The 57,388-nt window shown below is 63.9% G+C and carries 47 protein-coding genes, 2 tRNA genes, 3 rRNA genes and 1 pseudogene (2 of these 53 cut by a window edge); 30 read left to right on the top strand and 23 right to left on the bottom strand.

Annotation, left to right across the window (positions count from 1 at the left end):
* From AC1Z3O_RS26460 to AC1Z3O_RS26430, 7 genes and pseudogenes are all read left to right on the top strand, one after another.
* A protein-coding gene (locus tag AC1Z3O_RS26460) for an acetoacetate--CoA ligase (RefSeq protein WP_483522006.1) crosses the window boundary here: on the top strand, positions 1-1,211 show its 3' portion. Its footprint begins 844 nt before the window's first position; 1,211 of the gene's 2,055 nt are visible here — the last part of the coding sequence; the start codon falls outside the window, past its left edge; it ends in the stop codon at positions 1,209-1,211.
* A 93-nt stretch (positions 1,212-1,304) separates the two neighbouring features.
* Positions 1,305-2,286 (top strand): annotated as a pseudogene (locus AC1Z3O_RS26455) (quinone oxidoreductase family protein).
* A 27-nt stretch (positions 2,287-2,313) separates the two neighbouring features.
* Positions 2,314-3,162 (top strand): TauD/TfdA dioxygenase family protein, encoded by an 849-nt coding sequence (locus AC1Z3O_RS26450; RefSeq protein WP_483519036.1) that lies wholly within the window; start codon positions 2,314-2,316, stop codon positions 3,160-3,162.
* Between the two features lie 8 nt (positions 3,163-3,170).
* Positions 3,171-4,820 carry a fatty acid--CoA ligase gene (locus AC1Z3O_RS26445; RefSeq protein WP_483519034.1) on the top strand — a complete coding sequence of 550 codons (1,650 nt, stop codon included), beginning with the start codon at positions 3,171-3,173 and terminating at the stop codon, positions 4,818-4,820.
* Positions 4,821-4,841: 21 nt separating this feature from the next.
* Positions 4,842-5,249, top strand: a complete 408-nt coding sequence (locus tag AC1Z3O_RS26440) for a carboxymuconolactone decarboxylase family protein (RefSeq protein ID WP_483519032.1) — start codon at positions 4,842-4,844, stop codon at positions 5,247-5,249.
* 23 nt (positions 5,250-5,272) lie between these two features.
* Complete coding sequence (locus AC1Z3O_RS26435; RefSeq protein WP_483519030.1) at positions 5,273-5,596, top strand: Rieske (2Fe-2S) protein; 324 nt, start codon at positions 5,273-5,275, stop codon at positions 5,594-5,596.
* Between the two features lie 146 nt (positions 5,597-5,742).
* Complete coding sequence (locus AC1Z3O_RS26430; protein ID WP_483519028.1) at positions 5,743-6,756, top strand: AraC family transcriptional regulator; 1,014 nt, start codon at positions 5,743-5,745, stop codon at positions 6,754-6,756.
* A 1,051-nt stretch (positions 6,757-7,807) separates the two neighbouring features.
* On the opposite strand, the gene AC1Z3O_RS26425 is transcribed toward AC1Z3O_RS26430, so the two are convergent.
* The 4 genes from AC1Z3O_RS26425 to AC1Z3O_RS26410 all read right to left on the bottom strand — a co-directional run bounded on the left by AC1Z3O_RS26425 (position 7,808) and on the right by AC1Z3O_RS26410 (position 11,080).
* Positions 7,808-8,332: a hypothetical protein gene (locus AC1Z3O_RS26425; protein ID WP_483519026.1), complete on the bottom strand. Its 525-nt coding sequence runs from the start codon at positions 8,330-8,332 to the stop codon at positions 7,808-7,810.
* 15 nt (positions 8,333-8,347) lie between these two features.
* Positions 8,348-8,893, bottom strand: a complete 546-nt coding sequence (locus AC1Z3O_RS26420; RefSeq protein WP_483519024.1) for a hypothetical protein — start codon at positions 8,891-8,893, stop codon at positions 8,348-8,350.
* 252 nt (positions 8,894-9,145) lie between these two features.
* A complete protein-coding gene (locus tag AC1Z3O_RS26415) occupies positions 9,146-10,525 on the bottom strand; it encodes an ISNCY family transposase (RefSeq protein WP_483519022.1) in 1,380 nt (459 codons plus the stop codon).
* Between the two features lie 396 nt (positions 10,526-10,921).
* The gene (locus AC1Z3O_RS26410; RefSeq protein WP_483519021.1) at positions 10,922-11,080 is read right to left on the bottom strand and encodes a hypothetical protein; all 159 of its coding nucleotides are present in this window, start codon (positions 11,078-11,080) and stop codon (positions 10,922-10,924) included.
* A gap of 534 nt (positions 11,081-11,614) precedes the next feature.
* Between AC1Z3O_RS26410 and AC1Z3O_RS26405 the strand changes: the two genes are divergently transcribed.
* Positions 11,615-12,367: an alpha/beta fold hydrolase gene (locus AC1Z3O_RS26405; protein WP_483522004.1), complete on the top strand. Its 753-nt coding sequence runs from the start codon at positions 11,615-11,617 to the stop codon at positions 12,365-12,367.
* A 63-nt stretch (positions 12,368-12,430) separates the two neighbouring features.
* Here AC1Z3O_RS26405 and AC1Z3O_RS26400 read toward each other — a convergent pair whose 3' ends face one another.
* From AC1Z3O_RS26400 to AC1Z3O_RS26380, 5 genes are all read right to left on the bottom strand, one after another.
* Positions 12,431-13,597: an ABC transporter permease gene (locus AC1Z3O_RS26400; RefSeq protein WP_483519019.1), complete on the bottom strand. Its 1,167-nt coding sequence runs from the start codon at positions 13,595-13,597 to the stop codon at positions 12,431-12,433.
* A gap of 16 nt (positions 13,598-13,613) precedes the next feature.
* Entirely contained in the window at positions 13,614-14,768 is a 1,155-nt protein-coding gene (locus AC1Z3O_RS26395) for an ABC transporter permease (RefSeq protein WP_483519017.1), read from the bottom strand.
* Positions 14,769-14,909: 141 nt separating this feature from the next.
* A complete protein-coding gene (locus AC1Z3O_RS26390) occupies positions 14,910-15,602 on the bottom strand; it encodes an ABC transporter ATP-binding protein (protein WP_483519015.1) in 693 nt (230 codons plus the stop codon).
* A gap of 1 nt (position 15,603) precedes the next feature.
* Entirely contained in the window at positions 15,604-16,809 is a 1,206-nt protein-coding gene (locus AC1Z3O_RS26385; RefSeq protein ID WP_483519013.1) for an efflux RND transporter periplasmic adaptor subunit, read from the bottom strand.
* 298 nt (positions 16,810-17,107) lie between these two features.
* A complete protein-coding gene (locus AC1Z3O_RS26380) occupies positions 17,108-18,007 on the bottom strand; it encodes a LysR family transcriptional regulator (protein WP_483519012.1) in 900 nt (299 codons plus the stop codon).
* A 149-nt stretch (positions 18,008-18,156) separates the two neighbouring features.
* Between AC1Z3O_RS26380 and AC1Z3O_RS26375 the strand changes: the two genes are divergently transcribed.
* From AC1Z3O_RS26375 to AC1Z3O_RS26365, 3 genes are read left to right on the top strand one after another with little or no spacing between them, the layout of a single operon-like run.
* On the top strand, positions 18,157-19,146 hold the full coding sequence (locus AC1Z3O_RS26375) for a tripartite tricarboxylate transporter substrate binding protein (RefSeq protein ID WP_483519010.1): 990 nt from the start codon (positions 18,157-18,159) through the stop codon (positions 19,144-19,146).
* Positions 19,147-19,159: 13 nt separating this feature from the next.
* Positions 19,160-19,933, top strand: a complete 774-nt coding sequence (locus tag AC1Z3O_RS26370; protein WP_483519008.1) for a class II aldolase/adducin family protein — start codon at positions 19,160-19,162, stop codon at positions 19,931-19,933.
* Positions 19,934-19,969: 36 nt separating this feature from the next.
* On the top strand, positions 19,970-21,004 hold the full coding sequence (locus AC1Z3O_RS26365) for a TauD/TfdA family dioxygenase (RefSeq protein WP_483519006.1): 1,035 nt from the start codon (positions 19,970-19,972) through the stop codon (positions 21,002-21,004).
* A 255-nt stretch (positions 21,005-21,259) separates the two neighbouring features.
* Here AC1Z3O_RS26365 and AC1Z3O_RS26360 read toward each other — a convergent pair whose 3' ends face one another.
* Positions 21,260-21,712 (bottom strand): VOC family protein, encoded by a 453-nt coding sequence (locus AC1Z3O_RS26360; RefSeq protein ID WP_483519004.1) that lies wholly within the window; start codon positions 21,710-21,712, stop codon positions 21,260-21,262.
* Positions 21,713-22,250: 538 nt separating this feature from the next.
* Here AC1Z3O_RS26360 and AC1Z3O_RS26355 point away from each other — a divergent pair.
* Positions 22,251-22,469, top strand: coding sequence for a hypothetical protein (locus AC1Z3O_RS26355; RefSeq protein ID WP_483519002.1), 219 nt, complete (start codon positions 22,251-22,253; stop codon positions 22,467-22,469).
* A gap of 122 nt (positions 22,470-22,591) precedes the next feature.
* Here the strand turns inward: AC1Z3O_RS26355 and AC1Z3O_RS26350 are convergent, their stop codons facing one another.
* The 4 genes from AC1Z3O_RS26350 to AC1Z3O_RS26335 are packed head-to-tail and all read right to left on the bottom strand — an operon-like array spanning position 22,592 to position 26,666.
* On the bottom strand, positions 22,592-23,374 hold the full coding sequence (locus AC1Z3O_RS26350; protein ID WP_483519000.1) for an SDR family NAD(P)-dependent oxidoreductase: 783 nt from the start codon (positions 23,372-23,374) through the stop codon (positions 22,592-22,594).
* Between the two features lie 59 nt (positions 23,375-23,433).
* Complete coding sequence (locus AC1Z3O_RS26345) at positions 23,434-24,504, bottom strand: phosphotransferase family protein (protein ID WP_483518998.1); 1,071 nt, start codon at positions 24,502-24,504, stop codon at positions 23,434-23,436.
* Between the two features lie 26 nt (positions 24,505-24,530).
* On the bottom strand, positions 24,531-25,823 hold the full coding sequence (locus AC1Z3O_RS26340) for an acyl-CoA dehydrogenase family protein (protein ID WP_483518996.1): 1,293 nt from the start codon (positions 25,821-25,823) through the stop codon (positions 24,531-24,533).
* A 60-nt stretch (positions 25,824-25,883) separates the two neighbouring features.
* On the bottom strand, positions 25,884-26,666 hold the full coding sequence (locus AC1Z3O_RS26335; protein ID WP_483518994.1) for an SDR family NAD(P)-dependent oxidoreductase: 783 nt from the start codon (positions 26,664-26,666) through the stop codon (positions 25,884-25,886).
* Positions 26,667-26,808: 142 nt separating this feature from the next.
* Between AC1Z3O_RS26335 and AC1Z3O_RS26330 the strand changes: the two genes are divergently transcribed.
* The 3 genes from AC1Z3O_RS26330 to AC1Z3O_RS26320 all read left to right on the top strand — a co-directional run bounded on the left by AC1Z3O_RS26330 (position 26,809) and on the right by AC1Z3O_RS26320 (position 29,656).
* Complete coding sequence (locus tag AC1Z3O_RS26330) at positions 26,809-27,474, top strand: TetR/AcrR family transcriptional regulator (RefSeq protein WP_483518992.1); 666 nt, start codon at positions 26,809-26,811, stop codon at positions 27,472-27,474.
* A 359-nt stretch (positions 27,475-27,833) separates the two neighbouring features.
* Positions 27,834-28,934 carry an AmmeMemoRadiSam system radical SAM enzyme gene (gene amrS, locus AC1Z3O_RS26325; RefSeq protein ID WP_483518990.1) on the top strand — a complete coding sequence of 367 codons (1,101 nt, stop codon included), beginning with the start codon at positions 27,834-27,836 and terminating at the stop codon, positions 28,932-28,934.
* A 143-nt stretch (positions 28,935-29,077) separates the two neighbouring features.
* Entirely contained in the window at positions 29,078-29,656 is a 579-nt protein-coding gene (locus tag AC1Z3O_RS26320) for an elongation factor P (RefSeq protein ID WP_483518988.1), read from the top strand.
* A gap of 232 nt (positions 29,657-29,888) precedes the next feature.
* Here the strand turns inward: AC1Z3O_RS26320 and AC1Z3O_RS26315 are convergent, their stop codons facing one another.
* A complete protein-coding gene (locus AC1Z3O_RS26315) occupies positions 29,889-30,572 on the bottom strand; it encodes a GntR family transcriptional regulator (RefSeq protein WP_483518986.1) in 684 nt (227 codons plus the stop codon).
* 147 nt (positions 30,573-30,719) lie between these two features.
* Between AC1Z3O_RS26315 and AC1Z3O_RS26310 the strand changes: the two genes are divergently transcribed.
* From AC1Z3O_RS26310 to AC1Z3O_RS26275, 8 genes are all read left to right on the top strand, one after another.
* Positions 30,720-31,715: a tripartite tricarboxylate transporter substrate-binding protein gene (locus AC1Z3O_RS26310; RefSeq protein ID WP_483518984.1), complete on the top strand. Its 996-nt coding sequence runs from the start codon at positions 30,720-30,722 to the stop codon at positions 31,713-31,715.
* Positions 31,716-31,739: 24 nt separating this feature from the next.
* Entirely contained in the window at positions 31,740-32,468 is a 729-nt protein-coding gene (locus AC1Z3O_RS26305) for an arylmalonate decarboxylase (protein WP_483518982.1), read from the top strand.
* A 535-nt stretch (positions 32,469-33,003) separates the two neighbouring features.
* The gene (locus AC1Z3O_RS26300; RefSeq protein WP_483518980.1) at positions 33,004-33,774 is read left to right on the top strand and encodes a DUF2092 domain-containing protein; all 771 of its coding nucleotides are present in this window, start codon (positions 33,004-33,006) and stop codon (positions 33,772-33,774) included.
* Between the two features lie 10 nt (positions 33,775-33,784).
* Positions 33,785-34,285, top strand: a complete 501-nt coding sequence (locus AC1Z3O_RS26295; protein WP_483518978.1) for a hypothetical protein — start codon at positions 33,785-33,787, stop codon at positions 34,283-34,285.
* A 369-nt stretch (positions 34,286-34,654) separates the two neighbouring features.
* Entirely contained in the window at positions 34,655-36,622 is a 1,968-nt protein-coding gene (gene rpoD, locus AC1Z3O_RS26290) for an RNA polymerase sigma factor RpoD (protein ID WP_483518976.1), read from the top strand.
* Between the two features lie 296 nt (positions 36,623-36,918).
* Positions 36,919-37,518 (top strand): DUF2760 domain-containing protein, encoded by a 600-nt coding sequence (locus AC1Z3O_RS26285; RefSeq protein ID WP_483518974.1) that lies wholly within the window; start codon positions 36,919-36,921, stop codon positions 37,516-37,518.
* Positions 37,515-39,368 (top strand): Hsp70 family protein, encoded by a 1,854-nt coding sequence (locus AC1Z3O_RS26280; protein WP_483518972.1) that lies wholly within the window; start codon positions 37,515-37,517, stop codon positions 39,366-39,368. The genes AC1Z3O_RS26285 and AC1Z3O_RS26280 overlap by 4 nt, the downstream gene beginning before the upstream one ends.
* Before the next feature lie 16 nt (positions 39,369-39,384).
* A complete protein-coding gene (locus AC1Z3O_RS26275) occupies positions 39,385-42,228 on the top strand; it encodes an Hsp70 family protein (protein WP_483518970.1) in 2,844 nt (947 codons plus the stop codon).
* A gap of 304 nt (positions 42,229-42,532) precedes the next feature.
* Here the strand turns inward: AC1Z3O_RS26275 and rrf are convergent.
* From rrf to AC1Z3O_RS26250, 5 genes are all read right to left on the bottom strand, one after another.
* Positions 42,533-42,646: ribosomal RNA gene (gene rrf, locus AC1Z3O_RS26270) — 5S ribosomal RNA — on the bottom strand.
* Positions 42,647-42,758: 112 nt separating this feature from the next.
* Positions 42,759-45,636, bottom strand: a 23S ribosomal RNA gene (locus tag AC1Z3O_RS26265).
* A gap of 289 nt (positions 45,637-45,925) precedes the next feature.
* Positions 45,926-46,001: transfer RNA gene (locus AC1Z3O_RS26260), tRNA-Ala, on the bottom strand.
* Between the two features lie 10 nt (positions 46,002-46,011).
* Positions 46,012-46,088, bottom strand: a tRNA-Ile gene (locus tag AC1Z3O_RS26255).
* 61 nt (positions 46,089-46,149) lie between these two features.
* Positions 46,150-47,681 (bottom strand): 16S ribosomal RNA (locus AC1Z3O_RS26250).
* Together the 16S, 23S and 5S rRNA genes with 2 tRNA genes alongside form the textbook arrangement of a ribosomal RNA operon.
* Before the next feature lie 664 nt (positions 47,682-48,345).
* Here AC1Z3O_RS26250 and AC1Z3O_RS26245 point away from each other — a divergent pair.
* The 4 genes from AC1Z3O_RS26245 to AC1Z3O_RS26230 all read left to right on the top strand — a co-directional run bounded on the left by AC1Z3O_RS26245 (position 48,346) and on the right by AC1Z3O_RS26230 (position 51,496).
* Positions 48,346-48,765 (top strand): DUF302 domain-containing protein, encoded by a 420-nt coding sequence (locus AC1Z3O_RS26245; protein ID WP_483518968.1) that lies wholly within the window; start codon positions 48,346-48,348, stop codon positions 48,763-48,765.
* 299 nt (positions 48,766-49,064) lie between these two features.
* Entirely contained in the window at positions 49,065-49,610 is a 546-nt protein-coding gene (locus AC1Z3O_RS26240) for a hypothetical protein (RefSeq protein ID WP_483522157.1), read from the top strand.
* Positions 49,558-50,064, top strand: a complete 507-nt coding sequence (locus tag AC1Z3O_RS26235; protein ID WP_483518966.1) for a helix-turn-helix domain-containing protein — start codon at positions 49,558-49,560, stop codon at positions 50,062-50,064. The genes AC1Z3O_RS26240 and AC1Z3O_RS26235 overlap by 53 nt, the downstream gene beginning before the upstream one ends.
* Before the next feature lie 205 nt (positions 50,065-50,269).
* Entirely contained in the window at positions 50,270-51,496 is a 1,227-nt protein-coding gene (locus AC1Z3O_RS26230) for a helix-turn-helix transcriptional regulator (RefSeq protein WP_483518964.1), read from the top strand.
* Between the two features lie 124 nt (positions 51,497-51,620).
* On the opposite strand, the gene AC1Z3O_RS26225 is transcribed toward AC1Z3O_RS26230, so the two are convergent.
* From AC1Z3O_RS26225 to AC1Z3O_RS26215, 3 genes are all read right to left on the bottom strand, one after another.
* The gene (locus AC1Z3O_RS26225) at positions 51,621-51,872 is read right to left on the bottom strand and encodes a hypothetical protein (RefSeq protein ID WP_483518962.1); all 252 of its coding nucleotides are present in this window, start codon (positions 51,870-51,872) and stop codon (positions 51,621-51,623) included.
* A 224-nt stretch (positions 51,873-52,096) separates the two neighbouring features.
* The gene (locus AC1Z3O_RS26220; protein ID WP_483518960.1) at positions 52,097-53,329 is read right to left on the bottom strand and encodes a CaiB/BaiF CoA transferase family protein; all 1,233 of its coding nucleotides are present in this window, start codon (positions 53,327-53,329) and stop codon (positions 52,097-52,099) included.
* Between the two features lie 70 nt (positions 53,330-53,399).
* On the bottom strand, positions 53,400-54,386 hold the full coding sequence (locus AC1Z3O_RS26215) for a tripartite tricarboxylate transporter substrate binding protein (protein ID WP_483518958.1): 987 nt from the start codon (positions 54,384-54,386) through the stop codon (positions 53,400-53,402).
* Between the two features lie 553 nt (positions 54,387-54,939).
* On the opposite strand from AC1Z3O_RS26215, the gene dapA reads away from it, so the two are divergent.
* The 3 genes in view from dapA to AC1Z3O_RS26200 are tightly spaced (at most 52 nt apart) and all read left to right on the top strand, a layout consistent with a single transcriptional unit that may run on beyond the window.
* Positions 54,940-55,827, top strand: a complete 888-nt coding sequence (gene dapA / locus AC1Z3O_RS26210) for a 4-hydroxy-tetrahydrodipicolinate synthase (protein WP_483518956.1) — start codon at positions 54,940-54,942, stop codon at positions 55,825-55,827.
* A gap of 52 nt (positions 55,828-55,879) precedes the next feature.
* Positions 55,880-57,046: an iron-containing alcohol dehydrogenase gene (locus AC1Z3O_RS26205; protein WP_483518954.1), complete on the top strand. Its 1,167-nt coding sequence runs from the start codon at positions 55,880-55,882 to the stop codon at positions 57,044-57,046.
* Positions 57,043-57,388, top strand: the 5' portion of a protein-coding gene (locus AC1Z3O_RS26200; RefSeq protein ID WP_483518952.1) for a four-carbon acid sugar kinase family protein. The gene runs 962 nt beyond the window's last position; 346 of the gene's 1,308 nt are visible here — the first part of the coding sequence; the start codon lies at positions 57,043-57,045; its stop codon lies off the right edge, out of view. Before AC1Z3O_RS26205 ends, AC1Z3O_RS26200 begins: the two co-directional genes overlap by 4 nt.

Here is a 57,388-nt window from a genome sequence, read left to right as displayed (position 1 = left end):
TCGAAGTCGAGCACGTTCCGTTCGATCATCCGCTCTGGATCGTCTATTCCTCGGGCACGACAGGCCTGCCGAAGCCTATCGTCCATTCGCATGGTGGTATCGTTCTCGAGCATGTCAAGCTCACCACGCTCCACCTCGATCTGAACCCAGGCGACCGCTTCTGCTGGCAGGCCAGCACCGGCTGGATCATGTGGAACCTGCAGGTGGGCGGACTGCTGGCCGGCGCGACCGCGTGCCTGTTCGATGGCAATCCAGGGTACCCGGACATGAACACGCTCTGGCAGTTCATCGGCGAGGCGAAGGTCAACTTCTTCGGCGCGGGCGCCGCGTATTTTCAGTCTTGCCTGAAATCGGGCGTCGAGCCGCGCCAGGTGGCTGACCTGTCGCACCTGCGCGCGATCGGGTCGACGGGTTCCCCTTTGTCGCCCGAAGGCTACCGCTGGATTCTCGACCATGTCGGCTCGGTCTGGATCAACGCGCTGTCCGGCGGCACCGATTTTGCCGGCTGCTTCGTGGCCGGCGTCCCCACGCTGCCGGTCTACCTTGGCGAAATGCAGTGCCGGTGCCTGGGCGCGCGGGTTGAGGCGTTTGACGAGGCTGGTGCGGCGCTGGTCGATGAGGTCGGCGAGCTGGTCTGTACCGCGCCAATGCCATCGATGCCGCTCTACTTCTGGAACGACAAGGACAACCTGAGGTATCGCGACAGCTACTTCGACACTTATCCGGGCATCTGGCGGCACGGTGATTGGGTACGGATCACGCCGCGCGGCGGGGCCATCATCTACGGGCGCTCGGACGCCACCATCAACCGGCACGGCATCCGCATGGGCACCAGCGAGTTGTACCGGGCCGTGGAGGACCTGCCCGAAGTGTTGGACAGCATGGTCGTGGATCTCGAATACCTCGGGCGCGATTCCTATATGCCGCTGTTCGTGGTGCTGCGCTCCGGCGCCGATCTGACGCCGGCACTCACTGCGACCATCCGCGACCGCATCAAGGTGGCGCTGTCGGCGCGGCATGTGCCGAACGAAGTGTTCCAGGTGGCCGCGATTCCGCGCACGTTGTCCGGCAAAAAGATGGAACTGCCGATCAAGAAACTGCTGCTCGGACAGCCCCTTGAGAAGGTGGCGAATCCCGACACCATGGCCAATCCCGAAAGCCTGGCCTGGTTTGCCGAATTCGCCCGCCACCGGGCTGCCACTGCACCGTAATCAATGCACTGCCCGCACTTGTCCCACTGCGGCGATTTGGCGCCGGACAAGGGCTTTGGGCAACCAGACTGAATGAATGACAGGAGAACAGACATGGCGAAAGCCGTACGATTTTATGAGACCGGCGGACCTGAGGTCCTGCGCTACGAGGATGTTGAGGTGGGAGAGCCCGGCCCGGGCCAGGTCAGGCTCCGCCACGAGGCGGTGGGCCTGAACTTCGCCGATATCTATTTCCGTACCGGCCTGTACCCAGTCTCCGCTGCCGTCTGGCATCGGTACCGAAGCGGCTGGTGTAGTGGAGGCAGTCGGACCGGACGTCACAAACGTCTCGGTTGGCGATCGGGTGACATATACCGGCGCCTACAACACGCTGGGCGCCTATTGCACAGAGCGCCTGATCCCGGCCGCGCCGTTGATCAGGCTGCCGGATGGCATTACCTGTGAGACGGCGGCAGCCATGACGATGCGCGGCCTCACCTCCGCCTATCTGACGCGCCGCATCTACGCCTTTAAAGCAGGCGACACCGTTCTGCTGCACGCGGCGGCTGGCGGTGTCGGACTGATCGTGTCGCAATGGGCCAAGCTCCTCGGTCTGACCGTCATCGGCACGGTATCCAGCGAGGCCAAGGCCGAAGTCGCTCGCGCGCACGGCTGCGACTACACCATCAACTACAGCCATGAGGATATCGCCAAGCGGGTACGCGAGCTCACCGATGGCGTCGGCGTCAATGTGGTGTTCGACAGCGTCGGCAAGGACACCTTCGAGGCGTCCCTGGACTCGGTGAAGCGCCGGGGTCTGGTGGTCTGTGTCGGCACCTCGTCGGGTCCGATCCCCCCGTTCAATCCACACGTGCTCGGCCTCAAGGGCTCGCCGTACCTGACCCGTCCGGCATTGGCCGACTACATCGCGGACCCGGCCGAGAAGGCTGCATTGGCCGATGAACTGTTTGGCCATGTGGCAGCGGGCCGCATCAAGATCGAGATCAACCAGCGCTACGCCCTGCAGGATGCGGCGCAGGCCCATCGCGACCTGGAGTCACGCAAGACGACAGGCTCCTCAATTTTCGTGATCTGAAGCCCATTTGGGGGAAAGGACAATATCATGCGTATCGAGCAACTGACTTATGCCCTCGGTGCCGAGCTTAGCGGCATCAAGCTGGCGGATGCCATTCACGACGAGGGACTGTTCGCCGAGATCCGTGCCGCACTCTTGAAGTATCGCGTGCTGTTCCTGCGCGACCAGGACTTCAGCCGGGCCGAGCACGTGGCCTTTGCCCGCCGTTTCGGCGAGCTGGAAGGCCACCCGGTAGTCGGCAGCGACCCGGAGAATCCGGGCCTTGCGCGAATCTACCGCACGCCGGAGCAGCCGAACGATCGCTACGAAAACGCCTGGCATTCGGACGCGACATGGCGCGAAGCGCCGCCGTTCGGTGCGGTGCTGCGCTGCATCGAATGCCCGCCGGTCGGTGGCGACACCATGTGGGCCAACATGGTGTTGGCGTACGAGAAGCTGCCCGAGCACGTCAAGACCGAGATTGCCGACCTGCGCGCCCGCCACAGCATCGAGGCCACCTTTGGCGCTGTCATGCCGATCGAGAAGCGGCTGGCGCTCAAGGCGCAGTACCCCGACGCCGAACACCCTGTGGTTCGCACACACCCGGAGACGGGTGAAAAGGTGCTGTACGTGAACGTCTTCACGACTCACATCACCAACTTCCATACCCCGGAGCGCGTGCGCTATGGGGCTGACGCGAATCCAGGCGCCTCGGACCTGCTGCGTTACCTGATCAGCCAGGCCTACATCCCCGAGTACCAGGTGCGCTGGCGCTGGAAGCCCAACAGCGTGGCGATCTGGGACAACAGCGCCACGCAGCATTACGCCGTCATGGATTACCCGCCAAGCCATCGCAAGATGGAGCGGGCCGGAATCGTCGGCAGCAAACCGTTCTGACTACGGCCATGAAAGAAAACCTGATCGTACCGACGCCCTCGGCCTATACCTACCCGCTGCTGGTCAAGCAACTGCTGGTCAACTCGCTCAGCCTTTACGGCGACCAGGAGATCACCTATCGGGGAGAGCTGCGCTACAACTTCAGGCAGTTCCGCGAACGTGTCGGCCGACTCGCCTCGATGCTGAGTTCGCTGGACGTCGAGCATGGCTCGACCGTAGCCGTCATGGACTGGGACAGCCACCGCTACCTGGAGAGCTATTTCGCCATTCCGATGATGGGTGCGACCTTGTTCACGGTCAACGTCCGGCTGTCGGCGCAACAGATCCTCTATACCCTGAACGACGCCGAAGCCGAAGTCGTGCTGGTGCATCCGGATTTCATCCCGGTGCTTGAAGAAATCAAGGCCGAACTGAAGTTCGTGCGCCAGGTGGTGGTGCTTGCCGACGGTGAATCCGTGCCGGCGATGACACTGCCGGTCGCCGGGGAGTATGAGGAACTGCTATCCCACGCCGCCGCTGACTTCGAATTCCGCGACTTCGACGAGAGGACCAAGGCCGCTACGTTCTACACGACGGGAACGACCGGTGACCCCAAGGGCGTCAGCTACAGCCACCGCGACATTGTCCTGCACGCGATGGCGACGGCCATGAGCCTGTGCGCGCCGCACGAGGGACAGCGCCTGCATCGTGAGGACGTCTACATGCCGATCACGCCGATGTTCCACGTGCTGGCATGGGGCATGCCGTACATTGCTGTCATGCTCGGGCTCAAGACGGTGTTGCCGGGCCGCTATGTGCCGGAGCGCCTCGTAAAGCTGCGTCAGTCCGAGCGGGTCACGTTCTCCCATTGCGTGCCGACGATTCTTCAGATGGTGCTTCAGGCGGCACAGGAGCACGGTCAGGACCTGTCGGGGTGGAAGCTCATCACCGGCGGCTCGGCCTTGCCGCCCGCGCTGTGCGAGGCGGCGTTGGAGCGTGGCATGGATGTCTTCACCGCCTATGGCATGTCGGAGACCGGCCCCATCGTTTCCCTCGCGCAACTCCCGCCGGGTTACACGCCGAAGGATCGCCAGGAAGAGGTGCGCATGCGCTGCTCGACCGGCCGGCCCCTGCCGTTTGTCGACTTCCGGGTCGTCAGTCAAGACATGCAGGACGTGCCGCGCGACGGCAAGAGTCAGGGGGAAATTGTCCTGCGCTCCCCATTCCTTACCCAAGGCTATTTCAAGAAGCCCGAGGCTTCCGAGGAGCTCTGGTCGGATGGGTATCTGCACACACAGGACATCGCCGTCATGACACCTGATGGATTTGTGCGGATCGTCGACCGCATCAAGGACGTGATCAAGACCGGCGGCGAGTGGGTATCGTCAATCGAGGTCGAGAGCCTGATCACGGGTGTGCCAGGTGTCCAGGAATGTGCGGTGGTTGGAGTGCGTGACGAAAAGTGGGGGGAGCGGCCCATGGCGTATGTTGTCTGCAAGGCGAACGCAAGCGTGGGCGTGGATGCGATCCGTGAACAGTTGATGCGGCATGTCGAATCGAAGCGGATCAGCAAGTATGCCGTTCCGGAACCGGATCGCATTGCCTTTGTCGCGGAAATCCCGAAGACCAGCGTCGGCAAGATCAACAAGAAGCTGCTGCGCGAGCGTGTTGCCCAATAGACGATTCTCTGGAGGCCGTGCATGAAAGGCGAGACCAACTCAAGCGTCACCCCCGTCTGCGATCTGCTGCGAGCCAGTGGCTACTGGAATCCCGCTTGGGATGCGATCGCCGAGCTCGACCCGATCTGGACCGAAAAATTCGTGGCGATGGGCATGCATCCGGCAACGGCCGGTGTACTCGAGCCGAAGGTGCTCGAGTTCATCGCCATTGCCGTCGACGCTTCCTGTACGCATCTGTACGCTCCAGGCACGCGACGTCATATCCGGAAGGCCCTTGAACTCGGGGCCACCAAGGAAGAGATCGCTGCCGTTCTGCAGTTCGTCAGCACACTCGGCCTTCATACCATGAGCGTCGGTGCTCCTCTGCTGCTCGAAGAACTGGCCGCCATCGAGCAGGAGGGCAGCGGGGAAAACCGTGCCGCGGCATAACCGGTCAATTTCTTACTGACAGCATGACACATCAAATATCGGTCGCCTTGGCAAGCGAGCTCTTGCCCGGCCAGCGCAAGTTGGTCTTCATCGGCGGCAGGAGCATCGTCTTGTTCAACATCGACGGGGCCATCCATGCCATCGACAATTCATGTCCCCATAACGGCGCGTCGCTGGCGAGCGGGCGCCTTGAGGGGACGGTACTGCAATGCCCCGCGCACGGCTTGCGGTTCGACCTCGCCAAGCAGTGCCAACCTGGCTCCGGCAGTCTGTGCCTGCGCAGATTCCAGGTGGATGAGATTGATGGAAAGCTGATATTGCGCGCGGAATCCGCGGACCCACATTGAAAGCAGGCGGCCTTGGAACTTGTTCAGCAATGTATTGCGCCTCCCACTACGGTGATTGATCCAGCTGTATCGTCACTTGCAGACATGAAGAGCGCGACTCGGAAAATCTCCAAGGGCGACTTCCCGAATCTCCAGGGGAAACCACCATGCCGTACCTGTTGCGTAGCGCCAGCCTAACCAACTACGTCGAGGTTGCGCGATCCGTCGGGCTGAATCCCTACCAGCAGCTCAACGATGCGGGCCTTCGCCGCCATGTCTTGCTGGACACCGAAATGATGATCCCGGTTGACGCGGTGAGCAACCTGCTCGAGGCGTCCGCACGTTCGTCGGGATTAGCCGACTTTGGGCTGCGGATGGCGCAGTCACGCCAGCTATCCGACCTGGGCCCGCTGGCCTTTGCGTTGTGGGAGGAGCCCACCTTGCGCAAAGCGGTCGATTCGATGGCCCGGTACCTTCGATTGCACAACGAAGCGCTCGCCATCCACGTTCAGGAATCGGATGGCCTGGTCGTCGTCCGGGCCGAACTGATGGGAGGGATCCCCGGCACGTTTCGTCAGTCCATCGAACTTGTCGTCGGCGTCATCTATCGAACGCTTCATTGCTTCCTCGGCAGACTGGTCGGATCCTCGCTGACGCCGCGCAAGATCTGCTTCACGCATGTCGCTCCGGAAAGCACTACCTCCCATACGCGAGTGTTTGGCATGCCCGTGTCATTCAGCCAGGAGTTCGACGGACTTGTGTATAGGGCTTCCGAACTGGAAATTCCTTTGAAATCGCATGACCCGGTCATGGCGCAGCAGGTTCGACAATACCTCGATACCATGCTGGCCCAGACCACCCACAGCATTCCGGCGAACGTGAGGCGACTCATCTCCAGCATGCTGCCACAGGGAGGCTGCTCCATCGAACGCGTCGCGCAGCAATTGGGCATGGACCGGCGTACGGTACATCGAAAGCTCAGGCGGTCCGGGGAGAGCTATTCGATGATCCTCAATGCCGTGCGAGTGGAGCTTGCCACGCGGTACATCGAGAACTGTGAAAGGCCGCTTTCCGAAGTCGCTGCCCTGGTCGGATTTTCATCGTTGAGCGCGTTCTCGCGATGGTTCAGCAAGCAGTTCGGTTGCAGTGCTTCCGAGAGGCGTGTCGGGCAATCGCAATGAGAAACCAAGTGCCGGTTCACTTCGGGTATCGATCGTTCCTGCGCGATAACGGAACCATGCCAGGCGGCAATCATGCAAGATCCAAGTAAATCCTACAGGGAGCTCCTTCTCAGCTTGACAAAGCTCGAAAAGGAGGTTCGGGCAATGACCCGGCGGGTGCACGGTCAGGCCGTCAAGAAGGCTCGCAGTGGAGATGCAGATTACCTCGTACACGCCTCGGCTCTGATAGACGAGCAGATCGGCCAGGCCGATGCACGCGGAAGGGTCATATGTCTTGCGTCGGCAGCGGAATTCGGGCTGTCGCTGCGCCACCAGGGGGAACGTTGCAGACTGGCGGCAATGCACACCGGATCCGATGCTATACGAGTGCTCTATTGGGCAACAGTTCGTCGCATGCGTGGGCACGGGAGCGGAGCATGCGAGAAAGCCGAATCGGCCAATATTGCGCCAGACGACACGCTTACCCAGATGGGCATCCTTGCGTCTGATGGCTCTGTCAGCGAAGAGCGTGGGGCCGATACAGGATTGCCGAGTTCTGGTCTTTGCAGCCGATGCGAGGACCTCACTGTCGATTCACGCTGCGCCAACGGCCACGGTGCGCTACGCCCAATCTCAGGTAAGTATTTCCACAACTTTGGCGGGGGCGCACTTTCCGAAGCGCGGGCTCATCAATGCAGTGTGTGCAAGACAACCTGGACGCAGTACAAGAACAAATCGGATCCGTTCGCAGCGTGGTCCATTAAGAGACAGTGACCCTTCTAGCTTGAGGCAGGCTTAGGTGCCTCGATTAAAAGGCAATGAAACTTCATCAGGTAGCGAGCCGCTTCCGTGTGCAGCCCAATGCAATCTGCAGCCCCCAGAATACGGGTGCGTGCATTTTGGATGACCGTTGAGGGAAGCATATGGGACGTACAGGGGCGGAAGCCGAACGCCCGCTTATCGGTGCCAAACCAGTCATCCAGACAGATGGGGTCGAATGACTGAGAGGGGTCGGTAGCCGCCTTCCGGCATGGGGCCGCTTGGCGTCCGCTATCGGGCAGCAAGCGGCCAACTAGGGCAGGGGCGTGCCCTTGATCGCCCGCTCCAGGTCCAGCCGGTTGATCAGCCGCTGCCGCTTGACGGCCAGCGATGGGCGGTGCGGCCGCGGCGGCTCGCCCAGCAGCGTGCGCGAAGGGCCAGCCTGGTGCCGGTCGTCGCGCAGCGCCTGCACCTGGGCGGCGATGTCCAGCACGTCGCCGAGCCGCTTGTTCTCCACGATGGCACCCTGGTCGATCGCCGAGAGCCGGTGATAGGTGGTGTAGGGCAGGGAAGCGCCATCGGCCCACAACTCGACGTGCCCGTCCGGGTAGTCGGCCACTTCGATATAGCGATGGCTCAACTGGCGGTGTGCGGGCAGGTCCTCGAGCAGGTACATCACCTTGTCGTACTGCAGCGTGAGGCTGGCCGACACCCTGCGCCACTCGCGCCAGCTGAAGATCCGTTCCAGATCCTCGTCGCCGCGCAGGGGCCGCTGGGCGTCGAAGTCGCCTCCGACGAAAGCCCCTTCCGTCCTTCTTGCTGCGCAAACTGTCTGCATCGACACTCACTACTGTCATTTATAACACTTCTTTTTTGCGACGTTAATGAATTGAACGACCTCAACCAACATCATAAACGGCGCCCCTCCCGCCACCATCCATCCAAACAAAGCGAGCGAGATTCGCGAGCTATTTATCCTAAATATCTGAAACTCGTAACCATTATTCCAGTAATAGAAAATAATTATCGATAAAATGAATATAGCGACTATCATTGAAAGTTGGAGCCAGAACTTTTCTGCACTAACTTCGTATAATCTCGCAATTTCCGCAATCCTGTATATGGAGCTATCTCGTGCCGAGAAATAGACTAGTGGCGACACGAAGAACATAACCGAGAAATATAGCGCGGAGACTTCCGGGAAGGATGATTTTCTGCGGTAGGCATTTATAACTGGCGAGATGCTTCCGCAGAACTCTGAAAAGGCGGCAAGAAGTCGATGTTCCGATAGGATGTTGGTTGGAGTCGCCAAGGCAAGCAATGCGCTTATGGCAATGACAATGCAACTTGCGCGGTGCGACAAGAATGCAATAGCAAACGATGACAATTTTCCTTCCATGGGTCAGTGCTCGCGAAGAGATCGGTGATTAAATCATGCTAGGAGTTGATGACCCAGGGATTAAAAGACGATCGTTTGTTTACGTAGGCTTGGTCAACCGAAATTTTTCCAGTTGGAAGGGGAAGTCGAACTGCTCCAAAGACCTGCTGCGGTGCCGTCCGCGGGGAGCGCACCGGAGTACCCATATAGAGTCGGTAGCCGCCCTCCGGCATGGGGCCGCCCAGCGCCCGCTATCGGGCGGCAAGCGGCCAACTAGGGCAGGGGCGTGCCCTTGATCGCCCGCTCGAGGTCCAGCCGGTTGATCAGCCGCTGCCGCTTGACGGCCAGCGATGGGTGGTGCGGCCGCGGCGGCTCGCCCAGCAGCGTGCGCGAGGGGCCGGCCTGGTGCCGGTCGTCGCGCAAGGCCTGCACCTGGGCGGCGATGTCCAGCACGTGGCCGAGCCGCTTGTTCTCCACCACGGCGCCCTGGTCGATCTCGGAGAGCCGGTGATAGGTGGTGTAGGGCAGGGAGGCGCCATCGGCCCACAGTTCCACGTGGCCGTCCGGATAGTCGGCTACTTCGATGTAGCGGTGGATCAGTTGCCGGTGCGCCGGCAGGTCCTCCAGGAGGTACATCACCTTGTCGTACTGCAACGTGAGGCTGGCTGACACCTTGCGCCACTCGCGCCAGCTGAAGATCCGCTCCAGGTCCTCGTCGCCGCGCAGCGGCCGGTGCGCGTTGAAGTCGCTCTTCGGCGCCTTGGCAAAGCGGGAATTGAAGTCCGCGATAAAGGCGGGCGCGTAGGCATTGGCCGCGTCCATCGAGCTGATGCCGCGCAGCCGCAGCTCCTTGACCAGGCGGTCCTGTAGCGTGCCGTTCATCCGCTCGACGCGGCCCTTGGCGGGGCTGGAGTTGGCGCACAGGATGTCGATGTTCAGCTCGTACAGCGCGCGCCCGAATTGCGTGTAGCCACAGCCTTCGGCATTGGCCTTGGCGCTCACGCGGAACACGCTGAACTTGTCCGAATAGAAGGTCAGCGGCTTGCCGTGGCGCTCGATGTAGGCACGCGTGGCGGCGAAATAGGCGGGCGTCGATTCGGTCGGCACGAACAGCAGCTGCATCAGCCGGCCGGTGGCATCGTCGACATAGACCAGCAGCGTGCAGGCTGGCGCACGGTCCTCGAACCAGTGGTGGTCGCTGCCGTCGATCTGTACCAGCTCGCCGAGGCAGGCGCGCCGGTTCCTCGGCTGGTGGACCTTGGGCGGGCGCTGCCGGCGCGGCACCCAGAAGCCGGCGTCGATCATGATCCGGCGCACCGTCTCGACGGCCAGGTCGATGCCATGACGCTCGCGCAGCTTCTCGGCGGTCAGCGTCGGGCCAAAGTCCGCGTAGCTGTCGCGGATCAGGCCGCGCACGCGCGCCTCCAGGCCGGGCGGCAACTGCCGGTTGCCCGGCGCGCCGAGGCGGCGATTCTGCAATCCCGCGGCGCCATCTGCCTGATAGCGGCGCAGCAGCCGCAACGTCTGGCGCGTGGTCAGTCCTAGTCGCGCGGCCGCGATCCCGGCCTTGAGGTGACCATCGGCCAGGGCTTGCAGCACCTTGAGCCGGTCCAGCTGGCGCATCGTCATGGTGATCGTGTCCGGGCGGCGCATGGCGGCATCCTGGCGGTGGGCGGCCGTACAGGTTACGCTCACGCAACTCGGACATTTGAATCTGGCTATATCCGGACATTAGCAGCTGGCCGTAACAGAAAGATTGCGCATAATTAGTGTTATGTTAAATCATCGAAAGGCGGTCCAGGCGACCAAGCTGTCCAGTTCGATGCCTCGCCGATCGCCCGTGAGCACGCAGCACGCAGCACGGCCGATAGTCGGGACCGATGCAACCGTCGACGAATGCCCTGACCGTCCTGAGGGTCCTGAGGGCTCGCTGTCGGCCGGCTTACCCGGCTGCCTGAAATTCAGTCCGACGCGATTCTATCCATGCGCCCAAAAAGACTAAGGCGTCTCGGGGCACCACCTCGCCGCGACGCATGAGGCGTCACGCAATCAATGAAGCAGGCTACGCAGCGCACCGGTGGCAAATTGCACCAGTTGCGCCACCAGATCGAGAATGCTGAAGTCCATGTTCATTACTTTGGCTCCCGCATAAATCATCCCGCCCACAGCGGCCAGCACTGTCAAGCCGAACTTCAGATCATCATTCACAGTGCCTCCTGGTAGGTGCGCAGAATACTCGGTCCGCGATATGGGCCGCATTCAGGAATGCACCGCAGAAGAATCCCGGCCCGTCCCTCTTTCATGTAAGGCGTTTTTCGTCGGGCAGTATGTGCGGCTTCGCTCGTAGTCAGCCACGTTTGACCGCCCCTGGCGTTTTGGGGTTGACGGTGCCGCCCAGAACATGCGTTACAGCAGTTCGAAATCAACTTGGCCTAAGCTGATTTCGAAGATCGGCATATCCAAATCGGCATATCCTTTCCCTTCTGGGAAGCCATGGCGAGATACGCAAGAATTGTAGTGAGGAGTACGAGCTGAGCGGCAGCCTTCCGCCCGGCGTGCCGGGCTCGACGTGGTCTAGCTTGGCAGGCGCCCAAGGCACCGGCCAGCAGCACAGTACCGGCTTACAGCGAGCGCCGAACTTGCCAGTCCAACGCGTCACGCAGATCCGGGCGTGCAAGAGGACTCATCAGCCTGGCTGCCTTATTCGGTTTCGGTGAGTCGCGAGTTGTTGCTGATCAGGTCATTGCTACCCGACTCGCTCTTGCAGCTGTTGATAGGTGCATCAACATTGAAGATGCATCCGCCCCTATCAAGAACATCGTCCTGGTTCACGGCTTCTTTGCGGACGGTTCCGGCTGGCAACCCGTGGCGAAGATCCTGACGCGCCATCGTTACAAGGTTTCCGTAGTGCAGCAACCGGAAACCTCGTTCGAAGATGACGTGAAGGCAACCACCCGCGTGATCGAAGCACAGGATGGGCCGTCCATTCTCGTCGGCCACAGCTATGGCGGCGCCGTGATTACCGAGGCGGGCAACCACGACAAGGTCGCCGGGCTTGTCTATGTCGCGGCATTCCAGCCTGATACCGGAGAAAGCCCCCTGGATCTGGCGAAGAAGATGCCACCCGCGACCAAGGCCATCAAGTCGACCCAGGACGGCTACCTGTACTTCGATGAAGCCATGTTTCACACCGACTTTGCTGCAGACGTGCCAGCCGCACAAGCCAGTTTCATGGCGATCTCCCAGGTGACACCGGCCGCGAAGGCGTTTGGCGTCCCGATCTCGAAGGCCGCGTGGAGAACGAAGCCTAGCTGGGCAGTCGTTGCGACAGCCGACCGCGCCATCAACCCCGACCTGGAACGCTTCATGACCAAGCGGGCGGAAAGCAAGACGATCGAGATCAAGAACTCCAGCCACGTCGCCTACATCTCGCATCCAGCCGAAGTCGCGAAGCTGATCGAGCAGGCTGCGACGCAGTCCGGCAAGTCGCAATAAGTCATATGCGGCGGGCAACGTTGCCCGCCGCTTGCCCACGAAGAGGATCCCACAGCCCTCCCCTCAGCGCGCCCGCAGCGCATCGACGATGTTCATGCGGGCCGCGCGCAATGCCGGCAGGAAGCCGCCCACCAGCCCCATCGCCATCGCGAATGCAAGCGTCTTGGCTACGATGGCGGGCGTCAGGGTGAAGCGGAACGACAGGTCGGCGAAGGTCTGGAAGTTGGTGGTGGAAAAGGAGGCGAATTCCATCAGCGTGGCGCAGGCCAGCCCTGCGATGCCGCCGACGAGGCCGAGCAGCAGCGCCTCGAGCAGGAAGGCCACGAGCACGTTGTTGCGCTGGAAGCCGAGCGCGCGCAGCGTGCCGATCTCGGCCACGCGGTTGGCGACCGAGGCGTACATGGTGATCATGGCGCCGATCATCGCGGCGATGGAGAAGATCGTCGACAGGGTCAGGCCCAGGATGTTGATGAAGGTGGACAGCGCCTTGGACTGGTCGCCGTAGAAGGCCTGCTCGCGCTTGGCCTCGTCGGCCAGGCGCGGATCGACGTCAATGTCGGCCTTGAAGCGCTCGAGCCGGGCCGGCTCGGCCACGCGCACCACCATCGACGAATAGCTGGTGCGGCGGAAGGACTGCATGAGTTGGTCGACGTCGCCCCAGATCTCCGAGTCGAAGCCGCTGCCGCCCGCGTCGAAGTGCCCGACCACGGTCCAGTCGCGCTGGGCGAAGCGCAGGTGCTCGCCCACCCGCACGCCGGCAAAGCCCTTGGCAATGCCGCTGCCGACGATGATCTCGGACGAGCCGGGCCGGAACATCCGCCCCGCCACCAGCCGAAGCTGCGGGCGCAGCGCCGCGCCCATCGGCGAGACGCCGCGGATCACCACGTTAGACGGCTTGCCCGAGGCGGCCTTGACCAGGGAGATCAGCACCACCGCCTCGCGCGAGGCCAGTGGCCGCCCGCTGCCGTCCATCGCCACCGAGGGGTGCATCTCCAGGATGCCCGCCTGCTCGCGGCTGATGGCGCTCTGCACCTCCGTCTCCGCGCCCTTGCGGATCACCACCACATTGTCGTGCTCACCGGTGGTCACCAGGGTCTGCTTCAGTCCGGCATCCAGCATCAGCATGGTGGCGAAGACGAACACCACCAGCGCCATGCCGCCGGCGGTCAGCGCCGTGGTCACCCAGCGCGCCCACAGGTTGCGCGCGATGTAGGTGAGCGGAATCGCCAAGCGCGCCTCCGATCCGTCAGCCGATGGCCCGCAGGCCTTCCACGATGCGCACGCGCGCCGCCTGCACAGCCGGCACGATGGCCGCGGCCAGCGCCACCGCGAGCGCGCAGGCCGCCTGCATCCCCTGCGTCTGGTGCGACACGATGAAGACGGGAAAGACGCCGCCCACCGCCTGCTTGAAGCCGGCCGCGACCGGCGGCGTGGCGAGCATGCCGATGCCGCCGCCCAGCAGGCAGATGAAAAGCGACTCGCCGAACAGCAGCAGCGCGAGAAAGCCCGGCCCGAAGCCCAGGGCCTTGAGCGTCGCGTATTCGACCGTGCGCTCGCGCGCGCTCATCGCCATTGCGTTGGCCATCACCGCCATCACGATGACGATGACCACGTAGGAGACCAGGCGGATAGCGGCGATGATCTGGTTCGACATCGCCACGAAGCCGAGCTGGAAGGCCTGCTCGGTCTCGGTCAGCGTCTCGGCCAGCGAGTTGCGGAAGACGCCGTCGACGCCGCGCGAGACCGCCGCGGCGTCGTCCGGATCGGCGATGCCGATCACGTAGACGCCCACCTGGTCCGCCTGCCGCGGCGAGCGCTGGCGCACGGTCTCGTTCAGGTACTCCCAGTGGAACACGAGCTGGCGCGTGATGGTGCTCTCCTCGCGCCCATCCATGATGCCGCGCACGACGAACTCCCAGGTGCCCGGATAGATGGTGCCCTTGATCGGAATCACGTCGCCGACCTTGAAGCCGTACAGGTCCGCCAGTTGGCGGCCGACCAGGCAGCCCTTGCGGTCGCGCCGATAGTCCGCGCGTTGCTGCTCGGGCACGATGAACTCGGGGTAGAGATCCAGATAGTTGTCCGATACCGCGAACTGCGCGAAGAAGTTCTTCGGGTCGCGGTAGACACCGCCGAACCAGTTGGAACGGGCCACCATGGTCACGCCGTCCACGCCCTTGATCCGGCTCTCGTAGGCCAACGGCAGCGGAAATACCAGCGAGATCGCGTTGCGCGTCACCAAGCGCGCGTTGGAGGCCGCGGCGGCGCCTGCGTACCAGGCATCCACCACGGTCTGCAGCAGGCCGAAGGCAAGCACCGCCACGACCAGGCCCAGCACCGTCAGACAGGTGCGCAGCCGGTGTCGCATGGCGTTACGGGCGATCAGCTTGAGCACGTACATGGTGAGAGGGTGTAGCAATGGGGTGAGGGTTGGGGGCCGGTATTCGCCAGAACAACAGCATTCAGTTCGCGCAAGTGCCCGCCCCCAGCGCTGGCAGGCAAGCCCCCTGCCCCGGCACCCGGCCTCGACGCCCGAGAATGCTCAGCCCTGCTCGCCATGGCTCAGCTCCCCCTTCTCCAGATGCACGAGCGACCTCGCCGCGGCCGCAGCATGCGCATCGTGCGTGACCATGACGATGGTCTTGCCGAGCGAAGAGTTCAGCCGCTGCAGCATGGCGAGGATTTCCGCCGCGGAGTTGCGGTCCAGGTCGCCGGTCGGTTCGTCGGCCACGATCAGCATCGGGTCGGTGATCAGCGCGCGGGCGATGGCCACGCGCTGCTGCTGGCCGCCGGACAGCTCGGACGGATAGTGGCTCACGCGGTCGGCCAGGTTCACCATCTTCAGCACCAGCGCGACTCTTTCGCGGCGCTCGGCGCGCGACAGCCGCGTCAGCATCAGCGGCAGTTCCACGTTCTCGAAGGCGGTCAGCACCGGCATCAGGTTGTAGAACTGGAAGATGAAACCGACATTGGCCGCGCGCCAGTCGGCCAGCGCGCTCTCGGGCAGCTGCGAAATATCGACCCCGGCCACGCGCAGCTCGCCGCTGTCCGGCCGGTCGATGCCGGCGATCAGGTTCAGCAAGGTGCTCTTGCCCGAGCCGGACGGGCCCATCAGCGCGATGAAGTCGCCCTCGGCAATGTCCAGCGTGATGTCCGACAGCACCGGAACGGTCTGCGCGCCGCGCCGGTAGGACTTGGCGACATGGCTGATGCGGACGAGCGGCGCGGCTTCCATGCTATTTCTTCGCCACGCTGACCTTGTCGCCGTCGCGCAGCTTGGCACCCGGGGCCAGCACCAGCGTGACGCCCGCCGCCACCCCGCTCACCGCCACCAGCTCACCGACCCGTTCGCCGGTACTGACCGGCATCTCGCGCGCCTTGCCGTCCTTCACAGCGAAGACCACCGCCCTGCCCTCGCGCGTGGCCACGGCGGCCGGCTGCACCGCGACCACGGGCTTGCGGTCTGCCTGTGACACCGGCCTGGACAGGAAGGCGATCTTGGCGCTCATGTCCGGCAGCACGCGGGCGTCGCGGTCGACGAAGCGCACCTTGACCAGCACTGTCGCCTTGGCACGGTCCACAGTCGGCACGATGCGCGATACCTGGCCGGCCAGCCTCAGCTCGGGCAGCGCGTCGAGCTGCAGCAGGCAGGGCTGGTCGACGCGGATCCTGGCGATATTCGATTCCGCCACGTCCGCCTCCACCTCCAGCGTCTCCATGTCGGCGATGGTCACGATGGCGCCCTTGGTGTCGGCCGCCGCCGAGAACGGCGTGATGTTGTCGCCGACATTGGCATGCTTGATCAACACCACGCCATCGAAGGGCGCGCGGACCACGGTCTGGTCGACGGCCACCTGGGCGGCGCGCGCATTGGCCTGCGCCGCGACGATGGCTGCCTGCGAGTTGCTGACCGATGCCTCGGCCTTCTTGTAGCGCGCCAGGGCGGCATCGTACTCCGACACCGAGATGGCCTTAGGCCCGATCAGCACCTCGGAGCGGCGCAGGTTCACCTCGGCATCCCGCAATTCCGCCTGCTGCAGTGCAAGATTGGCCTGCGCCACATGGACCTGGGCACTTGCCTGGGCCAGCGTCGCCTCGACGTCCCGGCTCTCGATACGGGCAATCACCTCGCCCTCTTTGACTCGCGAGCCTTCCAGCACGCCCAGCCATTCCAACCGCCCCTGCGCCTTGGAGGCGACCGCCGCCTTGCGCTGGGGCACGACATAGCCGGTGGCGTTGAGCAGCGTGTAGTTCTGCGAGGGGTAGGCGGTGGTCACGGTGGCCGTCTCGACCACGGGCGCGCGCGTTACCCAGGCGGCGACGCCCAGGGCCACGACAACGGCGGCGGCGACTATCGCGTAGCGCAGCCAGCCACGCCGCCGCGACACCACCGCGGCCGGGCCACGGTCGATTTTCAGCCTTGCAAGATCGTGATCAGCCAATTTCGGACCTTCCTGCGACGGGCGCCTTCCCGCGCGGCGCGGGAAACGGCGCCGCGGCGGACGGTCCCAGTATAGCGCCGTGCCTGGGCGCCTCGACCGTGGTGACGTGGCAGGCAGCGGGCACCGCCGGCGGCGTCACGTCCTTCACGCTGATCGCCGTCCGGCCCACAAACCCCTTACTCTTTTCCAAGCGGGTATGCCCAGCAGGCCCATCAATCCTTTGCCGGCGCGGCCGCGCCGCCGGCCGGCGCCATGCCGCTCGACCCGGCTTGATCCCGCAGCGCCGACGCCACGGATTTCAGACTCCCGTCTCCGCGCACCACTCCACCATGGCATCCCGAAAATCCTGCGCCAGCGGGGACAGGTAGCCCGCGCTGCGCCAGCACACGGCCAACTCATGCTGCCACGTCATGCCAGGCCCGTCGAGCGCGGCGAGACCGTGGCCGTCGGCCTGCTTGAGAAAGCGCGATGGCAGCAGCCCCAGCAGGTCGGAGTGCCGCAGCAGCTCGCCGAAGGCGGTGGGCGACGTCGTGCTTTCCACGGCCACGAGGGGCGGCGGCAGTCCGAGGGACTGGAATCGCTCATCGAATGCCTGCCGGAGATAGAGCGAGCTTGCCGGCAACGCCCAGCGCTCGTGGGCTAGGTCCGCCAGTCGTCGCAGCTTGTTGCGGCGCGGATGATCGACCCGGGTGACGATGTGTAGCGTGACCAGGCCGAGTGAGATCCACGAAATGCCGGGCGGCACGTCGACGGGCGTGGCACCGCACACCAGGTCGACTTCTCCGCTTTGCAACGCCCCCATGAGATGAGGGCTCAGGTGGGTTTCTATCGAAAAAGCAGCCAGCGGACGGCTGACGAAGAACCGGGCCAGCAACGGCGACAGCAGACTGGGGATGAGGTAGGGAAGCGTTGCCAGCCGTACCTTGCCGGCGCGCGCCAGGCGTTGGTCATTCAGTTCGCGCTCCATGTCGTCCAGGGCCAGCGTGACCTTGCGCGCGTGCGCGGCGAGTGTGGCGCCGGACGGCGTCAGGGCAACCCCGCGCGCGGTGCGCTCGAACAGGATCATTCCCGATTCCTCCTCAAGCCGCGCCAGTACCTTGGACAGCGCCGATTGCGAGACACCGCATGCCGCGGCGGCCTGGTGGAGGCTGCGATGGTCGGTCACGGTGAGGAAAAGCCTGAGGTCTTCGGTGCGCATGCCGTGTCCAGTGTCCTAATGGCATCGATTGTACGGTGAGTCCAATGAGGAATCACTATTTGAATAACCGGAATCGGTCAACCGCCGGACCGCCCATAGACTTGCTTCCACCCGGCAACAGACCGGGTCCGAACATCCAGGAGACACCCATGCCCCGTCAACCACGCCAGCGCCGTCGCGCGCTGCTAGCTTTCCTGCCCGCCGCTCTCGCCGCCGCAGCGCTCAACCTGTCGCCGGCGGCCCACGCCGACACGTATCCGGGCAAGCCGATCACGATGATCCTGCCGTTCACCGCCGGAGGCCCAACCGATACGCAGATCCGCGCCCTGTCTCACGCCGCCGCGCGGGTGCTGGGACAACCCATCGTGGTGGAAAACCGCCCCGGGGTGAGCGGCACGCTCGGCCCGAGCACCATGGCGCGCACCGCCGCCCGTGACGGCTACACGCTGGCGATGATCACGCCCGCGCTTTTCCGCCTGCCTCACCTGCAGCCGGTGTCGTACGACGCCATGAACGACTTCACCTACATCGTTGGCCTCACCAGCTATGTGCAGGGCGTTTCCGTGGCGGCGGATTCGCGCTGGAAGACGTTGGGTCAACTCATCGACTACGCCAGGGCCAATCCGGGCAAGGTCAGCGTGGCCTCGGTCGGCACCGGCTCGCTGGGCCAGATCACCGTGGCACGGCTGTCGCGTGCGGCCGGCATCAAGTTGAATTTCGTGCCGTTCAAGGGCGGCTCGGAAGCTACCGTGGCGCTCTTGGGCGGCCATGTCGACGCCATGATCGAGGCCGGCTGGGGCGCCATGGCCGAGTCCGGCAAGCTGCGCCTGCTCGCGGTGGCCGAGCCGCAACGGCTCCAGCGCTGGCGCAACGTACCGACCCTGCGCGAGCTGGGCTACGACATCACTGTGGAATCGGAAATCGGCATCGCCGGCCCGCGCGGGCTGGATCCCAAGGTCGTGGCCGTACTGCAGGAGGCCTTCCGTACCGCCAGCGCCGACCCGGCCTACCAGCGCGCGCTGGACCTGGAGTCCATGCCGAACCGCTTCATGGGCACCGCCGCGTATCAGAAGTACGCGGCGGAGCAATTTGCGAGCGACAAGCGCAACATCGCCGAGTTGAACCTGAACCTGAACTGACGGGAGCTAGCTCATGACAGCAATCCAAGGCGCTGGCACCAGCTCGCGTCATCCATCGATCTCCGACGCCGAATGGGAAACCCGTGTGGAACTGGCGGCGCTGTACCGCGCCGTCCATCTCTACGGCATGACCGACCTGATCTACAACCACATTACCGCACGCGTGCCGGGCGAGCCGGAACATATCCTGATCAACCCCTACGGGCTGCTGTACAAGGAAGTCACGGCATCCAGCCTCTACAAGATCCACCTGAACGGCGAGATTCTGTATCGCCCGGAAGACGACTTCGGCCTGAATCCCGCCGCTTACGTGATCCATACCGCCGTCCATGCCGCACGGCACGACGCCACCTGCGTGCTGCACACCCACACCCGTGCCTCGTCCGCGGTGTCCGCCATGCGTTGTGGCCTGCTGCCGATCTCGCAGCATTCCCACATGTTCTACGGCCAGGTGGCCTATCACGACTTTTCCGGACCCGTGGTGGATCTTGCCCAGCAGGAGGGGCTTGTCAGGGATCTCGGCAACCTCAACGCCATGATCCTGCGCAATCACGGGCTGCTGGTGTGCGGCGCGACCATCGCCGAAGCGTTCTTCAACATCTACTGGCTGGAATGTGCCTGCCGCATCCAGGTCGATGCCTTGGCCGCCGGCGACGTGATCCTCCCAAGTGAAGCCTCGCTGGAAGCCAGCCGGCAGGCCTTCGGGCGGATCGCCGTCCGGGGCCGGCGCGAATGGGCTGCGGTGCGCCGCGAATTGGACCGGATAGACCCGTCGTATCGAAACTGAAGTTCCCCTTCCCCCAACAAATACGAGGAGACAACGATGACTCAAGCCGCCCAGTCGGACGTATCGCCCATCACCATCGACGTGCCCGCGCTAGGCGTCGACGTGCAATGCCACGAACTTGCACCTGCCCGCCCCCCGCTGTTCATCGAACCGCGCGGAGCGGCCCTGCAAGATCGCGCACGCTTTCGCGCCTGGCTCAGAGAGGTGCGCTCCGTTCTCGATGATCTTGTCGTCGCACATGGCGGCATTGTCTTGCGCGGCTTCCCGATCGCTGACACGGCCGATTTCGCCGATTTCATCGAAGGCTTTCCACCGTTCCTGGGCGGCTATGCGGGCGGCCGCGCGCCTCGCGCGACGGTCAGCGGCAGGGTCATGGAAGCCACGCGCCTGTCCTCTTCCGTGCGACTCGCGCTGCATTCAGAAATGGCCTATCGTCGGGACTACCCCGGGCGCGTGGCCTTCTTCTCGCGCAAGACTGCCGCTGTGGGCGGCGAAACGCTGATCGGCGATGTCCGGCATCTGGTCGACGAGATGGATCCCACGCTGGTGCGAAAGATCGAGACGCTCGGTACCCGCACTGCGATCAATTTCGGCCCGTTGGCGACCGACCAGAGCGCATCCTATGGTCATATGGACCAGCGTGGCTGGAACCACTCCTTCGAGACCGATGATCCTGCGAAGGTCGAGACGCTTTGCGCCGAGCGCGGCCTGCAACCCCTCTGGAACGCTGACGGCAGCCTGACCGTGCTGAACGTTCTCGATCCCTTTGTCCGCCATCCGCGGACGGGCAAGAAGCTCTATCGGTCGATTCTCCATATGAAGCCGCAGGCCGAGCAAGGTCTCGATATCGAGATCAGCAAGACAAAGAAATACCCCACGGGAGCAACGCTGGGAGACGGCAATCGCCTGACTGCCGAGGAAATGGCGCATATCGACGCGCTATGCGACAAGGTGACCTATGCATGGCCGTGGCGCGACGGCGACGTGATGGTGCTTGACAACCTGCAGGTCTGGCATGGGCGCAATCCGTACCAAGGAGAGCGCGACGTGCAGGTGGCGCTGCTTGCCTGAAAGGGCCCTGGTGTGCTTGCCTGGAACATGCCCGAATGGACCTCATAGGTCGGAAATGCTCTGGGAGCGAAGACTGACCTGAATATCGTCAGAGGCCGTTTCCAGGGCTGGCCGGCCACCGAAAGGTTGAGACCAGCTGACTCAACCGGCCGGGCTCGGACACCGCACGGACGGCAGCGGGCAGTGCCGTCATGCCATAGCGCGGCGCGGCACGCCCCTTCGTGTTTTGGATTCTCCAGTTCATTGCCAAGGACCCTAGCTCGCCGCCATCCCTTTTTCCGCCAACTCCTTCTTCGCGCTTTCGTTCTTGGTCAAATGCGTCAGGCCCATACCGCGCAGAACGTTCGGAGCCTTGGTGAACTGGATATTGTCGTAGCCCACGATCTCGATGCGATTGCCCCAGGGGTCGCGGAAATCCAGAAACGGACCGTCGAGCGACTTGACCCCCGCCGCCTTGAGGGCGGCGCGCGCCGCCTCCTTGTCATCGACAACGAGGCCGACATGCCGGCCGTCATCGGGAGGCTGTTTGCGTCCCGCCTGTAACGCGATGAATTGGTCGCCAAGATCGATGAAGGCCATCGTCTTGCTCTTGCCGCGCAATTGAAAATCGAAGATGCGACCATAGAATGCCAACGCTTCCTCGATATCGCCGACTTCCAGCGCCACGTGGTTGAAGCCGATGGCGCGCGGCTTTTTGGAGTCAACCATTTAACCCTCCTCGTGCTCATGAAGCTGTCGCGGTGGCCACCTTGGCCGGCGGCCCGCCCGGAGACGGCCCCCTTCTGTGCGACACCTTAAGTATGGGAGATTGAAGTCGTCTTGCACTAGGCGGTCAAATAGGATTAGTTCAATCCATTTTTGGATAAATATCGCGCTAGATCTGAACGATCTGGCGATGTTCGTCCAAGTCGTCCGCACCGGGTGCTTTCGCGACCACGCCGCGTGTGTGCGTCCTTCCTGCGAACTCGTACATGGCACGCACCACGAGCAACATCGAACTCAGTCAACCGGTGTGAGCCTCTCGAGGCCTATACTGAACTCAACCGACGTACACCCGCAAGCAGCCGACGGCGCGCCGGCGCATCCGATGATCGTGATGGCATGGGTGCCGGGGCCTAATGGGGCTGCTGGCTGGCAGCAAGATCTGAAGGAATCCAATGCTGGTATATCGCTGACCAGGCAAATGCGATCTGCGGCACATCCGACAGCGTTTCAGTAGGTATCTCCGAATGGCTGCTCAGAGCCCATGCCGCGTAGACAGGGGAATCCCATCATGAGCAATCGCCGCTATGTCGTCACCATCGACCAACCCAGGGACGTTTCCGATGACCAGATGGCCGAGTACATCAAGCTTGCCATCGCCAGTTGGGGCGCCGGACTGGCGCCACCCCCGCCAGACAGCCCGTTCTTCGACCTGGATGTGGAGTCGGTAACGTCCATCAACAAGCACAAGCACGACTCATGAAATGCGGGCCAGTCATAGGCCGCTGCCAACCCAGAAGCGGTCCTTTGAGACGCGCCCCGCTACTGGGCACCCCACGTCGGGGCGGCCCATCGCGTGCCGCCCGTTTCAGGAAACAGGCAACCTCAGGCGTTGCGGGCCATCAGCCCACCGTCCACGGGAATGACGGCACCAGTCAGGTAAGACGCCGCCGGCAGGCACAGGCTCAGCGTCATGTGTGCCACCTCTTCCGGGCTGCCGTAGCGGCGCAGCGCGGTACGCAGGCGCGCGTACTTCTGCTTGTCTTCATCGGGAATGGCGGCAGTCATGCCGGTCAGGATGGGCCCCGGGCAGATGCAGTTGACCGTGATGCCTTCGCGGCCGAGTTCGACGGCGAGCGACCGTGTGAGCCCCGTCACCCCAGCCTTGGCGGCCGAGTAGGCGCTGTGGCCGGGCGTGGCGCCGAGCGCCTCGGTCGAGGCGATGGTGACGATGCGCGCCGCGTCGGACTTGCGCAGCCAGGGTAAGGCCGCCCGCACCAGGCGCTGCTGCGCCGTGAGCATGATGTCCAGCCCCCGGCCCCAGTTCTGGTCGTAGCCGGGGTCATCGATGCGCACGGCAATCGAGATGCCGGCGTTCGACACCAGGCAGTCCAGCCCGCCGAAATGCCCGGCAGCTTCATTGACCACGCGCGTGATGGCCGCGCCGTCCGCCACGTCGAGGGCAAACGCGCGGGCGCGGCCGCCTGCGGCGCGGATCGAGGCCGCCACTGCCTCCAGCGCGTCGGCGCGGATATCGGCGAGCGCCACGCAGGCGCCTTCGTCGGCAAAGACGCGCGCGGTGGCTTCACCCATGCCGCCGGCAGCGCCGGTGACGAGGACCACGCGGTCGCGCAGGGAGCGGCTCAGCCGCCGATAAGGCTGGGTCATGGCAATCTCCGGATCAGGAATGGGGGCGAATGGGGGCATCAGTGCGGGGGCCGTGCGCATCAACGCGGCACGCCACGCGCCTCGATCCACTGCGTGGCGCGAGCGATGAGGTTCTGCGCGGTGGCGTGCAGGCGGTCGCCGGTCTCGCGCGGCGCCTTGCCCGCACAGGCACGCGCATGCGTACCTTCGAGGATGATGCCGAGCTTGTAGCAGGCCAGCACCGCGTACCAGTGCAGGTGCGAGAGGTCGCGCCGCGTGCCTTTGGCGTAGCGGCCCACCAGTTCCTCGGCAGCGGGAAAGCCCTGCCAGGGCTGCGGCGTGGCCGTGCCGACCGACTGCCCATCAGCATCCGGCCAGGTCGCCAGCAGCCAGCCGAGGTCGATGAGCGGATCGCCGGCGGTCGATAGCTCCCAGTCAACGATTGCGGCCAAACCCGGGCCGTCCGGCCGGAACATGACATTGGCGATGTGGTAGTCGCCATGTATCAGCCCGGGCTGGAAGGACTTCGGCCGTGCTTCGTCCAGCCAGCGCGCCACGGCCTTCACGTCACCCAGCGCTTCGGGGCCGCTCCAGCCGGGGTAGTCGCGGTAGCCTTCGAGCTGCGTCCACCAGCGCGGCACCTGGCGTTCCAGGTAGCCCTCGAGCTTGCCGAAGTCGGCCAGGCCGACGGCGTCCAGGTCGACCCGGCCGACCGCGGCGGCACCGTCGGCCAGGGCCATGCCCATGGCGTGGCGCACGGCCGGGTCGGCGGCGTGCAGCGCAGGCAGGCCGGTGGAGACGTTGAAGCCTTCGATGGGCTCCATCAGGTAGAAGGCGCAGCCCAGCACCTCGGGGTCTTCGCAGCCGGCGATCAGGCCCGGATGCGGCACGTCGGTGCCGGCCAGCGCGCCCAGCACGCGGATCTCGCGCCGCATGATGTCGTTGCCGTTCATGCGCGGATGCAGGGGCGGACGGCGCAGCACGTAGTCGCGGCCGGCGCGCGTAAAGCGCATCAGCAGGTTCTGCGTGCCGCCGGCAAGCTGGCGCACATTCTCCAGCGGCCCTTCGCCCAGGCCGCGCTGGTCCATCCAGCGCGCCAGGCGCACCGGATCGGCCAGGGCCTGCCAGTCAGTCTGCACGGATTGGCTCATAGAGGCTGTCCTGTGGCGTTGGCGGGTCAGAGGGACGCCTGCAGGTCTTCGAGTGCGTCGCCATACATCGCCATGGCGCGCTCGCGCTCGCGCGGCAGGTGGTAGGAGGGGAAGACGTCGGTGGTCGGCTGGTAGCCGGCCAGCACCTCGCGGGCGACGGTGACCTTGTGGACCTCGGTGGGGCCATCGGCCAGCCCGAGGAAGAAGGAATTGATCACACTGCTGGCGAAGGGCATTTCGTCCGACACACCGATCGAGCCATGCAGGTGCAGCGCGCGCGCGGCGATGTCATGCAGCAGCTTCGGCATGGCGGCCTTGACCGCGGCGATGTCCTTGCGCACGCGCTTGTAGTCCTTGTATTTGTCGATCAGCCAGGCGGTGCGCAGCACCAGCAGGCGGAACTGCTCCAGCTCGATCCACGAATCCGCAATCTTCTCCTGCACCATCTGCTTGTTGGCCAGGCGCTCGCCCTTGGTCACGCGCGACAGCACGCGCTCGCAGGTCATGTCGAGGATGGCCCGCGCCTCGCCGATCGTGCGCATGGCGTGATGGATGCGTCCGCCGCCCAGGCGCGTCTGCGCCACCACGAAGGCCTGCCCTTCGCCGCCGAGCAGGTGATCGGCCGGCACGCGCACATTGTTGTAGCGGATGTAGGAATGCGAGGCGACCTTCTCAGAACCGAAGCCCACGTTGCGAAGGATCTCCACGCCCGGCGTATCGGCCGGCACGATCAGCATGGAATGCCGCTGGTAGGCCGACGCCTCCGGATTGCTGACCGCCATCACGATGAAGAAGTCGGCGAAGTTGCCGTTCGATGAGAACCACTTCTCGCCGTTGATTACCCACGCATCGCCGTCGCGCACGGCGCTGGTGGTGAAGACCAGCGGATCGGCGCCGCCCTGCGGCTCGGTCATCGAGAAGCACGACACGATCTCGCCAGCCAGCAGCGGCGCCAGCCAGCGGCGCTTCTGCTCGGGCGTGCCGTAGTGGGCGAGGATCTCGGCGTTGCCGCTGTCGGGCGCCTGGCAGCCGAACACGATGGGCGCGAAGCGGGCCCGGCCCAGGATCTCGTTCATCAGCCCCAGCTTGACCTGGCCAAAACCTTGCCCGCCCAGCTCGGGGCCAAGATGGCAGGCCCACAGGCCGCGCTCGCGTACCTCGCGCTGCAGCGGGCGCACCAGGCGGATGTTCGCCGGGTTCTTTACGTCGTAGGGGCTGCCGAGCACGTACTCCAGCGGCTCCACGCGCGTGCGGACAAAGTTGTCGATCCAGTCCAGCTGGGCCTGGAATTCGGGATCGGTTTCAAATGACCAGCTCATGGCGAAACTCCGGAAACAAGGGGATCAACGAAGGGATCAACGAAGCGATCAGAACGGGAATCACGACAAGGACATGCCGCCGTCGACCAGCAGCGTCTGCCCCGCGATGTAAGACGAAAGCGGCGAAGCCAGGAATACAGCCGCACCCGCCATCTCGGCCGGCTGGCCCAGGCGGCCAAGCGGAATGCCCTGCAGCGCGCCCGCCAGCCGTGCCGGCGTAGCGGTAGTCACCTTGGTCAGCTTGGTATCCACCAGGCCCGGCGCGATGCCGTTGACGCGGATGCCGTCGCGCCCCCAGGCCTCGCCGAGCGCGGTGGTCAGCCCCACCACACCATGCTTGGAGGCGCAGTAGGCGGGGTTGCCCATGGTGGAGCGGAAGCCCGCCACCGAACTCAGCGTGATGAGCGTGCCTTGGGTGTCGGCCAGCATCGGTTTGAAGCGCAGGGCGCAGGACATCATGCTGTCCAGGTTCAGGCGCACGACCTTGCTGAAGCCCGCCATGTCGAACTCGCCGCGCTTGTAGAGCACGGTGCCCTGGGCGAGGACGAGAACGTCCAGCCGGTCGAATGTCGAGGGCGCGGCCTCGACGGCCGCCGGGTCGGACACATCCACCTGGGTGTAGCGCAGGCCGGTGAGATCCGAGCCCTCGTCGGCGCGGTAGTCGGCCGCGCTGGCGCGGGTGCCCCAGACGTGCACCGCCGCGCCAAGTTCACGGAAGGCCTGCGCAATGCCATTGCCGATGCCGCTGGAACCGCCGACCACCAGCGCGGTCTTGCCGTGGAAGTCGAGTGCGCTGGCGAACCGGCCGAGGCCGGCAACGAGAGGGGAAGACGTGGATGTCATGGGGGCGCTCCGCCTGGAAACGTCGAATTAGTACAGTGACCTAATTGGGTCACTGTACCATAGCGGTTTCCGGATTCGCATCTCCGTGTTAACCCCAAACCCGGGCGGGAAGCCAGACCCAAACCCGCCCCAAGGCAAGCCCATGCGCGGCAACGAGACCCGAGAACACCTGAAAGCCATCGCCCTGCAACTCTTCGCCGAACGCGGCGTGGAAGGCGTTTCCGTGCGCGACATCCTGGCCGCCGCCGGCCAGCGCAGCGGCGGCTCGCTGCACTACCACTTCGGCGGCAAGGACGGCCTGCTGCGCGAGCTGATCGCCGACGGCGCCCTGCTCTACGACGCCGCGCGCCAGCGCAAGCTCACCGCCCTCGAAGCCGCCACCAGCACGCCGACCCTGCGCGACATCCTCAGGATCCTGGCCGAGCCCTTCGCCGGCGACGCACCCGAGGCCATCGCCCCGCCCGGCTACCTCACGCTGCTCAACTCGCTGATGGTCGAGCACTACGACGCCTTCATCGAAGGCGTGGAAGGCCGCGACTTGGGCTACCGGCGCTGCATCGAGCACTTGCGCTCGCTGCTGCCCGAGGTGCCGCGCGAACTGCTGAACCAGCGCATCCGCCTGATGATGCTCTTCCTCTTCAGTGTGGCCTCCACGCGCGACCGCCCGGCCGAAGGCACGGTCTGGCAGCGCTTCTGGCAGGAGCCGGCCAGCAGGCTGACCCTCATCGACTGCATCGAGGGCATGCTCAGGCAGCCGGTTTCTGCCGAGACGCTGGCGGCAAGCGCCCCGCGCCCGCCAGCGGCCTGACGAGTGGTACGCAGGCCAGATGACTCGTGCCAGAACGATCGTTATGCCTTAGCCTTCAGCCGTCATATTCGCGGGGATCGAAGAATCGCTCGCTGGCCTTGTACCGACACTCTTCCGGAATGGGCACCGGGAGGTCAGCTTCGGCGGCTTGATCGAAGGTCAGCTCAACCTTGATCCGTTGAGGTCGTGGATATCGTCGCGCGCCTTCGCTGGGCCTGCTGCCGATATCCCGGACCTTGGCGACTAAAATGAAACTGTCCGCCCGACAAGATGCTGCGCAAACCCGAACATGCAGCGACGGTGTGCTACCCAGCCGGGAATGAGGATGCAAGGCGCTGCCCCTGAACGGAGGCGGAACCATGAAGGATGCGCCCTCTCCACCGCCCTCTCCGGGAACCTATCCCGGCCGCTACTGGCATTTCCTGGATGACGGCCGCATGCAGTGCGACCTTTGTCCGCGCCACTGCCGCCTGCATGATGAGCAGCGCGGCGCCTGCTTCGTGCGTCAGCGGCTAGGTGGGCAGATGCTGCTGACCGCCTATGGACGCTCGTCGGGCTTCTGCATCGACCCGATCGAAAAGAAGCCGCTCAACCACTTCTACCCGGGCAGCGCCGTCCTGTCGTTCGGCACGGCAGGCTGCAACCTGGCCTGCAAGTTTTGCCAGAACTGGGACATCAGCAAATCACGCGAGATCGAGACCCTGGCCGACGAGGCCGCGCCCGTGGCCATTGCCGAAGCGGCGGCGGCCAACGGCTGCAAGAGCGTGGCATTTACCTACAACGACCCGGTCATTTTCGCCGAGTACGCGATGGACGTAGCCGATGCCTGCCACGAAATGGGCGTCATGGCGGTGGCGGTGACTGCCGGCTATATGGGTGCACAGGCACGAGGCGATTTCTACAGCAAGATGGACGCGGCGAACGTCGACCTGAAAGGCTTTACCGACGTTTTCTATGTTGCCTACACCGGCGCGCACTTGCAGCCGGTGCTGGATACGCTCCAGTACCTGAGGCACGAAACCAAGGTCTGGCTCGAGATCACGACGCTGCTGATTCCGGGCAAGAACGACAGTGATGAGGAGATCCGCGCCGAGGCCAAGTGGATCGCGCAGGAACTGGGCACCGACGTCCCGCTGCACTTCACCGGCTTCCATCCCGACTACAAGATGCGCGACGTGCCGCCGACGCCGCTCTCCACACTTGCGCGTGCCCGCAAGCTCGCCATTGAGGCGGGCTTGCATTATGTGTACACAGGCAATGTCCACGACACTGCAGGCGCAACCACCTATTGCCCCGCCTGCCACGCACCGCTCATCGTGCGTGACTGGCATGCCATCGAGAGCTACCGCCTCACGGCCACCGGAACCTGCCCCGACTGTCTTGCGCCGGTCGCAGGTTGCTTCGGGCATTTCGAGCATCACTTCGGCCGGCGGCGGATTCCTCTGCACCTTGGCACATAGGCCGAAGGTGCGCCGCACAGCGCTACGTTGGCCAAACCCAAGCGCCAGAATGACCGACGGCGGTCGTGCCCGGCTCATTGTTGGCGGTCCGCTGCGGTGCTAGGCTGGAGTTGTCATCTTGGCGCCCAGGCGGAGACGAGGAAATGGTCGAAGCTTCCGGATTGAAGTCGGGCATGGTCATCCTGCTCGACGGCGAACTTCACAGCGTCACGAGCACCGGGTATCACGCCGGCGGTGGCCAACAGGGGAGCGCAGTCTTCACCAAGGTGAGGAACCTGAAGACCGGCCACGTCAAGGAATTGCGCTTGCACCCAGGCGACAAGCTCGAAGAGGTCGTGCTCGATCACAAGGAGATGGAATATCTGTACACGGATGGCGTCGCCTTCTACTTCATGAATCCCGACACCTTCGAACAGATCAGTCTGCCCTCGGAAACCATGGGCGCATACGAAAAATTCCTGCAGCCCAATATGCGGATCCGGGTGCAGCTCTACGAGGGCGAGCCAGTCACCATCGCATTCCCCCCTGCGGTCGAGTTAACCATCGTATCGACACCGCCGGGCCTGCATGAGCATGAATCTTCTACCTTCAAGACCGCCCGGCTCGAGAACGGCATGGAAATTCTCGTTCCGCAGTTCATCAAGGAAGGGGACACGGTGCGAATCGAGGTCGCTTCAGGAAAATACCTGGAGCGGGTAAGGCGAGAGACGCGAAAATCGTGACTTCTGTGTCTTCTGGATCTTCTCGCCGCCCTCTTCTGCCGCTCACGCGCAGCCGGTGCTGATCACTAGTCCACTGAATCATTGAAATGGGAGGTGAAGGACATGCCAGGCGGGAATCAGCGCTAGGCGCAAAGCGCAGCAATAGCTGTGCTATTGCGAGCATTTGCAACGACGCGATGAGCCCGCATGGCATGGCAGGCACCGACCGATTTCAGTGATTCAGTGGACTAGGCTACCGCTCCGCGGCAAGCAGGCCATCAGGGATGCGCGTGACAAACTCGGCGAACTCCCGGCCGCCGATGGCGATATGGTCGATCATCGCGAGCGCGGCTTCAGCGTCGCGGCCGGCCAGCACGGCCTCCAGGACCCGCTCATGGTCGGCCCACGACTTTTGCATGCGCCCCGGAACCTGGAAGTGATCCTGTCGGTAAGCCTTGGTGCGGCGCCGGATGGCCACGATCTGCTCGACCAGGTAGCGGTTGAGGCAGGCCTTGTACAACAGGCCGTGAAACTCGGCATTCGCGATCTCATAGCCCGCGGGGTCCTCCGCATCCACGAATTGTCGGCTCGCTTCGTGACTGTCCTTTAGGGCTTGCTTGTCCTGCGCGCTCATCCGGCGCGCGGCGAGCTTGGCGCAAGCGCCTTCGAGCTCCGCCAGCAATTCGAACATGGCAAGCAGTTCCTTGATGGACATGCGGGCAACGTAAGTACCGGAACGCGGCACGATCTGCACCAGCCCTTGCGCCGCCAACTGCAGCATCGCCTCCCGGATGGGTGTCCGCGAGACGTTGAACTGCTTGGCCAGGGCGCCATCGTCCAGGGGATCGCCAGGCAGGTACTTGCCGGAGTTGATGTCCTCTTCGATCTGCCACCGGATTTGGTCGTTGATGCTGGCCGTGGCCGCATTGAGCTTCATAAGTCACCAGTCTTGTGCCTTGCGCTGCGGCAAGTTGCCTTCCGTGAAATTTTATCACGCAGGTTAAAAATATCAGATAGCATCTGGAAAATATCTAAAGGCCGGCGCGACCCCGACGCCAGATGGCCGATAACACGGAGAGGAGACATGACTTTGCAACGGAGTATGCGCATCTGCGCGCTGCCCTGGCGGATCGTTCGCGGCGCGGCACTGCTGGCAGCCACCGGCCTCGCCTGCAGCGCCAGTCCCGCTGCGGCACAACCGCCCATCAAGCTGATCGTCGCCTACGCGCCGGGCGGCGGCGTGGATGCGGCGGCGCGCCTGGTTGCCCGGTCCATGCAGCAGGCCTTGCAACAGCCGGTCGTGGTGGACAACCGGCCGGGCGCAGGCAGCATCATCGCGGCCAAGGCCATGATGTCCGCGCCGCCAGACGGGCTTACCCTCTTCATGGCTGATAGCGCGCTGCTGCTCAGCCCGTATCTCTACGACAACGTCAAGTTCTCGATTCAGGGCAGCTTCGCGCCGATCGGCATGGTTGGCAAGGTGCCGCTGGCGATTGTCGGCTCGGCGGATTTTCCTGCCGCAACGCCAGCGCAACTGCTTGCGCAGGCCAAGAGCGCCAATGCCCTCTCCTATGGCACGCCGGGCGTCGGGACACTGCAGCACTTGAGCGGGGAACTTCTCAAGAGCAGCACACACGCCAACCTGACGCACGTGCCCTATCGCGGCGGCGCCCAGGTCATCAACGCCCTGCTCAGCAACGACATTCCCCTCGGCATCGTCAGCTTGACGTCCGCCCTGCCACAGCTTGGCGCTGGCAAGCTCAAGCTGATCGCCCTCATGTCAGAGAAGCGGCTGAAGTCCCTGCCCGCCACCCCCACCATGGCAGAGACACTGCCCGGATTCAGCGCCACGCCGACCCTGTTCATGATCGCCCCATCCGGCATCCCCCCTGCGACCGTGGCGCGCCTGAACCTGGCCCTGCGCGCTGCGCTGGCGGACAACGCGATCGCCGGCCCGCTCGACGCCCAGGGCATCGTGCCCGAGTCCAGCACCCCCGCGGAACTGAGCGCATGGATGCGTGCCGAGGAGGCCCGCTGGGCCGAGGTGGTACGCAATGGCAGGATTTCAGGCAATCAATAAGATTCACCACGAGGATTCACCACGATGTCGACCACGAAAACCATCGGCCTCATCGTCCCGCCTGCGGCCGGACTCGTACCAAGCGATGGCCCCAGCCTGTATGGATCGCGCGTCAGGTTCATCGCCCGCGGCCTCGGGCTGGGCGAGATCTCCCCCGACGGCTTCGACGCCGTCGTCAGGCTGATTCTGGACAAGGCCCTCGAGCTGCGGGATGCCGGCGCAGAGGTCATCTCGCTGATGGGCACCTCTTTAAGCTTCTATCGCGGCGCCGCTTTCACTGACGACCTGCGCGACCACCTCCAGGAAGCCACGGGACTGCCCTGCACGACCATGAGCCATGCCATTGTCGCCAGCCTGCGCAAGCTGGGCGTCAAGCGGGTTGCCTGCGCGACGGCATACACGGATACGCTCAACGCGCGCCTGTCCGACTACCTGCTCAGCTCGGGGTTTGGGGTCGCCGCGGTGCGCGGGCTCTCGATCGTCGGCGTAGACGCTGTCGGCCAGGTCCCGCCCAAGACATTGATCGCGCTGGCAAATTCAGCCCACCAGGACGACCCAAGCGCTGACGGCTTGCTGATCTCCTGCGGCGGGCTGCTGACACTTGATATCCTCGCGCCGCTCGAAGCGCAACTGGGCGTCCCGGTTACCTCGAGCTCTCCCGCCGGCTTCTGGGACGTGGTGCGGCTCGCAGGCGTCGACCCGTCCTCGCAGGGCCACGGCCGGCTGTTCTCGATGGGCGAGAACCGCGCCTGAGCACGCCCCCACCGAAGCCGCGCCCGGCGGGCGCGGCCCCGGGGCAGCTACCTTCATGCCCACGCCACGGCATCGCACGGCACCGAGGCAATCTCCAGTTGCACCGATGGCCGCGCTCTACCGCGTAGGCTCAGCGACAGACAGCCTAGGGAGATGACGATGCTTCTGCGAGGCTCGTCTACTGTACTCAGCAAGCGGCACTGGACTGGGATTACCTTGTTTCTCGCCGCAGCACACTCTATGTTTCCAGGAAAAGCGCACAGCCTCGCGAGGTGGCCCGGTGTTCTGCTTGAGAAGGGAAACGACCTCACTGAAACGGCTGGCGCGGGAGAGGCCTGAGCTTCGATCGTCTAGCATCCGACGCTAACGACCAGCTTCTCCATAAAAGAACCATGAATTTTCCGCAACGGGATGCCGGGGGATGACCTGACATCGGGCGGCCATGCTCGATTGGGAAGGCAGCGTGACCGATTTATGTCCGACGGCAGGCCGTCGAGATTGCTGTGATTGTGGCCTCACAACCCCGGAGACAACCATGAAACGGAAGATTCTGGTGCTCAGCCTGTTGGCAATATCGCTCGCGGCGCCGGCGGCCTATGCACAGACTGCACCAACCGGCACGGCCCAACCCGCCGCAAGCGCCGTTGATCCAGGATCGATCCAAGCCTTGAAGGAGATGGGCGTCTACCTGCAAACCCTGCAACGTTTTCAGGTGTCGAATCAACTGACCGGAGAGCGAGTTCTCGCCGATGGCCAAAAACTGCAACACTCGGCAAGGGCGGATCTTGACGTCGCCCGCCCGAATAGGTTGCGCGTCCGGATGATGACCGCCACTTCCGAGCGCGAACTCATCTACGACGGCAAGACTGTCACGCTCTTCCAGCCCGAGCAAAAGTATTACTCGTCAATCGAACTCGTTGACACGCTCAATGGTCTGGGCAATCGGCTGCGAGAACGGTACGGCGTGGAACTCCCCTTGGCCGACCTCTTCGTATGGGGTACACCGGCCGCGCCACTGGACAAGATCGAGTCCGCGATGAACGCCGGCCAGGATTTCGTCGGCAATGACATTTGCGATCACTATGCCTTTCGCCAGGGCAACATCGACTGGCAGATCTGGATCGCCGCCGGCGGCAAGCCACTGCCGCGCAAGATCGTGATCACCAATCGCGCTGACGAGGCTCGTCCGCAATCGGTCTCCCTGATCACCTGGAATCTGAAACCGAATTTCACGGACGCGGTGTTCACGTTCACTCCACCCAAAGGGTCTTCGAAGATCGAGATCGTTCCTGTGAAAACAAAGTAGGGGCGCCAACATGAAAAGGGCATTCAGCAAATTGCGTCTGGCCCAGTCAGCCGCGCTTATTCTGGCCAGCTTGGTCTTGGCGCCTGTTGCGCAGGCATACACTGGCGGCGGTCGCGCTGCTGGCGGCGGCGGTGGCGGCGCTCGCGCGCAGGCGGCCACTGCGGGTGGCACCAGGCAGACTGCACAGGTCAATAACAGCCGCGCCGACGTGCGTACCAACAATGTCCGCAATACCAGTGTCAACAACGTCAACAACGTCAACGTCCAGAAGAATGTCAACGTGAACGTCCAAGGGAACAGCGGCTGGGACAACGCCTATCATCCCGTCGCGACCGCGGCGGCGGTTGGCGCTACCGTTGCCGTCACTTCTGCCATCGTTGGGTCGATGGTCAGAACCGTGCCGGCAGGGTGCGTTCCCGTCAACTACGGCGGCGTTGTGTATCAGCAATGTGGTACTACCTGGTATCAGCCTCAGGCAGGCCAGTACATGGTGGTGAATCCGCCATATTGATGGCTCGGCCGTTTCGTGGCACCGGGCTCATCGTCGCGCGCTTACAACGAGCCCGTTCCCCCTCGACACTTGGCCGGAGTTCGTCTTCCATATAGGATCGAGAACCGCACACGCGGGCGCCCTGTCTAACCACTTTTCGGCTGCTCTGGCGGGCTGCCAGGCAGCATATTCCACCCTGTTTGCGCGACCAGATGTGCTGCGACGCACCAGGGGTTGTAGAATACGGTCCCCGGCTGAAAAACCCACAGCGCCCAAGTTCGGACCCTGGGCACACCGATACCCATCACGAGCCTTTGCCGCAGTCCATAGAACTGCGCCCAACGGTGCGCGCTGCAGTCGAAAAACGATTGACCAAGGAAACAGCAGTAAATGACGAGTGGCGCACAACGAACGGCATCTAAGGCAGGCGAAACGGCGGCAATCAAAAGCCTCGGCGGAACGAGCGCAGGAACCAATGCGCGGTCCGATTCCCCGCTGGAGATCGCCGAGCGCAGCCAGCAGCTGCGCGCGCTGATCCAACTGGGCAGGCAGCGTGGATACCTGACCCACGCGGATATCAGCGACCATCTTCAAGAGAACGTCACCGACACGGCTGCGATGGAGAGTGTCGTCAGCACGTTCGCCGAGATGGGCGTGAAGATCTACGAGCAGACGCCGGATGCCGAGACGCTGCTCCTGAGCGATAACGCCGTGGTGGCCGCGGACGATCAGGCCGATGAGGAGGCCGAGGTAGCGCTGTCTACCGTGGACTCCGAGTTCGGCCGGACGACCGATCCGGTGCGGATGTATATGCGCGAAATGAGCTCGGCAACCCTGCTCACGCGCAAGCAGGAAGTCGAGCTCGCCAAACGCATCGAAGGCGGCCTGAACGACATGATTCATGCCATTTCGGCCTGTCCGTCCACCGTCGCCACGATTCTCGAGCTGTCGGCCCGCGTCGCCAGCAATGAGATGAGCATCGACGATCTGGTCGACGGCTTGAGCGACGAGAGCATCTCGGAAACGAACGAGACCTCGGCGACCGCCGAAGCGATCGAAAGCAGCGACAGCGCGACCGAGGACGAAGGCACGGAGGACGCCGACGACGAAGACAGCGCCGAGCAGAGCCGCGAATCCGACCTTCGCGAGCTGCGGGACGAGTGCCTGAAGCGGTTTGCGCACGTCGCCGAGCATTTCGAGCAGATGCGCGCCGAAGATGCGGCCGATGGCGCACGCTCGGAAGCCTTCCTGTCCGCACGAGATGTGGTGCGCGACGAATTGCGCACGATCCGCTTCACCGCGCGCACCATCGAGCGCCTGTGCGCCGACATCCAGGGCATGGTCGACGATGTGCGTTCGGTCGAGCGCCAGGTACTCCAGCTGCTCGTCGAGCGGTGCGGGATGGCGCGCGAAGACGTCATCGCCCGTTTCCCCGGCAATGAGACCAACCTCGCCTGGGGGCGGGACCTTGCCGGCGAAGGCCGCCCGTACAGCGACGCGGTCACCCGGGCCCTGCCCGACCTCGAGTCGCATCAGCAAAAGCTGATCGACATCCAGGCCCGGGCGGCGCTGACGCTGCCCGAGCTGAAGGCCGTCAACCGCAAGATGCTGGCCGCCGAGCGGCAGATGCGGCAAGCCAAGCATGAGATGACGCAGGCCAACCTGCGCCTGGTGATCTCGATTGCCAAGAAGTACACCAACCGCGGGCTGCAGTTCCTGGACCTGATCCAGGAAGGCAATATCGGCTTGATGAAGGCGGTGGACAAGTTCGAATACCGCCGCGGCTGGAAATTCTCCACCTACGCGACGTGGTGGGTCCGCCAGGCGGTCACGCGAGCCATCGCCGACCAGGCCCGCTCCATCCGCGTCCCGGTCCATATGATCGAGCAGATCAACAAGCTCAATCGTTTCGCGCGCGAGATCATGCAGCGCACCGGCAAGGAAGCCGATCCGGCCGAGCTCGCCGAGCGCATGGACATGCCGGAAGAGAAGATCCGCTCGATCCTGCGAATCGCCAAGGAACCGATCTCGATGGACACGCCGGTTGGCGAGGACGGCGATACCAACCTGGGCGACATGATCGCGGACTCGGATACGGCCACGCCCGCCGACGCCGCGATGCAGGCGGGCCTGCGTGCCGCCGTGAAGGACATGCTCGACCAGCTCTCGCCCCGCGAAGCCAAGGTGCTGCGCATGCGCTTCGGCATCGATATGGCAACCGACTACACGCTGGAGGAAGTCGGCAAGCAGTTCGATGTCACGCGTGAGCGCATCCGGCAGATCGAGAGCAAGGCGATGAAGAAGCTGCGGCATCCCAGCCGCGCGGATCAGCTGATGACCTATCTGCGGGACAACTGATTCGCCTCGGCGGCGTTCGCGGCCGCCCCCCCGCCGCTACCCCTGACAAGGGGTAGCGGGCCGCTTTGCGGGCAAATGCCCCGTGAATCGGCTGCCTGGCGTGCATGTTAGGGCAAAATCCTGGGCTGGGAGGCCCTAGGGGCCAAGAACAAAGAGGCTGACGCCCGCATCGCGCCTCGGCCAGCCGGACCGCCTCGGTCCGTGGGCCTTATCCGGCATCGCGCGGCCTCGCGCGGCGTCGCGCGGTGTCACGAAGAGGCAGCTCGTCCTTTAAAACCGAGCACACAGGAGATTTCATGACTGACGCGAACCTATCTTTTCTCGGCAGGATCTCGCTTGCCGTAGGCACCTTCTTCCGCATCCTGGGCGACCGCGAATTCGCAGTCGGAGTCAGCCAGCTCCGTGACGGCAAGCAGCCCGCTCCCGCATCCGTGGCCCCGGTATCGGCACCCACACCTGCACCCGCACCGGCGCCTGCCCCGGCAGCAAAGGCTGCCGCGCCCGTGCTGAAGGAAGCGAGCCCGGCCGCGGCCCTCCAACTGCTGGGTCTGCTGCAGCGCGACGCGCGCTTCGTCGACTTCGTCGAGGAGGACATCGCCGGCTATACCGACGCGGAGATCGGTGCCGCGGCCCGCCTCGTACACGATGGCTGCCGCACGGTGCTGCGCGAACATTTCACCATCCGCCCGGTACGCACGGAAGCCGAGGGCAGCCGCGTGACGCTGCCCGACGGCTTCGATGCCACCGCCGTCCGCCTGACCGGCAATGTGGTGGGCAGTGCGCCCTTCCATGGCAGCATCAGCCACCGCGGCTGGAAGGCCGAGGAGGTGCGCTTGCCCCGCCTGGCCGAACGCCATGACGCCACCGTGATCGCCCCCGCCGAGGTAGAGCTATGAGCGAAGCGCGCTATTTCATCGGCATCGACCTGGGCACCACCCACAGCGCCGTCTCCTACGTCGACCGCGCCGCCAGCGATGGCGAGAAGACCAGCCAGGGCGTCCTGCCCATCACGCAGCTCACCGCGCCCGGCGCGATCGAAGACATCGATCTGCTGCCTTCCTTCCTGTACCTGCCGCACGCAAGCGAACTCGCCCCGGGCGACCTGGCGCTGCCATGGAACACGGAGCGCGACTTTGCCGTGGGCGAGATGGCCCGCAGCCGTGGCGCCGCCACGCCGATTCGGCTGGTGTCGAGCGCGAAAAGCTGGCTCTGCCACGCGGGGGTCGACCGCAGGGCGCCGATCCTGCCCAGCGATGCGCCGCCCGAAGTGCAGCGCGTCTCGCCGCTCGAGGCTTCCGTGCGCTATCTCACGCACCTGCGCGAGGCCTGGGACCAGGCCCACCCCGAGGCGCCATTCAGCGAGCAGGACATCACCGTAACGATTCCCGCCTCGTTCGACCCGGCGGCCCGGGAACTGACGGCCGAGGCGGCCGCAGCGGCCGGCTACACCCGCCTGACCCTGCTGGAGGAACCGCAGGCCGCGCTCTATAGCTGGATCCAGAAGAGCGGCGGCAACTGGCGCAAGCAGGTCAAGGTCGGCGACATCATCCTCGTGGTGGATGTCGGCGGCGGCACCACCGACCTGTCGCTGATCGCCGTCATCGAACGCGACGGCAACCTCGAACTGCACCGTGTTGCCGTGGGCGAGCACATCCTGCTCGGCGGCGACAACATGGACCTGGCGCTGGCCCACATCGTGGCGCGCAAGCTGGCGGCCCAAGGCACGCAAGCCGACCCGTGGCAACTACGCGCGCTGACCTATGCCTGCCGCGCAGCCAAGGAAACCCTGCTCACCGAGCCGGAGACCGAGGCCGTGCCCCTGGTCGTGCCGAGCCGCGGCTCCAAGCTGATCGGCGGCTCGATCCGCACCGAACTGACCCGCAGCGAACTGACCCACACCATCCTGGAAGGGTTCTTCCCGCAGGTGGAAGCCTCCGCCCGGCCGCTCAGCCGGACGCGCGCCGGCCTCACCCAGCTCGGTCTGCCCTATGCGCAGGATGCAGCGGTCACGCGGCATCTGGCCGCGTTCCTGGGCCGCCAGGTGGCGGCACTGGGCGAACTCGACGGCATGCAAAGCGCGCAGCCGGACGGCGCCACCTTCCTCCACCCGACCGCCGTGCTGTTCAATGGCGGCGTGTTCAAGTCGGGCCTGCTGGCGGACCGCATCCTGCAGACGCTCAACCATTGGCTCACTGCCGAAGGTGCGGCGCCGGCCCGCCTGCTCGATGGCGCGGAACTGGATCTCGCGGTGGCGCGCGGCGCCGCCTACTACGGCTACGTGCGCTGCGGCAAGGGTGTGCGCATCCGTGGCGGCACTGCACGCTCCTACTATATCGCCGTGGAATCGTCGATGCCCGCCGTGCCCGGCTTCGAGCCGCCCTTGCAAGCACTGTGCGTAGCACCGTTCGGCATGGAGGAAGGCAGCGAGGCCGCGCTACCGCCGCAGGAATTCGGCCTGGTGGTGGGCGAGCCCGTGCATTTCCGCTTCTTCGGCTCGTCGGTGCGGCGCCAGGACCAGGTCGGCACCCTGCTGGATTTCTGGGGACCGGAAGAACTGCAGGAACTCGAAGAGATCCAGGCCACCCTGCCCACCGAAGGACGAACCCCGGGCGAAGTGGTTCCGGTCAGGCTGCATGCGCGCGTAACCGAGACCGGAACGCTGGAACTCGAAGCCGTGCCGCGCGGCAACGGCGAACGCTGGAAGGTAGAGTTCGACGTGCGCGGCAACGCGCATGCAGATACCTGAGCGGATACCCAGGCCGATGACTGATCCGAAGCCTCAACCAGCCGACGGCTCAGCGACGAAGCAGTACATCGTCGGCATCGACCTCGGTACCAGCAACACGGTCGTCGCCTATGCCGAGGCGGGGTCCGACGAAATCCACGTCTTCGGCGTCGACCAGCTGGTCGGCCTCGGCGAGGTCGCGGCGCCGCCTCTGCTGCCCTCCGTGCGCTACCATGCCGCGCCGGGCGAGCTGAATGCGGACGACCTGCAGTTGCCTTGGCAATCCACGGCGCGCGCCGGCGCACGGACCGTGGTCGGCCGCCTCGCCGCCACGCTGGGCGCGCAGGTGCCCGGCAGGTTCGTGGCCAGCGCCAAGAGCTGGCTGTCGCACGCCTCGGTCGACCGCACCGCACCGATCCTGCCATGGGGCGCGGACGACGAGGTCGGCAAGATCTCGCCGGTCGCCGCCAGCGCCAGCTACCTGGCGCATGTGGCCGCGGCATGGAACCATCGCTTTCCCGAGACCCGGCTCGAAGACCAGGACGTGGTCCTCACCGTGCCCGCCTCCTTCGACGAAGGGGCACGCGCGCTGACCCTGGAGGCAGCGCGCATGGCCGGGCTGCCCGCCCTGCGCCTGCTCGAAGAGCCCCAGGCGGCGCTCTACGACTGGCTGTTCCGCCATCGCCAGACCTTGGGCCAGGACCTGGCAGAAACGCGCCTGGTGCTGATCTGCGACGTGGGCGGCGGCACGACCGACCTGACCCTGATCCGCGTGGACATGCAGGACGGCCAGCCGCAGCTGACGCGCATCGGCGTGGGCAACCACCTGATGCTCGGCGGCGACAATATGGATCTCGCCCTCGCGCATCTTGTCGAAGCGCGCCTTGGCCCCGCGCAGGCGCGCCTGTCGGCGAGCGGCCTGTCCCAGCTCGTCGCGCGCTGCCGCGACGCCAAGGAACAACTCCTCAGCGCGCAGGCACCGGACTCGGTCACGGTGACGCTGCTGGGCGCAGGCTCCCGGCTGATCGGCGGCGCACGCTCGGTAGAAGTGACGCGGCAGGAGATCGAACAGCTTATCGTCGATGGCTTCTTCCCCAAGGTGTCGTCCAGTGAACGGCCGGGGCGTGCACGCGGTGCGATCGTCGAGTTCGGCCTGCCCTATGCGGCCGATCCGGCCGTCACCCGCCATGTCGCGGCATTCCTGAGCCAGCACGCGGCGCAAGCGCGCGCGGCACTGGATGCGCCGCAGGCGCAGGCATCGGCCCAAGCAAACGACGATGCCTTGCCGATGCCTGACACCCTGCTGCTCAACGGCGGGGTGTTCCGTGCCGATGCCCTGGCCGGGCGCATCGCCGACGTGCTGGGCACATGGCGCGGTACGCCGCTGCATGTCCTGCACAACGACGGCGCGGACCTCGCCGTCGCGCGCGGCGCCGTCGCCTACGCGCGAGCGCGTACCGGATTGGCTCCGCGCATCGGTGGCGGCTCGCCGCGCAGCTATTTTCTCGTTCTCGATGCGGATGCCGACGGTGCATCGGGGCAGCAAGGGATCTGCCTGCTGCCACGAGGCACGGAGGAAGGCCACGAGATCCATCTCGATGATCGTGTTTTTGCCTTGCGGCTCGGGCACCCGGTGCACTTCCACCTGGTCTCCTCCGTCGCCGACACGGCCTATCGCCCGGGCGAGCTGACGGATCTGTCGACGGGTGACTTCATTCGCCTGCCGCCGATCGCCACCGTCGTGCAAGCGCGCGGCGCCGGCGGGGCCCGGGAAACACAGGTGCAGCTCACCACCTCGCTGACCGAGGTCGGCACGCTGGAAGTCCACTGCATCGAGATGGCGAATGCGGCGCAGCGCTGGCGCCTCGAATTCCAACTGCGCGGCAACGACGCCGAGGCGGCCGCACCGGCCACAGACGGGCTCCACCCGTCCCTGCCACGCGCCATCGAGGCAATCGATCGCACCTTCGGTGCCCGCTCGCACGACGTCGGCCCCAAGGAAGTCAAAGGGCTGCGTGCGCAGCTGGAGCAATTGCTGGGCGCCCGTGAACAATGGGACAGCGCCCTGCTGCGCGAACTGTTCGGCGCGTTCTGGGAACGGGCCCGGCGCCGGCGGCGCTCGGCTGACCATGAACGCCTGTGGCTGAACCTGGCCGGCTACAGCGTGCGCCCGGGCTTCGGCTACCCGCTCGACGCCTGGAGAGTCGAGCAGCTTTGGTCGCTGTACGAGCAGGGCATCCAGTACGTCAATGAAAGCCAGAACTGGTCGGAGTGGTGGACGCTGTGGCGACGCGCCGCTGGCGGCCTGGACGAGAGCGCGCAACTGCGCCTGCTGGACGAGATCGCCTTCTATCTGCAGCCGCCCAAGAGCACGCTCTACAAGCGGCCCGCCGGCCCGGCCAGGATGGGCTATGCCGATATGGTGCGCCTTGCCGGATCCCTGGAACACATCCCGGCGGAACGCAAGATAGAGACTGCCGAATGGTTGCTGGCCCGGCTGCACAAGCCGTCGGAAAACAGCCAAGGCTGGTGGGCGGTGGGCCGCATCGGGGCACGCCGGCCCTTCTATGGCAGCGCGCACAACGTCGTGCCGGCCGAGGTCGCCACGCAATGGGTAGAGGCGATCCTCGCGCTCGACTGGAAAAAGGTCGAGCCGGCCGCCTTCGCCGCCGCGCAAATCGCGCGCATGAGCGGCGATCGGAGCCGTGACCTGCCGCCCGAAATCCGGGCCACCGTCGTGCAACGGCTGGAAGCCGCCAACGCGCCGCAAAGCTGGATCGCCATGGTCCGCGAGGCCGTAGATCTCGATGCCGCCGACGAAGGACGGGTATTCGGAGAGGCGCTGCCCGCGGGCCTGAAACTGATTGCAGCAGGAATCTAGCACGCAGCACGCGGCGCACCACGTGTTCGACCGCGTGCCCACGTGCTCAATCCAGCAATAAATCCCTCTCCCGTCGTCCTCGCGCAGGCGGGGACGCAGCGGCTTTTGTTAACAGCGCCACTCAGCCCAGGACGCCAGCGCGCTGCTTACGCCCACCGTCCGAACCAACCTCCGGAAATCCAATCTTCCCGCCGTCGCATGGCGCGGCTGGCAGCCGTTTCCGAGAGCCTGGCTGCTCGCGAACGGCGCGCGCAAAGCAAAACCCCCCAGTCCTTTCGGATCTGGGGGGTTCTGGGAATGGAGAGCCTGGCGATGACCTACTTTCACACGGGTAGTCCGCACTATCATCGGCGCAAAGTCGTTTCACGGTCCTGTTCGGGATGGGAAGGGGTGGTTCCGACTCGCTATGGTCACCAGGCATAAGGGGTTGCTGCGCCGGGGTTGAGCCGTCGCAGCGAATAGGGATGTAGTCTTGGTTGTGAGGTATCGGCACAGAGGCGATACGTCAACCAGTGAAACACACTGGTTATAGGATCAAGCCTTACGGGCAATTAGTACTGGTTAGCTTAACGCATTACTGCGCTTCCACACCCAGCCTATCAACGTCCTGGTCTCGAACGACCCTTCAAGGAGGTCAAGCCTCCAGGGAATCCTCATCTTCAGGCGAGTTTCCCGCTTAGATGCTTTCAGCGGTTATCTCTTCCGTACATAGCTACCCTGCGATGCCTCTGGCGAGACAACAGGTACACCAGCGGTACGTCCACTCCGGTCCTCTCGTACTAGGAGCAGCCCCCGTCAAGATTCCAACGCCCACGGCAGATAGGGACCAAACTGTCTCACGACGTTTTAAACCCAGCTCACGTACCTCTTTAAATGGCGAACAGCCATACCCTTGGGACCGGCTACAGCCCCAGGATGAGATGAGCCGACATCGAGGTGCCAAACACCGCCGTCGATATGAACTCTTGGGCGGTATCAGCCTGTTATCCCCAGAGTACCTTTTATCCGTTGAGCGATGGCCCTTCCATTCAGAACCACCGGATCACTATGTCCTGCTTTCGCACCTGCTCGACTTGTCGGTCTCGCAGTTAAGCACGCTTTTGCCATTGCACTTTAGGTACGATGTCCGACCGTACCAAGCGTACCTTCGAACTCCTCCGTTACACTTTGGGAGGAGACCGCCCCAGTCAAACTGCCTACCATGCACTGTCCCCGACCCGGATTCACGGGCCAAGGTTAGAACCTCAAACAAACCAGGGTGGTATTTCAAGGACGGCTCCACCGAAACTAGCGTCCCGGTTTCAAAGCCTCCCACCTATCCTACACAGATCGGTTCAAAGTCCAATGCAAAGCTACAGTAAAGGTTCATGGGGTCTTTCCGTCTAGCCGCGGGGAGATTGCATCATCACAAACACTTCAACTTCGCTGAGTCTCGGGAGGAGACAGTGTGGCCATCGTTACGCCATTCGTGCAGGTCGGAACTTACCCGACAAGGAATTTCGCTACCTTAGGACCGTTATAGTTACGGCCGCCGTTTACCGGGACTTCAATCAAGAGCTTGCACCCCATCATTTAATCTTCCGGCACCGGGCAGGCGTCACACCCTATACGTCCACTTTCGTGTTTGCAGAGTGCTGTGTTTTTATTAAACAGTCGCAGCCACCAGTTTATTGCAACCCCTTCACCCTTCTGGCGCAGGCCAGTCAAGCTACCAGGGCGTACCTTATCCCGAAGTTACGGTACCAATTTGCCGAGTTCCTTCTCCCGAGTTCTCTCAAGCGCCTTAGAATACTCATCTCGCCCACCTGTGTCGGTTTGCGGTACGGTCTCGTATGACTGAAGCTTAGAGGCTTTTCTTGGAACCACTTCCAATTGCTTCGCGACCTGAGTCGCTCGCCCCACAGCCTTGAATTACGCGCCCGGATTTGCCTAAGCGCCTTCTCCACTGCAGGGACCGGGACTTCCAACACCCGGACAACCTTCCGCGATCCGTCCCCCCATCGCATCATACGACGGTGCAGGAATATTAACCTGCTTCCCATCAGCTACGCATCTCTGCCTCGCCTTAGGGGCCGACTCACCCTACGCCGATGAACGTTGCGTAGGAAACCTTGGGCTTACGGCGAGGGGGCCTTTCACCCCCTTTATCGCTACTCATGTCAGCATTCGCACTTCTGATACCTCCAGCATCCTTTACAAGACACCTTCACAGGCTTACAGAACGCTCTCCTACCACGCACTTGCGTGCGTCCGCAGCTTCGGTGACTGGCTTAGCCCCGTTACATCTTCCGCGCAGGACGACTCGATCAGTGAGCTATTACGCTTTCTTTAAAGGGTGGCTGCTTCTAAGCCAACCTCCTGACTGTTTTAGCCTTCCCACTTCGTTTCCCACTTAGCCAATCTTGGGGACCTTAGCTGGCGGTCTGGGTTGTTTCCCTCTTGACACCGGACGTTAGCACCCGATGTCTGTCTCCCGTGATTGCACTCTTCGGTATTCGGAGTTTGCTATGGCGGGGTAATCAGCAATAGACCCCCCAACCATGACAGTGCTCTACCCCCGAAGGTGAGACACGAGGCACTACCTAAATAGTTTTCGGAGAGAACCAGCTATTTCCAGATTTGTTTAGCCTTTCACCCCTATCCACAGCTCATCCCCTAACTTTTCAACGTTAGTGGGTTCGGTCCTCCAGTACGTGTTACCGCACCTTCAACCTGGCCATGGATAGATCATCTGGTTTCGGGTCTACACCCAGCGACTGAACGCCCTGTTCGGACTCGCTTTCGCTACGCCTGCCCTAATCGGTTAAGCTTGCCACTGAATGTAAGTCGCTGACCCATTATACAAAAGGTACGCCGTCACCCCCGAAAGGGCTCCGACTGTTTGTATGCATGCGGTTTCAGGATCTATTTCACTCCCCTCCCGGGGTTCTTTTCGCCTTTCCCTCACGGTACTGGTTCACTATCGGTCGATCACGAGTATTTAGCCTTGGAGGATGGTCCCCCCATCTTCAGACAGGATTTCACGTGTCCCGCCCTACTTGTCGTACACCTAGTTCCACAACGCTGTTTTCGCATACAGGGCTATCACCTGCTATGGCCGGGCTTTCCATCCCGTTCTGCTAACAACACTGCTAAAGAGTACAAGGCTCTTCCCATTTCGTTCGCCACTACTTTGGGAATCTCGGTTGATTTCTGTTCCTGCAGCTACTTAGATGTTTCAGTTCGCCGCGTTCGCTTCCCTTGCCTATGTATTCAGCAAGGGATGACCCATACGGGCCGGGTTTCCCCATTCGGACATCTCCGGATCAAAGCTTGTTTGCCAGCTCCCCGAAGCTTTTCGCAGGCTACCGCGTCCTTCATCGCCTGTGATCGCCAAGGCATCCACCACATGCACTTGTTCGCTTGACCCTATAACGAGTGTGTCTCAAGCTTGCGCTTGAAACGGTTCGCTACAGGTTGAGTTCTCGCATTTGTGCCGTATTCCAAGTCATCTTTCGATCACTTAAATACTTTGGTTGATACAATCACAACCCGGTATCACGTTAAACTACATGCGCGTCTCATCAACGCGCCGTGACACCTTTACTACATCCCATATTGTTAAAGAACAGCCGATGTCTTCACATCGCTTGGCCAATGCCAAATGCAAGCACTCAACGCTAAGCGCTTGCATTTGGCTTGTCCAACCCAAGGTCGATGGTGGAGGATGACGGGATCGAACCGACGACCCCCTGCTTGCAAAGCAGGTGCTCTCCCAGCTGAGCTAATCCCCCCGCGATAACTTGGTGGGTCTGGTAGGACTTGAACCTACGACCCCCGCCTTATCAAGACGGTGCTCTAACCACCTGAGCTACAGACCCTTGGCTGTAACAGCAAACAGACCGATAAGTGTGAACGCTTAACTAAGGAAGCACGCTCTAGAAAGGAGGTGATCCAGCCGCACCTTCCGGTACGGCTACCTTGTTACGACTTCACCCCAGTCATGAACCCTGCCGTGGTAATCGCCCTCCTTGCGGTTAGGCTAACTACTTCTGGCAAAACCCACTCCCATGGTGTGACGGGCGGTGTGTACAAGACCCGGGAACGTATTCACCGCGGCATGCTGATCCGCGATTACTAGCGATTCCAGCTTCACGTAGTCGAGTTGCAGACTACGATCCGGACTACGATGCGTTTTCTGGGATTAGCTCCCCCTCGCGGGTTGGCAACCCTCTGTACGCACCATTGTATGACGTGTGAAGCCCTACCCATAAGGGCCATGAGGACTTGACGTCATCCCCACCTTCCTCCGGTTTGTCACCGGCAGTCTCTCTAGAGTGCCCTTTCGTAGCAACTAGAGACAAGGGTTGCGCTCGTTGCGGGACTTAACCCAACATCTCACGACACGAGCTGACGACAGCCATGCAGCACCTGTGTCCACTTTCTCTTTCGAGCACCTAATGCATCTCTGCTTCGTTAGTGGCATGTCAAGGGTAGGTAAGGTTTTTCGCGTTGCATCGAATTAATCCACATCATCCACCGCTTGTGCGGGTCCCCGTCAATTCCTTTGAGTTTTAATCTTGCGACCGTACTCCCCAGGCGGTCAACTTCACGCGTTAGCTTCGTTACTGAAGAAATGAATCCCCAACAACTAGTTGACATCGTTTAGGGCGTGGACTACCAGGGTATCTAATCCTGTTTGCTCCCCACGCTTTCGTGCATGAGCGTCAGTGACGTCCCAGGGGGCTGCCTTCGCCATCGGTATTCCTCCACATCTCTACGCATTTCACTGCTACACGTGGAATTCTACCCCCCTCTGACATACTCTAGCCTTGCAGTCACAAGCGCAATTCCCAAGTTGAGCTCGGGGATTTCACGCCTGTCTTACAAAACCGCCTGCGCACGCTTTACGCCCAGTAATTCCGATTAACGCTCGCACCCTACGTATTACCGCGGCTGCTGGCACGTAGTTAGCCGGTGCTTATTCTTCCGGTACCGTCATCCCTCCGGGGTATTAGCCCAAAGGATTTCTTTCCGGACAAAAGTGCTTTACAACCCGAAGGCCTTCTTCACACACGCGGCATTGCTGGATCAGGGTTGCCCCCATTGTCCAAAATTCCCCACTGCTGCCTCCCGTAGGAGTCTGGGCCGTGTCTCAGTCCCAGTGTGGCTGATCGTCCTCTCAGACCAGCTACTGATCGTCGCCTTGGTGAGCCTTTACCTCACCAACTAGCTAATCAGACATCGGCCGCTCCTATTGCGCGAGGCCTTTCGGTCCCCCGCTTTCACCCTCAGGTCGTATGCGGTATTAGCTAATCTTTCGACTAGTTATCCCCCACAACAGGGCACGTTCCGATGTATTACTCACCCGTTCGCCACTCGCCGCCAGACCGAAGTCCGCGCTGCCGTTCGACTTGCATGTGTAAGGCATGCCGCCAGCGTTCAATCTGAGCCAGGATCAAACTCTTCAGTTCAATCTCTGTGTGTCCTTTCGGTTTCCCTACGGGACTCGCTCTTTCGAGCGGTCGCTCACTCTCAGAAAACTGACTGGCTCCGTCCGAAGACGAAACCAAACATGTTTACTGTGCGAGCACTGATAACTTGCAAGCTAGAAGACCGAGGTCTTCCGCTTCCTGCATCAAGCGCCCACACTTATCGGCTGTTTGTTTGTTAAAGAACTCACGCGATTCGCTTTGCTTACCGCGTCGCTGCGTTGTCTGCAGCAGAGAAACGAGATTATCAACGACTTTCTACGTTTCGTCAATAGGTCAGAAGCTTTTTTTCGCTTCGGTCAGTCGCGCTTCGCGGCACCACCAACCATCCCATCGATCCCCGCAAACCGCGTCGCGCCTGGCGTTGCCGGGTGCTTCGTGTTGCGAGGGACCGAATACTAGTACCCCGCGGCCCAACTTGCAAGTACTTTCTTGAAAAAGCCAATAAGAGCACTTCTAGACACTTGCCTCACGACTTACCGGATAAAGCAACCAGCTCTCAGCGCAGGGCCCTACAGCTTGCCGATCCATCAATATATAGAGAGAGATTGAATCGGATCGTGCCGATGCTCTCGCCCCACCAGGATTTGGCCGCATCGCCAGGTGCGGCGCGTTTGCCGCAGTTGCTCTCCGGACATTGCAAGCCATGACGACGCAAGCTCAGGAATTGCCCCATCCGGCCCGCTCGCTGACATTGAGAAGCCACCACGATTTCCAAACGACGGTGTCCCGGCTCAAGGATGCGCTGGCATCGCGCGGATTGACCCTATTTGCCGACCTCGACCAAAGCGCTGCGGCCCTGCAGGCCGGAACCACCTTGAGGCCGACCAGGCTCTTTCTCTTTGGCAATCCAAAGGGGGGCACCCCGATCATGCAAGCCAATCCGCATGCTGCATTGGAACTGCCCTTACGCGCTGTCGTCTGGCAAGACGACCAAGGCGGCGTGCACCTGGACTATCAAGACATCAGTGCAACCCTGAATGCCGAGTATGGCCTGCCATCTTCATTGCTTATGCCGCTGGCACAGTTGCCTACGCTGCTGGGGAGCGTCGCGGGGGGACAGTAGCCTTTTGAACGGGTAGTCCGCTCCGCTCTACGGCCCGCTTTGCCGCGCGGAAGCGCCCCGTAGCGTAGAATGACTCGTTTTCGTCGTCCGTCGCGCCGGAACGCCCGTCGAACTGCCGTCAACTGCGCCGATTTTCGCCATGAGTACGCGAAGCCTTCCCGTCTGGCATGACAGCCTTCCCCGCGAGCACTCCGAATGCGCGGATCGATGATCATCCGTGCCACCTGCCATCGGCAAACCCGCCTCCCTGCCGTATCGATGGCAGCGTCAAGCGCTGACTATTCATCGCGGAAAGGGAGATGCGCCCAGCAGCCGGCCGTGCCGCAGACATGGACCCGGCGGGCGACATGAGAGAGAAACCGTTCACCGAACTGCTGGCGACCGCGGACGGCGGGTCGGCACCGGCAATCCATACCGCACCACGCTACGGCAGCGCACCCTGCCAGTGGGATGGCTTTGTCCTGGAACGCCACGTGCTGCCTGCCGGGGCCCTCGAAACCACGATCATGCCGGTGCACTGCCTTGCGATCCCCATCGGCGGAGCACCGGTACCGATCGGCTGGCGCGTCAACGGGCGCCAGCTGAACGGGGCGATGGCACCGAACAGAGTCTACTTCCGCGCCGCCGGCGACTCGCTATCCAGTGCATGGTCGGCGCCGCTCGATGCCATCTTCCTGTCCTTGCACCATGATGCCGTCGACCGTGCCTGCCAGGAGGCGCGCGATCGCGCCGCGCCGGACCTGGGATCGGACTTCTCGGGGGAAGGCGGTAGCGCGCTGGCCGAGCTTCGTGGTGGCGCTCGACACGCATGTGCGAGGGGGATGCGCGGCGGGCAGCCTGTATGAGCAGACGCTGCTGCTGGCCATCAGCGCAAGCGTGGCGGAGCACTTCGGGGGAGATCGCGCCCCCTCCCTCCCGCGCCGGCGCCAGCCCGTGGGAAAACTGCCTGTGCATATCCTGTCCCGGCTGGACGCCTTCATCCGCGCCAACCTGGCCGAAGCGATGACCATCGAAATGCTGGCGACGGTCGCGCACATGAGCACATTCCATCTATGCCGCATGTTCCGGAACACGCGCCAGGTCAGCCTATGGCAGTACGTCCTGATGTTTCGCATCGAACATGCGCGTGGACTCATGCTGCGACACATCGACATGCCGCTGGAAAGCGTGGCCGTCGCCAGCGGCTTCGATTCCTACACCCAGTTCTTCGCCGCCTTCCGCAAGTTCTGCCGCACCTCGCCCAGCACCTTCCGCCGTACTGCCGGAGGTCCGATTTCCGTGCGTAAGCCGGCTTTCTAGCCGCTTCCGTCCTCCGGAAATTTCCGCAAGAAACCGAAACTCCCTCCCGTCGACCGCCCTTATTGTCTCTACATTCCCCCGGATGGGGGATGTACCGGAATCAAACGGTTGTCCATAACAAGAAGGATTGGCGGGGGGAAACGGCATGCCTGGCGCTCGACACGCGTCACGCTCATTTGCGCCCCGCCTGGATCGGGGGGTAGCGATGAACGAGGAAGGCGTACAAGGCACGCTGCTGGAATGGTATGCGGGCATCCACGATCAGGCCGCCTGGGCGCGCGGCCTGGCTCGCCTGTGCGATACCTGCGACGCGGCAGTTGCCGCGCTGGTCACCTTCGACCGCGACAGCGGGCGCAGCCGGATCCAAGCGATGCACGCTCCCGAGCAGGCACTTGCGGACATCTGCAACGATGCCTTCGAAGCCATGGCTTCGGCCTGGCCGCTCTTCGAAACCATGGCCCCCGGGGACTGGTCCATCGACACGCAGGGCGTCGGGACCAGCAGCACAGAGAGACTTCCGTCCGTCTATCGGGAGTACCTGCATCGCTTCGGTCTTGCCTCCATCATGGCCGGCATGCTCAGCCGCGACGCCCACAGCTACACCTGCCTCGTGCTGCTGCGGCCTCTGGGTGCGCCCCCGTTCCAGGCAGACGACGCGCGGCGCCTGGACTGGCTGATGCCGCATCTGCGCGGCATCGTCGACCTTCGCCGCCGCGTGCTGGAAGCCAGCCAGGCGGCCCATGTTTTGTCGGCGCTGCTGGAGCGCTTCTCCTTCGGCCTCGCCGTGGTCACGCGAGAGGGCAAGGTACTGCTGAGCAACAGCCGCGGCGAGGTCTGGACACGCCGGTTGTGGCCCACAAGACAGCTCGCCTCGCCCGAGCAGGCGGCCGGCCCTGCCTGGCGCATCAGCCGTCCGCTCAACAACATGCTCGCCGTTGCCTGCGAGCCCGGTACGGCCGCAGCCGTGCAGGCCGCGCACATGCACGACGGCCACGGGCAGGAAGCCAAGCTGGTCATGCTGCCGCTGCCGCCGACGCATCATCTGGCCCGGCTTTCGCAGGCCCCCGCCGCGATCGTCATCGTGCACGATAGCCAGTCGCCCCCCCTGCTGCTGACCGGTGTGCTGCGCCAGCTTTACCGGCTGACCGACGCCGAGACCCGGCTGGCTGCAACGCTGGCCGGCGGGCGCGGCCTGCCCGATGCCTGCCAGGAGCTTGGGATACGGCATGAAACCGCGCGCAGCCAGCTCAAGTCCATCTTCGACAAAACGGCAACCGGATCGCAGGCAAAGCTCGCGCACCTTCTCACGCAGCTAAGCACAAGCCTGAGCACGGTGCCGCCTTCGTTCCCGCCAAGACATTGCGCCGACGCCTCGAGCGGCCCGGCTGCGCATGAGTCCAACCTGCGCGCAGCGCTCGCAGCCTCATGCTGACGGGCCCGGCCCGCGGACCGCTGCCTGCCGACCGCGGGAACCGGGCCATCCGCAGCGCGATCCCGCAAAGAACGAGGGGCTGCCGGAAGGCAGCCCCTCAATGATGTGTCGTATTCCCTGCAGCCTAGGCGCCGTCAGTGAACGGATCGCGCCGACCCGTCGCCTTCATGCCTTCGGAATAGACGTCGAACTTCACGGACTTCGCGCCGTCCGTATAAACATCGAATTGCCTAGTCTTGTTGCCGTCCGAATAGGGATCACGCGCGCCCATCACGCTCGCACCATCCGTGTACACGTCCCGCGAACTTCCCGCCTGGGCGGCCCCCGCCGCCAGTGCGCAGCCAGTCGCCACCACCACTACGACTTCCTTGAGCATGATCCACCTCCCATTTTCAAGGTGGTTAGTGATCCCCGGCATCAAAAACACTTGAGTGAACTATAGGGCGGCGCAACATGGCCTCCCAGCAGCCCGCACAGATTGTTTTCGCATATCACCTATAACCGCAGGAAATGAGAGCGCGGCAACTCCATGCCGCGCTTGGCGAAGGCGAAAATCGATTGCGCGCGGCGTGTCGAAAGCGAGACCCGCAGGAGCGCAAGCTAGCGAATCGTGCCTTGCTCGCGCAGCTCGGCCACGCCGGCGGCATCGATGCCAAGCCACTCGCCCAGCACTGCGTCGGTATCCTCCCCCAACAGCGGCGGCGCCTTGCGGTACTGCACCGGTGTCTCCGACAAACGAAGCGGACTGGACACCGTTGGCGCCTGGCCGCCCTGCGGGTGGGGCAGCGTGCGCGCCAGCCCGCGGTGCACGACTTGCGGATCGGCGAACATCTGCGCGATATCGTTGATCGGGCCGCTCGGCACCCCGGCCTGCGCCAGCGCCTCGAGCCAGGTGTCGCGCGTGCGCGTGCGCATGGCCGCCTCGAGCTGCGGGATCAGTGCGTCGCGATTGACGATGCGCTGGCTATTGGTGGCAAAGCGGGGGTCGGTGCCCAGTTCCGGACGGCCCAGCATGGCGCAGTAGGCACGGTACTGCGTGTCGTTGCCCACGGCCACGATCAGGTGGCCGTCGCTCGCGGCGAACACCTGGTAGGGCACCACGTTCTGGTGCGCATTTCCCGCACGGCGCGGCGCTTCGCCCGAGGTCAGGTAGTTCAGGTTCTGGTTGGCCAGCATGGCCACCTCGCAATCCAGCAGCGCGATGTCCAGGTGCTGGCCCTGCCCGCTGCGTTGCCGCTCCAGCACGGCCGCCAGGATGGCCACGGTGGCGTACATCCCGGTCATGACGTCGACCACGGCAACGCCAGCCTTCTGCGGGCCGCCCCCGGGCAGGCCGTCGCGCTCGCCGGTGATGCTCATCAGGCCGCCCATGCCCTGGATCATGAAATCGTAGCCCGGGCGCGCGGCATACGGACCATCCTGGCCGAAACCCGTGATGGAGCAATAGATCAGGCGCGGATTGATCTCTCGCAGGCTGGCATAGTCAAGACCGTACTTGGCCAGGCCGCCGACCTTGTAGTTCTCGACCAGGATGTCGGAGGACGACGCCATCTCGCGGATCAGCGATCGCCCCGCCTCCGTGGTGAAATCCAGCGCGACCGACCGCTTGTTGCGGTTCATGCTGAGGTAATAGGCGGCCTCGGTGGTGTCATTTCCCTGCGCGTCGCGCAGGAATGGAGGGCCCCAGCCGCGCGTGTCGTCGCCGCGCGCGGGATGTTCGATCTTGATGACGTCGGCACCCAGGTCGGCCAGGTTCTGGGTGCACCAGGGCCCGGCGAGAACGCGGGTGAGGTCTAGGACGCGGATGCCGTGAAGCGCTGGAAGGCGTTGCATATTGGGCAGGAGGTGGGTTCAGGGGGAGGCGCGGCGCCTCCTCCGCTTCGGCTCAGTCGACTCAGCCGACTCAGTCGAGGGTGACGTTGGCCTGCTTGACGATAGCGGCCCACTTGCGGTTCTCGGAGTCAAGGAAGGCCGCATAGTCGGCCGGGCTGCCGGATACCAGATCCACGCCCTGCTCGGCGAAGCGCTGGCGCAGGTCGGGGGCGTGGGCAATGGCGACCAGCTCCTTGTTCAGGCGCTGCACGATGGCCGCCGGCGTCTTGCCCGCCACGTGGATGCCGAACCAGGCGGTGATGTTGTAGCCGGGCACACCGGCCTCGGCCATCGTCGGCACATTGGGCAGCAGCGGCGAGCGCTTGGGACCGGTCACCGCCAGCGCGCGCAGCTTGCCGGCGCGGATCTGCGGCAGCGCGGTGTTGAGGCTGTCGAACATGAAGGCCGTGTGGCCGGCCAGCAGGTCGGCCATGGCGGGGGCGCTGCCCTTGTAGGGGATGTGCGTGAACTCCGTGTGCGTCGATGCCGCGAAGGTGGCCGCCGACAGATGGGAGGACGAGCCATTGCCGAAGGAGCCGTAGGTCAGCTTGCCGGGCGCTTGCTTGCCGGCGGCTACCAGCTCGGCGACCGACTTGTACGGACTACCGTTACCGTTGACCACCAGCACGTTGTGCCCCTCGGCAATCAGCGCCACCGGCGCCAGGTCGGTCTTGGGATCGTAGGGCAGCTTGCGGTAGAGGTGGTTGTTGACCACCCCCTGCCCGATCGCCGCCAGCAGCAGCGTGTAGCCATCCGGCGCGGACTTGGCGACGAGATCGGTGGCGATGATGCCGCTGGCGCCGGGCTTGTTCTCCACCACGACCGGCTGGCCCAGCGCGACGGAGAGACGCTGGGCGACGCTGCGCCCGATCACGTCAGTCACGCCGCCCGGCGTGAAAGGCACCACCAGCTTGATGGGGCGGTCGGGGTACGCTGCCAGTGCGGTGGTAGCACCGGTCAGGAGCGTGGCAGCGGCCAAGGCGGCCAGGGCAAACTTGCGCAGAACGCGGGATGTCACGACGTATTTCCTCCAAGGTATCCAGCAGTAGCCGCCTTCTATATGTGCGATTACCGTACGCATGCGCTATGCATGCGAAGCCGCTGATTTTCCACGGAAATTGCCGGATTTTGTGGTTCTTATGAACGCTTCCCGTTCGATAATCGGACAATCCTAGCAGGCCTCGCTCGGCTGCTGCGCGGTGACTGTCGTCGCTCTTCCCTGCCGCTAGCCCTGCACCAGGCTTCATGAGTGCGCCGGGCTCTCCCGTGGATCCGACGCGCGCCGCAGATTCACCGCGACACGAGCGGCACAAAAGGCACGCCTCTCCCTGTCGCACTGCCATCTCATGCTCGAGTTTTGATCGATTCGATCAAACAAGGGTAAACGCTGAGCGATTCTGTCAAATAATCATCTAAACTGATCGAATCAATCGGCGAAGCAAAGGCATATCGATCGATTCAATCATAAAATATGTCTTAGCAAGCACCTACCGTCCGACAAGAACGTGGAAATCGATCAATCTCAAGCGGAAGCGAACGGATACCGGCGCCACCGCAACACGGAGCAAGGCATGACACTGTCGTTCAAAGGGATCATCCCCGCCCTGATCACCCCGATGACCCCTGACGAGGCGGTGGACGAAGCCGGCCTGCGCACGCTGGTCGACCGCCTGATCGACGCAGGCGTCCACGCGCTCTTCGTGCTTGGCACCAACGGGGAGTTCATCGCACTCTCGGAAGAGGAGAAGCTGCGCATCGCGCGGATCACGGTCGATCAGGCGCGCGGCCGCGTGCCGGTGATCGCCGGCACCGGCGCCTATGCCACCCGTGATGTTGTCGCCCTGAATCGCAAGATGCAGGACCTGGGCGTGGATGCCGTGTCGGTCATCACCCCCTATTTCAATGGCGCGACGCAAACCGAACTGTTCGAGCACTACAAGCAGATCGCCGCCGCGACCACGCTGCCCGTCATGCTCTACACGATTCCGGCCAAGGCCGGCATCACGCTGACCATCGACACCGTGCGCCGCCTGGCGGACATCCCCAATATCCGCGGCATCAAGGACAGCGGCGGCGACTTCGACCGGCTGCTGCAGCTGATCAACCTGCGCCGCGACGACTTCGCCGTGTTCACCGGCACCGATTCCATGATCCTGTGGACGCTGATTGCCGGCGGCGACGGCGCGGTGGCGGCCACCACCAATGCCGTGCCGGCGGTGGTGATGTCGATCTGGAACCGCTTCCAGGCCGGCGAAATTGCGGCCGCGCGCGCGGCGCAGGAATCGCTGCGCGCGCTGCGCGACGCCTTCGCCCTGGGCACCATGCCGGTGGTGCTGAAGACCGCGGCCGAGATGCTGGGCATGCCCGCCGGCCCGGCCCGCTCCCCGGCCAAGCCGCTGGACGCGAAGACGCGCGAACGGCTGGCAGAAGCGCTGGCCGTCTACCCCGTCTACCGATAGGCCGCCACCCGCTGACCCCGCGGCCACCCGCCCATTTCCCGAGCCCGGCTCCATGACCACTACCTATCACTTCCAGACCGTCAAGCACATCGTGCACGGCACCGGCAGCCTCGGCCTGCTGGCCGACAAGCTGGCGCTGCTCGACCGCCCCGTCTCGCGCCTTGCCCTGATCACCCAGCCGGTGATGGAGCAGAACGGCACGGCCGGCCGCGTCGTCGCTGCGCTGGCCGAGCGCGACGTGGAGGTCCGCATCGTGCGCGGCGTCGAACCCGAGCCGACCATCGAGAACATCGAAACGGTTTTCCGCGAGCAGATCGCGCCGTTCGCGCCGCAGGCCATCCTGTCGATCGGCGGCGGCAGCGTGCTCGATGCCGCCAAGCTGTTCTCGGTGCGGCTGACCAACGATGCGCCGCTGCGCGACTGGCTTGGGATCGACCGGATCGCGCACCCCGGCGTGCCCATGATCCTGGTGCCGACCACCGCCGGCACGGGCTCCGAGGTGACGCCCAACGCCATCGTGACGCTGCCGGACGAAGCGCTGAAGGTCGGCATCGTCAGCCGCCACCTGCTGCCGCAGCTGGTGATCCTGGACGCGGCCTTGACCTTCGACCTGCCCCAGCCGATCACCGCCGCCACCGGCGTCGACGCCTTCGTGCACGCGCTCGAATCCTATATCTCGACCAAGGCCAATCCGGTCAGCGACATGTTCGCGATGGAATCGATGCGGCTGATCGGCGCCAATATCGTGGAAGCCTACGAGAACGGCCATTCCGTCAAGGCGCGCGAGGCCATGATGCTGGGATCCCTCTACGGCGGCCTGGCCCTGACCGCCGCGGGCACCGCCGCCGTCCATGCGCTGGCCTATCCGCTGGGCGGCATGTTCAACGTCACGCACGGCGTGGCCAATGCCATGCTGCTGCCGCACGTGATGGCCTTTAACAAGGATGCCGTCGTCGGCCGCCTGGCTGCCGTCGCGCGCGTGCTCGGACTCGGCGGCGGGGACCATGACGAAGCCGCCGCCGAGCTGCTGATCGCCCGGCTCGCCCAGTGGACCGAGGTGCTGCGCATCCCGCAGGATCTGCGCCAGTTCGGCGTTGCGGAAGCCGACGTGGCGCCGCTCGCGGTCGCCGCCTCCAAGGTCACGCGCCTGCTGGGCAACAATCCCAAGCCGCTGAGCCTCGGCGACATCGAGGCCATCTACCGCCGCCTGCTTCCGTGAACGCCGCCACCCGCCCCGCCCCCAGCCTGCTCATCATCGGCGACGACCTGTCCGGGGCCGCCGATTGCGCGGTCGCCGGGAGACGGCTGGGCCTGCGTTGCGCGGTGCTGCTCCAGAGCGGGGCCGACGCCCCGGCGGACCTCGACATCCTGGCGGTCGACGCTGACTCGCGGCGCGACGCGCCTGCCGAGGCGGCCGCCAGGCAGTGTGCCGCCTGGCGCGCGCTGGCCGGCCCGGCCACGCGCCTGTACAAGAAGGTCGATTCGACGCTGCGCGGCAACCTCGCCGCCGAGGTCGCGGCCCTGGTGCCGCTGGCCGGCCTTGCCATCGTCGCGCCAGCGC

The sequence above is a fragment of the Cupriavidus sp. 09_S30 genome (assembly GCF_056930435.1).
Note: the sequence above shows the minus strand (reverse complement) of the source record. Positions and strands in the feature narration are given on the sequence as shown.

What these genes read in the sequence shown, in the direction of transcription:
- AC1Z3O_RS26445 (WP_483519034.1), top strand. Translation starts at nt 3,171, where the DNA reads ATGAAAGAAAACCTGATCGTACCGACGCCCTCGGCCTATACCTACCCG.
- AC1Z3O_RS26395 (WP_483519017.1), bottom strand. Translation starts at nt 14,768, where the DNA reads ATGTACGTGCTCAAGCTGATCGCCCGTAACGCCATGCGACACCGGCTG.
- AC1Z3O_RS26370 (WP_483519008.1), top strand. Translation starts at nt 19,160, where the DNA reads ATGACAGCAATCCAAGGCGCTGGCACCAGCTCGCGTCATCCATCGATC.
- AC1Z3O_RS26315 (WP_483518986.1), bottom strand. Translation starts at nt 30,572, where the DNA reads ATGAAGCTCAATGCGGCCACGGCCAGCATCAACGACCAAATCCGGTGG.
- AC1Z3O_RS26390 (WP_483519015.1), bottom strand. Translation starts at nt 15,602, where the DNA reads ATGGAAGCCGCGCCGCTCGTCCGCATCAGCCATGTCGCCAAGTCCTAC.
- AC1Z3O_RS26240 (WP_483522157.1), top strand. Translation starts at nt 49,065, where the DNA reads ATGCGCCCAGCAGCCGGCCGTGCCGCAGACATGGACCCGGCGGGCGAC.
- AC1Z3O_RS26305 (WP_483518982.1), top strand. Translation starts at nt 31,740, where the DNA reads ATGTCGACCACGAAAACCATCGGCCTCATCGTCCCGCCTGCGGCCGGA.
- AC1Z3O_RS26335 (WP_483518994.1), bottom strand. Translation starts at nt 26,666, where the DNA reads ATGACATCCACGTCTTCCCCTCTCGTTGCCGGCCTCGGCCGGTTCGCC.
- AC1Z3O_RS26430 (WP_483519028.1), top strand. Translation starts at nt 5,743, where the DNA reads ATGCCGTACCTGTTGCGTAGCGCCAGCCTAACCAACTACGTCGAGGTT.
- AC1Z3O_RS26415 (WP_483519022.1), bottom strand. Translation starts at nt 10,525, where the DNA reads ATGCGCCGCCCGGACACGATCACCATGACGATGCGCCAGCTGGACCGG.
- AC1Z3O_RS26220 (WP_483518960.1), bottom strand. Translation starts at nt 53,329, where the DNA reads ATGCAACGCCTTCCAGCGCTTCACGGCATCCGCGTCCTAGACCTCACC.
- AC1Z3O_RS26330 (WP_483518992.1), top strand. Translation starts at nt 26,809, where the DNA reads ATGCGCGGCAACGAGACCCGAGAACACCTGAAAGCCATCGCCCTGCAA.
- AC1Z3O_RS26320 (WP_483518988.1), top strand. Translation starts at nt 29,078, where the DNA reads ATGGTCGAAGCTTCCGGATTGAAGTCGGGCATGGTCATCCTGCTCGAC.
- amrS (WP_483518990.1), top strand. Translation starts at nt 27,834, where the DNA reads ATGAAGGATGCGCCCTCTCCACCGCCCTCTCCGGGAACCTATCCCGGC.
- dapA (WP_483518956.1), top strand. Translation starts at nt 54,940, where the DNA reads ATGACACTGTCGTTCAAAGGGATCATCCCCGCCCTGATCACCCCGATG.
- AC1Z3O_RS26365 (WP_483519006.1), top strand. Translation starts at nt 19,970, where the DNA reads ATGACTCAAGCCGCCCAGTCGGACGTATCGCCCATCACCATCGACGTG.
- AC1Z3O_RS26300 (WP_483518980.1), top strand. Translation starts at nt 33,004, where the DNA reads ATGAAACGGAAGATTCTGGTGCTCAGCCTGTTGGCAATATCGCTCGCG.
- AC1Z3O_RS26285 (WP_483518974.1), top strand. Translation starts at nt 36,919, where the DNA reads ATGACTGACGCGAACCTATCTTTTCTCGGCAGGATCTCGCTTGCCGTA.
- AC1Z3O_RS26345 (WP_483518998.1), bottom strand. Translation starts at nt 24,504, where the DNA reads ATGAGCCAATCCGTGCAGACTGACTGGCAGGCCCTGGCCGATCCGGTG.
- AC1Z3O_RS26280 (WP_483518972.1), top strand. Translation starts at nt 37,515, where the DNA reads ATGAGCGAAGCGCGCTATTTCATCGGCATCGACCTGGGCACCACCCAC.
- AC1Z3O_RS26440 (WP_483519032.1), top strand. Translation starts at nt 4,842, where the DNA reads ATGAAAGGCGAGACCAACTCAAGCGTCACCCCCGTCTGCGATCTGCTG.
- AC1Z3O_RS26225 (WP_483518962.1), bottom strand. Translation starts at nt 51,872, where the DNA reads ATGCTCAAGGAAGTCGTAGTGGTGGTGGCGACTGGCTGCGCACTGGCG.
- AC1Z3O_RS26380 (WP_483519012.1), bottom strand. Translation starts at nt 18,007, where the DNA reads ATGCGCACCGAAGACCTCAGGCTTTTCCTCACCGTGACCGACCATCGC.
- AC1Z3O_RS26310 (WP_483518984.1), top strand. Translation starts at nt 30,720, where the DNA reads ATGACTTTGCAACGGAGTATGCGCATCTGCGCGCTGCCCTGGCGGATC.
- AC1Z3O_RS26340 (WP_483518996.1), bottom strand. Translation starts at nt 25,823, where the DNA reads ATGAGCTGGTCATTTGAAACCGATCCCGAATTCCAGGCCCAGCTGGAC.
- AC1Z3O_RS26350 (WP_483519000.1), bottom strand. Translation starts at nt 23,374, where the DNA reads ATGACCCAGCCTTATCGGCGGCTGAGCCGCTCCCTGCGCGACCGCGTG.
- AC1Z3O_RS26375 (WP_483519010.1), top strand. Translation starts at nt 18,157, where the DNA reads ATGCCCCGTCAACCACGCCAGCGCCGTCGCGCGCTGCTAGCTTTCCTG.
- AC1Z3O_RS26295 (WP_483518978.1), top strand. Translation starts at nt 33,785, where the DNA reads ATGAAAAGGGCATTCAGCAAATTGCGTCTGGCCCAGTCAGCCGCGCTT.
- AC1Z3O_RS26420 (WP_483519024.1), bottom strand. Translation starts at nt 8,893, where the DNA reads ATGGAAGGAAAATTGTCATCGTTTGCTATTGCATTCTTGTCGCACCGC.
- AC1Z3O_RS26245 (WP_483518968.1), top strand. Translation starts at nt 48,346, where the DNA reads ATGACGACGCAAGCTCAGGAATTGCCCCATCCGGCCCGCTCGCTGACA.
- AC1Z3O_RS26275 (WP_483518970.1), top strand. Translation starts at nt 39,385, where the DNA reads ATGACTGATCCGAAGCCTCAACCAGCCGACGGCTCAGCGACGAAGCAG.
- AC1Z3O_RS26230 (WP_483518964.1), top strand. Translation starts at nt 50,270, where the DNA reads ATGAACGAGGAAGGCGTACAAGGCACGCTGCTGGAATGGTATGCGGGC.
- AC1Z3O_RS26450 (WP_483519036.1), top strand. Translation starts at nt 2,314, where the DNA reads ATGCGTATCGAGCAACTGACTTATGCCCTCGGTGCCGAGCTTAGCGGC.
- rpoD (WP_483518976.1), top strand. Translation starts at nt 34,655, where the DNA reads ATGACGAGTGGCGCACAACGAACGGCATCTAAGGCAGGCGAAACGGCG.
- AC1Z3O_RS26205 (WP_483518954.1), top strand. Translation starts at nt 55,880, where the DNA reads ATGACCACTACCTATCACTTCCAGACCGTCAAGCACATCGTGCACGGC.
- AC1Z3O_RS26425 (WP_483519026.1), bottom strand. Translation starts at nt 8,332, where the DNA reads ATGCAGACAGTTTGCGCAGCAAGAAGGACGGAAGGGGCTTTCGTCGGA.
- AC1Z3O_RS26360 (WP_483519004.1), bottom strand. Translation starts at nt 21,712, where the DNA reads ATGGTTGACTCCAAAAAGCCGCGCGCCATCGGCTTCAACCACGTGGCG.
- AC1Z3O_RS26435 (WP_483519030.1), top strand. Translation starts at nt 5,273, where the DNA reads ATGACACATCAAATATCGGTCGCCTTGGCAAGCGAGCTCTTGCCCGGC.
- AC1Z3O_RS26355 (WP_483519002.1), top strand. Translation starts at nt 22,251, where the DNA reads ATGCCGCGTAGACAGGGGAATCCCATCATGAGCAATCGCCGCTATGTC.